This window comes from Psychrobacillus sp. Z3-81 (assembly GCF_056620325.1).
Genome location: NZ_JBWQPU010000023.1, coordinates 1 through 40,927, shown reverse-complemented (window position 1 = coordinate 40,927; position 40,927 = coordinate 1). Strand labels below are relative to the sequence as shown.

General features: G+C 38.3%; 47 protein-coding genes. 15 read left to right on the top strand and 32 right to left on the bottom strand.

The annotated features are described in order from the left end of the window. Window positions 1-458 precede the first annotated feature (458 nt). Window positions 459-968, top strand: coding sequence for a hypothetical protein (locus AC1ECF_RS17165; RefSeq protein WP_480390653.1), 510 nt, complete (start codon window positions 459-461; stop codon window positions 966-968). A gap of 73 nt (window positions 969-1,041) precedes the next feature. Here the strand turns inward: AC1ECF_RS17165 and tsaD are convergent, their stop codons facing one another. The 6 genes from tsaD to AC1ECF_RS17135 form a co-directional block, all read right to left on the bottom strand. After that, entirely contained in the window at window positions 1,042-2,061 is a 1,020-nt protein-coding gene (gene tsaD, locus AC1ECF_RS17160; RefSeq protein WP_480390652.1) for a tRNA (adenosine(37)-N6)-threonylcarbamoyltransferase complex transferase subunit TsaD, read from the bottom strand. Beyond that, window positions 2,058-2,513 (bottom strand): ribosomal protein S18-alanine N-acetyltransferase, encoded by a 456-nt coding sequence (rimI, locus tag AC1ECF_RS17155; RefSeq protein WP_480390651.1) that lies wholly within the window; start codon window positions 2,511-2,513, stop codon window positions 2,058-2,060. The genes tsaD and rimI overlap by 4 nt, the downstream gene beginning before the upstream one ends. Then, window positions 2,503-3,189, bottom strand: a complete 687-nt coding sequence (gene tsaB / locus AC1ECF_RS17150) for a tRNA (adenosine(37)-N6)-threonylcarbamoyltransferase complex dimerization subunit type 1 TsaB (RefSeq protein WP_480390650.1) — start codon at window positions 3,187-3,189, stop codon at window positions 2,503-2,505. The genes rimI and tsaB overlap by 11 nt, the downstream gene beginning before the upstream one ends. After that, window positions 3,186-3,635, bottom strand: a complete 450-nt coding sequence (tsaE, locus tag AC1ECF_RS17145) for a tRNA (adenosine(37)-N6)-threonylcarbamoyltransferase complex ATPase subunit type 1 TsaE (protein WP_480390657.1) — start codon at window positions 3,633-3,635, stop codon at window positions 3,186-3,188. Before tsaE ends, tsaB begins: the two co-directional genes overlap by 4 nt. Before the next feature lie 304 nt (window positions 3,636-3,939). Continuing rightward, window positions 3,940-4,350: a YugN family protein gene (locus tag AC1ECF_RS17140; protein ID WP_480390649.1), complete on the bottom strand. Its 411-nt coding sequence runs from the start codon at window positions 4,348-4,350 to the stop codon at window positions 3,940-3,942. 111 nt (window positions 4,351-4,461) lie between these two features. After that, the gene (locus AC1ECF_RS17135) at window positions 4,462-5,067 is read right to left on the bottom strand and encodes a GDSL-type esterase/lipase family protein (RefSeq protein WP_480390648.1); all 606 of its coding nucleotides are present in this window, start codon (window positions 5,065-5,067) and stop codon (window positions 4,462-4,464) included. 98 nt (window positions 5,068-5,165) lie between these two features. On the opposite strand from AC1ECF_RS17135, the gene AC1ECF_RS17130 reads away from it, so the two are divergent. Then, window positions 5,166-6,221, top strand: a complete 1,056-nt coding sequence (locus tag AC1ECF_RS17130; RefSeq protein WP_480390647.1) for an acyltransferase family protein — start codon at window positions 5,166-5,168, stop codon at window positions 6,219-6,221. Window positions 6,222-6,618: 397 nt separating this feature from the next. Here AC1ECF_RS17130 and AC1ECF_RS17125 read toward each other — a convergent pair whose 3' ends face one another. Both AC1ECF_RS17125 and AC1ECF_RS17120 read right to left on the bottom strand, forming a co-directional pair. Beyond that, a complete protein-coding gene (locus tag AC1ECF_RS17125) occupies window positions 6,619-7,965 on the bottom strand; it encodes an MFS transporter (protein WP_480390646.1) in 1,347 nt (448 codons plus the stop codon). A gap of 5 nt (window positions 7,966-7,970) precedes the next feature. Further along, the gene (locus tag AC1ECF_RS17120) at window positions 7,971-9,536 is read right to left on the bottom strand and encodes an AMP-binding protein (protein WP_480390645.1); all 1,566 of its coding nucleotides are present in this window, start codon (window positions 9,534-9,536) and stop codon (window positions 7,971-7,973) included. Between the two features lie 203 nt (window positions 9,537-9,739). Here AC1ECF_RS17120 and AC1ECF_RS17115 point away from each other — a divergent pair, with 203 nt between their 5' ends. After that, the gene (locus AC1ECF_RS17115; protein WP_480390656.1) at window positions 9,740-10,330 is read left to right on the top strand and encodes a TetR/AcrR family transcriptional regulator; all 591 of its coding nucleotides are present in this window, start codon (window positions 9,740-9,742) and stop codon (window positions 10,328-10,330) included. Between the two features lie 147 nt (window positions 10,331-10,477). Here the strand turns inward: AC1ECF_RS17115 and AC1ECF_RS17110 are convergent, their stop codons facing one another. Then, the gene (locus AC1ECF_RS17110) at window positions 10,478-11,242 is read right to left on the bottom strand and encodes a 3D domain-containing protein (RefSeq protein ID WP_480390644.1); all 765 of its coding nucleotides are present in this window, start codon (window positions 11,240-11,242) and stop codon (window positions 10,478-10,480) included. Between the two features lie 294 nt (window positions 11,243-11,536). Between AC1ECF_RS17110 and AC1ECF_RS17105 the strand changes: the two genes are divergently transcribed. Beyond that, window positions 11,537-12,058: a cysteine hydrolase family protein gene (locus AC1ECF_RS17105; protein ID WP_480390643.1), complete on the top strand. Its 522-nt coding sequence runs from the start codon at window positions 11,537-11,539 to the stop codon at window positions 12,056-12,058. A gap of 95 nt (window positions 12,059-12,153) precedes the next feature. Here AC1ECF_RS17105 and AC1ECF_RS17100 read toward each other — a convergent pair whose 3' ends face one another. Then, on the bottom strand, window positions 12,154-12,768 hold the full coding sequence (locus AC1ECF_RS17100) for an NUDIX hydrolase (RefSeq protein WP_480390642.1): 615 nt from the start codon (window positions 12,766-12,768) through the stop codon (window positions 12,154-12,156). A gap of 99 nt (window positions 12,769-12,867) precedes the next feature. Further along, entirely contained in the window at window positions 12,868-13,092 is a 225-nt protein-coding gene (locus tag AC1ECF_RS17095; RefSeq protein WP_480390655.1) for a LexA family protein, read from the bottom strand. Between the two features lie 60 nt (window positions 13,093-13,152). On the opposite strand from AC1ECF_RS17095, the gene AC1ECF_RS17090 reads away from it, so the two are divergent. Further along, window positions 13,153-13,473 (top strand): nucleoside triphosphate pyrophosphohydrolase, encoded by a 321-nt coding sequence (locus tag AC1ECF_RS17090; RefSeq protein ID WP_480390641.1) that lies wholly within the window; start codon window positions 13,153-13,155, stop codon window positions 13,471-13,473. Window positions 13,474-13,536: 63 nt separating this feature from the next. Beyond that, window positions 13,537-13,746 carry a hypothetical protein gene (locus tag AC1ECF_RS17085; RefSeq protein WP_480390640.1) on the top strand — a complete coding sequence of 70 codons (210 nt, stop codon included), beginning with the start codon at window positions 13,537-13,539 and terminating at the stop codon, window positions 13,744-13,746. Here AC1ECF_RS17085 and AC1ECF_RS17080 read toward each other — a convergent pair. After that, a complete protein-coding gene (locus AC1ECF_RS17080) occupies window positions 13,743-14,891 on the bottom strand; it encodes a M20 metallopeptidase family protein (RefSeq protein ID WP_480390639.1) in 1,149 nt (382 codons plus the stop codon). The two genes, AC1ECF_RS17085 and AC1ECF_RS17080, sit on opposite strands and share 4 nt — an antisense overlap. Before the next feature lie 55 nt (window positions 14,892-14,946). After that, window positions 14,947-15,384: a MarR family winged helix-turn-helix transcriptional regulator gene (locus AC1ECF_RS17075; protein ID WP_480390638.1), complete on the bottom strand. Its 438-nt coding sequence runs from the start codon at window positions 15,382-15,384 to the stop codon at window positions 14,947-14,949. 143 nt (window positions 15,385-15,527) lie between these two features. On the opposite strand from AC1ECF_RS17075, the gene AC1ECF_RS17070 reads away from it, so the two are divergent. Beyond that, entirely contained in the window at window positions 15,528-16,037 is a 510-nt protein-coding gene (locus tag AC1ECF_RS17070; RefSeq protein ID WP_480390637.1) for a CarD family transcriptional regulator, read from the top strand. Between the two features lie 13 nt (window positions 16,038-16,050). Here the strand turns inward: AC1ECF_RS17070 and AC1ECF_RS17065 are convergent, their stop codons facing one another. Together AC1ECF_RS17065 and trhA are read right to left on the bottom strand one after the other, a co-directional pair. Further along, window positions 16,051-16,563, bottom strand: coding sequence for a hypothetical protein (locus tag AC1ECF_RS17065; protein ID WP_480390636.1), 513 nt, complete (start codon window positions 16,561-16,563; stop codon window positions 16,051-16,053). 15 nt (window positions 16,564-16,578) lie between these two features. Then, window positions 16,579-17,220: a PAQR family membrane homeostasis protein TrhA gene (trhA, locus tag AC1ECF_RS17060; RefSeq protein WP_480390635.1), complete on the bottom strand. Its 642-nt coding sequence runs from the start codon at window positions 17,218-17,220 to the stop codon at window positions 16,579-16,581. A gap of 112 nt (window positions 17,221-17,332) precedes the next feature. Here trhA and AC1ECF_RS17055 point away from each other — a divergent pair, with 112 nt between their 5' ends. Next, window positions 17,333-18,097, top strand: a complete 765-nt coding sequence (locus AC1ECF_RS17055) for an NRDE family protein (RefSeq protein WP_480390634.1) — start codon at window positions 17,333-17,335, stop codon at window positions 18,095-18,097. A 185-nt stretch (window positions 18,098-18,282) separates the two neighbouring features. Next, the gene (locus AC1ECF_RS17050) at window positions 18,283-18,483 is read left to right on the top strand and encodes a cold-shock protein (protein WP_480390633.1); all 201 of its coding nucleotides are present in this window, start codon (window positions 18,283-18,285) and stop codon (window positions 18,481-18,483) included. A 71-nt stretch (window positions 18,484-18,554) separates the two neighbouring features. Here AC1ECF_RS17050 and AC1ECF_RS17045 read toward each other — a convergent pair whose 3' ends face one another. The 7 genes from AC1ECF_RS17045 to AC1ECF_RS17015 all read right to left on the bottom strand — a co-directional run bounded on the left by AC1ECF_RS17045 (window position 18,555) and on the right by AC1ECF_RS17015 (window position 26,800). After that, window positions 18,555-19,358, bottom strand: a complete 804-nt coding sequence (locus AC1ECF_RS17045; protein WP_480390632.1) for an MBL fold metallo-hydrolase — start codon at window positions 19,356-19,358, stop codon at window positions 18,555-18,557. 491 nt (window positions 19,359-19,849) lie between these two features. Next, complete coding sequence (locus tag AC1ECF_RS17040) at window positions 19,850-21,376, bottom strand: tripartite tricarboxylate transporter permease (RefSeq protein ID WP_480390631.1); 1,527 nt, start codon at window positions 21,374-21,376, stop codon at window positions 19,850-19,852. 19 nt (window positions 21,377-21,395) lie between these two features. Next, a complete protein-coding gene (locus AC1ECF_RS17035; protein ID WP_480390630.1) occupies window positions 21,396-21,842 on the bottom strand; it encodes a tripartite tricarboxylate transporter TctB family protein in 447 nt (148 codons plus the stop codon). Between the two features lie 53 nt (window positions 21,843-21,895). Then, the gene (locus AC1ECF_RS17030; RefSeq protein WP_480390629.1) at window positions 21,896-22,894 is read right to left on the bottom strand and encodes a Bug family tripartite tricarboxylate transporter substrate binding protein; all 999 of its coding nucleotides are present in this window, start codon (window positions 22,892-22,894) and stop codon (window positions 21,896-21,898) included. Between the two features lie 689 nt (window positions 22,895-23,583). Continuing rightward, window positions 23,584-24,267 carry a response regulator gene (locus AC1ECF_RS17025; protein ID WP_480390628.1) on the bottom strand — a complete coding sequence of 228 codons (684 nt, stop codon included), beginning with the start codon at window positions 24,265-24,267 and terminating at the stop codon, window positions 23,584-23,586. Next, on the bottom strand, window positions 24,251-25,870 hold the full coding sequence (locus AC1ECF_RS17020; RefSeq protein ID WP_480390627.1) for an ATP-binding protein: 1,620 nt from the start codon (window positions 25,868-25,870) through the stop codon (window positions 24,251-24,253). Before AC1ECF_RS17020 ends, AC1ECF_RS17025 begins: the two co-directional genes overlap by 17 nt. Further along, window positions 25,871-26,800, bottom strand: a complete 930-nt coding sequence (locus AC1ECF_RS17015; RefSeq protein ID WP_480390626.1) for an AEC family transporter — start codon at window positions 26,798-26,800, stop codon at window positions 25,871-25,873. It lies immediately after the preceding gene. A 233-nt stretch (window positions 26,801-27,033) separates the two neighbouring features. Here AC1ECF_RS17015 and AC1ECF_RS17010 point away from each other — a divergent pair, with 233 nt between their 5' ends. Genes AC1ECF_RS17010 through AC1ECF_RS17000 form a run of 3 tightly spaced genes read left to right on the top strand, consistent with a single transcriptional unit; the run spans window position 27,034 to window position 28,354 of the window. After that, entirely contained in the window at window positions 27,034-27,486 is a 453-nt protein-coding gene (locus AC1ECF_RS17010) for a LytTR family DNA-binding domain-containing protein (RefSeq protein ID WP_480390625.1), read from the top strand. A gap of 2 nt (window positions 27,487-27,488) precedes the next feature. Beyond that, window positions 27,489-27,917 (top strand): DUF3021 domain-containing protein, encoded by a 429-nt coding sequence (locus tag AC1ECF_RS17005; protein WP_480390624.1) that lies wholly within the window; start codon window positions 27,489-27,491, stop codon window positions 27,915-27,917. Continuing rightward, entirely contained in the window at window positions 27,914-28,354 is a 441-nt protein-coding gene (locus AC1ECF_RS17000; RefSeq protein ID WP_480390623.1) for a small multi-drug export protein, read from the top strand. The genes AC1ECF_RS17005 and AC1ECF_RS17000 overlap by 4 nt, the downstream gene beginning before the upstream one ends. Before the next feature lie 12 nt (window positions 28,355-28,366). On the opposite strand, the gene AC1ECF_RS16995 is transcribed toward AC1ECF_RS17000, so the two are convergent. Continuing rightward, window positions 28,367-29,185 carry a VanW family protein gene (locus tag AC1ECF_RS16995; protein WP_480390622.1) on the bottom strand — a complete coding sequence of 273 codons (819 nt, stop codon included), beginning with the start codon at window positions 29,183-29,185 and terminating at the stop codon, window positions 28,367-28,369. Window positions 29,186-29,317: 132 nt separating this feature from the next. Further along, window positions 29,318-29,932: a PH domain-containing protein gene (locus AC1ECF_RS16990; protein WP_480390621.1), complete on the bottom strand. Its 615-nt coding sequence runs from the start codon at window positions 29,930-29,932 to the stop codon at window positions 29,318-29,320. Between the two features lie 123 nt (window positions 29,933-30,055). Between AC1ECF_RS16990 and AC1ECF_RS16985 the strand changes: the two genes are divergently transcribed. Then, on the top strand, window positions 30,056-32,203 hold the full coding sequence (locus AC1ECF_RS16985; RefSeq protein ID WP_480390620.1) for a M28 family peptidase: 2,148 nt from the start codon (window positions 30,056-30,058) through the stop codon (window positions 32,201-32,203). Between the two features lie 141 nt (window positions 32,204-32,344). Here the strand turns inward: AC1ECF_RS16985 and AC1ECF_RS16980 are convergent, their stop codons facing one another. Together AC1ECF_RS16980 and AC1ECF_RS16975 are read right to left on the bottom strand one after the other, a co-directional pair. Next, window positions 32,345-33,295 (bottom strand): D-2-hydroxyacid dehydrogenase family protein, encoded by a 951-nt coding sequence (locus tag AC1ECF_RS16980; RefSeq protein WP_480390619.1) that lies wholly within the window; start codon window positions 33,293-33,295, stop codon window positions 32,345-32,347. 14 nt (window positions 33,296-33,309) lie between these two features. Next, window positions 33,310-34,044, bottom strand: a complete 735-nt coding sequence (locus AC1ECF_RS16975) for a sulfite exporter TauE/SafE family protein (RefSeq protein ID WP_480390618.1) — start codon at window positions 34,042-34,044, stop codon at window positions 33,310-33,312. 159 nt (window positions 34,045-34,203) lie between these two features. Here AC1ECF_RS16975 and AC1ECF_RS16970 point away from each other — a divergent pair, with 159 nt between their 5' ends. Then, entirely contained in the window at window positions 34,204-35,217 is a 1,014-nt protein-coding gene (locus AC1ECF_RS16970) for a PQQ-dependent sugar dehydrogenase (protein ID WP_480390617.1), read from the top strand. A gap of 21 nt (window positions 35,218-35,238) precedes the next feature. On the opposite strand, the gene AC1ECF_RS16965 is transcribed toward AC1ECF_RS16970, so the two are convergent. Then, a complete protein-coding gene (locus AC1ECF_RS16965; protein WP_480390616.1) occupies window positions 35,239-36,216 on the bottom strand; it encodes a GNAT family N-acetyltransferase in 978 nt (325 codons plus the stop codon). Window positions 36,217-36,254: 38 nt separating this feature from the next. On the opposite strand from AC1ECF_RS16965, the gene AC1ECF_RS16960 reads away from it, so the two are divergent. Beyond that, window positions 36,255-36,482, top strand: a complete 228-nt coding sequence (locus AC1ECF_RS16960; RefSeq protein ID WP_480390615.1) for a hypothetical protein — start codon at window positions 36,255-36,257, stop codon at window positions 36,480-36,482. 22 nt (window positions 36,483-36,504) lie between these two features. On the opposite strand, the gene AC1ECF_RS16955 is transcribed toward AC1ECF_RS16960, so the two are convergent. From AC1ECF_RS16955 to AC1ECF_RS16935, 5 genes are all read right to left on the bottom strand, one after another. Further along, the gene (locus AC1ECF_RS16955) at window positions 36,505-37,173 is read right to left on the bottom strand and encodes a hypothetical protein (RefSeq protein ID WP_480390614.1); all 669 of its coding nucleotides are present in this window, start codon (window positions 37,171-37,173) and stop codon (window positions 36,505-36,507) included. Beyond that, window positions 37,170-37,886: a hypothetical protein gene (locus AC1ECF_RS16950; RefSeq protein ID WP_480390613.1), complete on the bottom strand. Its 717-nt coding sequence runs from the start codon at window positions 37,884-37,886 to the stop codon at window positions 37,170-37,172. The genes AC1ECF_RS16955 and AC1ECF_RS16950 overlap by 4 nt, the downstream gene beginning before the upstream one ends. After that, a complete protein-coding gene (locus AC1ECF_RS16945; protein WP_480390612.1) occupies window positions 37,867-38,754 on the bottom strand; it encodes an ATP-binding cassette domain-containing protein in 888 nt (295 codons plus the stop codon). The genes AC1ECF_RS16950 and AC1ECF_RS16945 overlap by 20 nt, the downstream gene beginning before the upstream one ends. Next, window positions 38,754-39,131, bottom strand: coding sequence for a GntR family transcriptional regulator (locus tag AC1ECF_RS16940; RefSeq protein WP_480390654.1), 378 nt, complete (start codon window positions 39,129-39,131; stop codon window positions 38,754-38,756). Before AC1ECF_RS16940 ends, AC1ECF_RS16945 begins: the two co-directional genes overlap by 1 nt. Window positions 39,132-39,228: 97 nt before the next feature. Continuing rightward, entirely contained in the window at window positions 39,229-40,113 is an 885-nt protein-coding gene (locus AC1ECF_RS16935) for a helix-turn-helix transcriptional regulator (RefSeq protein ID WP_480390611.1), read from the bottom strand. Between the last annotated feature and the right edge of the window lie 814 nt (window positions 40,114-40,927).

The following is a 40,927-nucleotide window of genomic DNA, read 5'->3' as shown; positions in this document are numbered from 1 at the left end:
TAAAAGCCCGATTGGTTCAACTAATGATTGGTGGGGGATGAAAGAAAACCCCCACCAATCAAAGTTTCACTTTATCTGTCGAAATGTGACCATAGATGTAGGTCAAGCACAATTTTGTTCCTTTTTTTCTCCACAAATTTATTCACACCCAAAATGCTGTTATATCAATCTATCAACAGCTTTATCCACATTGTCCACAGTTTATAAAGTTGTTTTTCCACATAATTGTGTGAAAAACAGACACAATATATAGATTCATCACAACTTACTAACATCTTATCCACAAATTGTGCATAAGTACGAATGTTCCCTATTGACAACTTTTCATTCTCATGGTAAAAATACCTCTTATTTTGTCGAATTAAATTATTAAAATATTATTATATTTCAATCAAATAACCATATAGATAATGGTAATATATTGGATAAGTACATTTTTTCCAATAAGGGGCTGTTATATGAAAACAAAGACGATGTTCGGTATTACTATGTTTGCTCTCACTATTTTTCTATATGGCTGCAAAGAGGAAGTCGTTGCAGATTCAAACGAGGAGTTAAATTTAGAACCTGTAGATGGAATTGTCATAGCGCCAGGGATTCCTACAGAAGAACAATGGGTGTTAGATAAACTACTAGAAAAATTCCCTGGTGCCACTCTATATGACTACATCATGTTAGATATTGATCATGATCAAACCCTAGAAATAATCCCTTTCTTTAGTACCCCAGAAAATAACGTAAATATTGCATTATTTAAAGAAGGTTCATCGAAAGGTATTGCTATCGGTCAAGGATTGGACTTTGTAGAAGATTCTCTACAATATGAGGAGGACACGAATTTTTTCTTCATCACCTTACGTGATGAGAAAAAAAACCAAACAATTGATTATAAAATTACAATCGAGAACGATGACCAAATTAGTAGTACTAACTTTATCGTCGAAACCATTAACGAACGTGAAGAATAAATATATAATCCTTCTCTAATCATTGTTTGGGTCAAACTACAATAAAAAGGTCTGCACAAGGCAGACCTTCTTTTTATCTCCAGCTATTTAGTTCTAGTCCCGGGCGACCGTTCATAGCAAAGTCACCTATTTTGCCGGCAGCAAATTTGGAGCTTCCAGCCGCTGCTATCATCGCTGCATTGTCTGTGCACAGCTTGATAGGTGGTACGTAAAATGGAATTTGCTCCTTCGCGAATGCTTCCTCTAATGACTTCCGTAATCCGTTATTTGCTGCTACACCACCCGCTGCAATTACTTGTTTTACGTGGAACTCGCGTGCAGCTCTTACGGTTTTAGACGTTAGTACTTCAACTACGCTTTCTTGGAATCCAGCAGCTAGGTGGTTTGGATTAATTTCCTCTCCACGTTGCTCCGCATTGTGCTGATAATTAATGACGGCAGATTTCAAGCCACTAAAGCTAAAATCATAGGAGCCTTCTTCTAGCCAAGCTCTTGGAAATGGGACAGCTCCATCACTTTCATTTGCCAAACGGTCGATATGCGGACCTCCTGGATATGGAAGATTCAATACTCGAGCCACTTTATCATAGGCTTCACCAGCTGCATCATCTCTTGTTTCTCCAATTAATTCAAACTGGCCGTCTTCCTTCATTAACACAAGCTCTGTATGTCCGCCAGACACCACAAGTGCCAATAAAGGGAATTCCATAGGCTGTACGAGTACGTTTGCATATATATGACCAGCAATATGATGGACCCCGACAAGTGGCAGACCATTTGCAAAGGCGAAAGCTTTCGCTGCATTAATTCCTATTAAAAGTGCCCCTACTAGTCCCGGTCCCTCTGTTACTGCTACGGCATCCAAATCCTCTGGTGTCATATTTGCTTGCTTTAGCGCTTCCTCAATAACTAGTGTAATTTGCTCTACGTGGTGACGTGAAGCAATCTCAGGTACAACTCCGCCAAAGCGTTTATGACTCTCGATTTGTGAAGCCACAACGTTTGATAATATTTCGGAGCCATTTTTCACAATAGAAGCTGCTGTTTCATCACAGCTTGTTTCAATTCCTAGTATGATTTGATCTTTTTTCATGTAAATTCCACCCACATCACAAGAGCATCCTCCTGCGTATCTGTATAATAGTTTTTGCGTATTCCGCCGTCTTGAAAGCCAAGCTTGTAGTACAAATTTTTGGCAATATCATTGGACACTCTTACCTCTAGGGTCATTAATACAACCTCCTGCTCCTGTACAATTCGGAATGCCTCCCGCATGAGCCCTTCCCCAATCTTGTGCCCGCGCATTCGTTCAGAAACCGCTACATTCGTAATGTGGCTTTCATCTAACACAATCCACATACCGCAATAGCCTACAATTTCTTTTTCATCTGTCTCGGCAACAATATAATAGGAATAGAGATTCGTCGTCATTTCATGCTCAAAGGCCTCTCTTGTCCATGGGACAGTAAACGCTTCTTCCTCAATCTTCAGGACTTGATCAATATCCTCTAATGTCATTTTTCGATAAGTAATATTAGTTTCCATTGTTCTTCTGCTCTTTCATCCAATTGGCTTCTGCTTCCGTCACGCGGAGGTATTCTGGAACTATGGTATGTGTTTCTACTGGTTCACGCTTTTTAGCTAACTCTATTAATACTGCAGCACTAGGCAATGAAAATGCAGGATTTGCCTTCTGTACTCTTTCGCCTAGCTCCGTTTTTATTTGCTCCCAATGTAACTCTACGTCCATCCCTACGAATAAAACCTGTTCATCCATTTCCTTTAGCAATGAAAGTAAATCAGTCATCGCCATATGGGATTCCTTCACCTGTTCCCCATTCCTATATACTCCCGCAAACACATTGCCTCGACGAGCATCCATGATTGCACATACTACTCCTGGAAAATAAGGTGCGTTTCCAGCAAGCACCTCTAAGCTGGATACTTGCACAATCGGCTTATTTAATGTCCATGCAAGCGTTTTTCCAATCGTGACACCAATGCGCACACCTGTATAAGAGCCAGGTCCATGTGAGACAGCGATTGCATCTAGCTCCTTCGGCTGAATTCCTGCCTTTGCCATCAGCTCCTCTATTGCCGGCATTGTTCCAATCGAATGTGTTACCTTCATAGAGGATTTATATTCTGCAAGCACTTGTTCATCCTTCACGATAGCAACCGCTAATGGTGTATTAGATGTATCAATTCCTAACCATATCATTCAAAAAGCCCCTTACATAATTGTTCGTATCGTTTTCCGATTGGTTCAAATATAAAATGACGCTTGTCGCCCTCCAGACGAAGAATCTGAATAGCCAATCTTTCCGGTGGTAGATCCTCTTGGATTAAATGCGCCCATTCCACAATACTTACCGCATCTCCGTAAAATAGCTCGTCCCATCCTAAATCCTCGTCACTATCAGCCAAGCGATACACATCCAAGTGATTCAAGGGATATTTTCCCTCATATTGCTTTAATATTGTAAACGTAGGACTATTTACAGTTCGAGTAATGCCTAGTCCCTTTGCAATACTTTTCGTAAATGTCGTCTTTCCTGCTCCAAGATCCCCTTCAAGCGTCAGCACATCAGCTGGCTGAAGGAAATCTGCAAGCTTTTGCCCTAGCTCGATTGTTTCCTGTTCTGACTCCACTATTCGTTCATACATATCAACCGTTAACCTTCCAATCCAAACGCTATTTTCTTCTATTATAATGAAAACAAGCTGGGAATGTAACTTTTGTGGTTTAATTTCACTAATACTAGTTGATATTAATTGAAATTCCTCGTAATTATGTCTGATAGCTAATTGAAAAACCATGCTGTTTAGTATGTATGGATACAAGATTGTATTGCAAAACCAAGCACACATGTTAGTAGTATATCTTTAAGTAAGTACTTCTACCCACTTCACCCAACATAAAAAGCCACTTCCCTGGAAGCAGCTTTCCTATTTACATGCAATATAAGGTCTATTGAACAAGCCGAACAACCTTTGCGACCGCTTCCTCGCCAGCATGCTCCCAACGATTCTTGTTTAAGATGTTTCCGTCTTTGTCAAGCGGATGTTGAAATTGATCAAACTCAGAAGTAGTTAGTAGCGAGTTTTCATCCTTGTCTAGTCCAAAGTTTACTACATGCTTAATCACATAAGGAGCTTGAAACTGTATACGTGCCTCATATTCATCTAGCATTCCTTCAGTAATGCTAAATGGGATACGTAGGTAAATAGTTTCTCCTTCTTCCCTTGAAAGAATATGATCAAAGCTCCCTTTATCGTAGTCCCAATTACTGCCAATCGTATAACCTAAGCTTGCAATGCGGTACTTTAAATCACCAAAGTAAGCGGTCATTCCCTCTAATTCAGTTTGTAGTTGAATCATACCTCTTCCTCCTGTTCCCATATTCTCACCTATTCTGTCCCATTCGAATAGAGAGTATACGAGAAGGAGATGGCACTTCCTTCATCGCAACCATAACAGAGCATTGCACAATTAAAACCGCTTAAAAATTCGCTTAAAAAAGGACGGTTTTATTTCTTTTAGTTCCAATAGTTTTTGGGCAATTAACCCTGATAATAGGTTATAGCCAGCTTCCCCAAAGTGTAATCCATCATTATCCTTCCCTTTTAGCAACGCCTTGTAATTTTCTTTTGAGTAAAATTCAGTAAAGAAGTCTATATATTGGCTTCCTGTTTCTCTTGATATAACCTCGACGGCTCTTGCATAATCTTGTATTCTTTCATTGGAACGGTTTGGCTGCAAGGATTCATCCACTGGCGCTGGAGAGATGAATATCGTCTTACTCGGACCGATTTGCTCTGCAAAGCTTCTAAGATTCTCCTTGAACTCGTTGATATCAACCAACCGATGAGCAGCAGAGTCATTGGCACCAAATAAGACTGTAACAATATCAGGTTTCTTTTTTAATACATCCTGTTCTAGTCTCTCCTTTGCCTCGACTGTTGTGTTGCCAGATACCCCTGCATTTATAAACTGATAGCCCGGTAATTTTGCTGATAGCTTATAAGTAAGGATAGGAGCTGGGTAACCTTCCTTTCGTGCTGTAATGCTATCTCCGAAGCAAACCACCTTGATCATAGAAAAACATCTCCGTTTCATTATTAGTTTCCTTATAAGTTTATATTTACATTTTTGAGGCTATACAAACGTATAGCAAACACCTTGGAGGAACAGTTATGGAAAACAAGCGATTAATATGGGTTGATGTCACAAAGGGATTCCTGATGGTACTTGTAGTTTTAGGTCATTTCCCTGGTGACTTTTGGCTCTCTAAATATATTTACTGGTTTCATATGCCAGCTTTCTTTTTACTTAGTGGTATATTCTTTAAAGAAGTAAAGGAAAATGAGGATCCACAAAAGCCTGTCAAAAAACGTTTCTTACAGCTAATGGTACCTTATTTATTCTTTCTCATAACCATTACAACTATTCGTTATGGTATGCAAATCATTCAAGGTAACCATGATTTATCTTGGTACATACAAGATGTTTGGACACTAATCGTTGCAGGGCGTTTTGTTCGTGGTGCATACGGCGTCTTCTGGTTTGTGACTACTTTATTTTTTACTTACTTACTATTCATTTGGATGACAAAGTATCTAAATAGGACGAAGCAGATTATTTTATTGGTAGCTTTTTATCTTATTGCACATTTAGAAAGCTTCTTTGCTCAAAGAGTAATAGATGGTTCTACTGTTGAAGCTGCACAATCTATCCCAATACTATGGAATCTAGATGTCACACTAATGGCTATCGTCTATTTTTCCTTAGGCTATTATGGTAAGTCCTTATGGATGAACGTTACAAAACCATGGCTATTTGGAGCATTGGCACTCATGGTTGGCGCTTTTTTCGCAGACCAAGCAGGTATGATTAACTATCAGCTTAGTATGAAGTTTTTACGATACGACCATCTTGTACTGGATTTTATTATCCCAATAGCGTCGATTATTGTACTTGTGGGTTTATTCCAACGAATAACAAAGGTTGTATCTCTTAACTGGCTTGTCACAGTTGAAAAGCATTCTATTGCGATTATGTATCTTCATATCTTTACAGACATGATTTTTAATGACTTCTTTGAATATGGAGTAGTTGGATATACTTTATTAGGAATTTTTATCCCGATGATGATTTCTGTAGCACTTCAACGTGCCGTCCCTTACGGGAAATTCCTATTAGGCGATATACGTGCTAAAAAACCAAAGAAACTCATTACAAGGATGAATTAGTTTGTTTTTTGATATCATTTATCTTGGAAAAGAAGGAACAAAAGCCAGTTTTCCTTTTAAAAAGAATTGATGTCAATAAGCAAAAGGCATCTTATTAACTAATTCCCTTCAAATTGGCAATGATTATTTTCGTTATAAAATTAAAAACCCGTCACTGAGTTATAGTGTTGACGGGTTTTTCTAACATCTTCTTGCGTATTGCGTTTGAGAGGTATTAAAGAATCTAGATTCTTCATGTCTTCTTACTACAAAATAAATACTTTAAGAAGACGTACTTACTGTTGCTTCGTAACAACAGTAAGTATTATGCAGAAATAAAAGCAAGAATTATATAATAAACAACATTTAAAATAGCACTCTCCTTTTATAAGACTCTCAACAATCTACTAGACATTACTTACTCTTTAAAACTACTATTTAGAGTTAAAGATTGCTTCAAGACTGGCTTAGAAGCTTCTGGCTCTTCCTCTTCAATCTCCTCATACTGTGTAATCTTTCTCGTATCAGAAGATATAAGAGCTATAATTAGAGATATAATTAAGCCTCCTATCATAAACCCTCCAAATAGAAGCGAGGATGGTCCATATGTTCCGGCCATGTATGTCCATATCATTGGACCAAATCCTACAATCGCAGCTGCAACCTGGTAACCAAAAGATAAGCCTGTATAACGAATATTAGCTGGGAAGAGTTCTGAAAAAAACGTACCTTGCACTGCAAATATTGCTGCCCAAATCACACCTAAAAGTGCAATCTGCATGATAAAGAAAAATGTTGCACTTTGAGCTGATAATGCAAAATAGGGAATAGATAAAACCATCATTGCTATTAGGCCACCAATATATATAGTCTTTCTTCCAATATAGTCCGATATATATCCCATTAATGGAATTGTAATTAGCATCGTTGCACAGCTAATCGTTAGTGCTAACAATGCAGTATTTCGTGAATATCCTAAATAGGTTGTCGCAAAAACTAATACATAAGACATCAGAAAAACATTAAAGAAACCATCACCCAGCTTTAAACAAATAACTTGAAGCACACTTCTCCAATTGTTTTTAAGTGTATGCACGATGGGCACCTTTACAATCTCTCCATTATTCTTTTTGTGCTGGAAAGCGGGAGTTTCATCAATCCCATTTCGAATCCATAAGGCTAAAACTATTAAAACTGCACTAAGTAGAAAAGGTATTCTCCATCCCCATGCCATAAATTGAGCATTAGTAGTAAATGCACTAATAATGGTGAAGCTAAATGTACCAGCTACCAAGCCTAGCGGCACTCCTAACTGTGGGATCGAACCATAAAGGCCCCTCACACCTTTAGTAGCATTTTCGGTCGCAAGTAATACTGCTCCTCCCCACTCACCACCAAGGGCAATCCCTTGGAACAATCGAAGTACCACTAAAATAATAGGTGCCCAAATCCCTATCTGTGCATAAGTAGGTAGTAAACCTATTAAAAAAGAGCTTCCTCCCATTCCAATAAGAGTAAGCATAAGTGCTGCCTTTCTTCCAATTTTATCACCCATATGCCCAAATATAATACTACCAATTGGTCTAGCGGCGTATCCCGCACCAAAAGTTGCGAAAGCGATTAAAATAGAAACTGTTGGGTCATGCGACGGAAAAAAGAGAGTTGAAAAAACTAGTGCCGTAGCAGTACCATATAGATAAAAGTCATACCACTCAATAACTGACCCAGCAACACTTGCAAATAATACCCTATTTTTTTTCTTCATTTACTTCACTCCTTTATATAATATTTAGTAATATCTTTTCTTAATAAATGTTTTTGTATTTTTCCTACCGAGGTCCTCGGAAACTCTTCAACAAATTCTATAAAATCTGGAACCTTAAACTTAGCAAGCCTACTTTTGCAATAAGTAATAAGTTCTTCTTCTGTTGCGTCTAAACCTTTGCCCAGGATCACATATGCCTTAATTGCTTCATCTCGTATATCATCGGGAATTCCAATGACTGCAGCCTCGTAGACACTTGGGTGATCCAATAAAACACTTTCAACCTCACTGGCTGACACGTTCTCACCAGAACGCTTTATCATATCTTTGATTCTATCAACAAAATAAAAGTAACCATCCTCCTCTAGTTTTGCTTTATCTCCTGTATATAGCCATCCATTGCGAATAGCTTCAAAAGTAGCTTCTGGGTTTTTATAATATTCTTTCATAATTGTGCGACCAGGTACGCCCTTTACAATTATTTGACCCGACTGTCCAATTGGTACTTCCATTCCTACTTGGTCAATCAACCTCACCTCATATCCGATAGTTGGTCTCCCAATGCTTCGATTTTTCCGAAACCCATCCAGTGGATTCATAAGTGGTACACCTACAGTTTCAGTCATCCCATACATTTGAAGTAGAGGCACATTATATTTTCCCTCAAATTGTTCCAACTGATAATCTACCACTTGCTGCGCAAACCAGATAACTCTCATGGAATTTTCTCTATCTCTTTGATCATATTCCTGAGCAAGTATCATTCGAATCGGCGCAGCAAACAGGGATCCTACTGTTGCTCCAAGTCTTTTTGCTTGCTTAAAGTATCGTGAAGCGCTAAATCTTTCTGTAATCGCTATACTTGCGCCAGCTATTAAAGCCGACATGGTAGAATAATATTGGGCATTCCCGTGGAATAAAGGCAAAACAATTAGCTGACGGTCCTCTGGACTCAAACGAATAGATTTTGCCATTATTTCTCCAGTAAAGATATAATTCGCATGAGTTACTAGAACACCTTTCGGCTTCGATGTTGTGCCCGAAGTGTAAAGCATTGCTGCTACATCTTCGGAATAGATTTCAACAGTTGGAGATTCCTCTGTAACATGCTCCATTAAGAAAGAAAGACTTCGATCTTCTGCTTTATCATATCTAGCCAATAATATCTCTTTTAAAAACGGTAGTTTATCTTTTATACTTTCAAATTTACTTAAATATTCTTCCTCCGTAATCATTATTACTGACTCAGAATGATTAAGCACATATTCCATTTCTTCTGCTGTAGAAAGAATGTTTGTTGGAACCATAACCGCTCCTATATTTACTAAGGCAAACCAAGCAATAATAAATTCCAAATTGTTTGGAAGATGTAACGTAACATGCATTCCTTTTTGGACCCCTTTTAAAAGAAAAACCTGACTCAGTCTGTTTGTTTGCATAGCAAATTCTTCGTAGGTTAACTGAAATATTTGTTCATTTCTATCCTCAAATATTAGAAAGACTTTCTTCTTATGCAAAGCTAATTTTTCATCAAGTATATCTTTTAGAGTTCTTTCACCTATGATATCCACTAATACCTTATCCTCCCCTGTAAAATAAAGCGCTTCCATTTTAATTAGTTGACTACAGTCACCGACTATAGTCAATATAATAAATAAGCACAATTTGTATGTCAATAATATTTTTAGTTTTTTCCGAATATTTATTAAATTGATATTATTAACATATAGAATTTATACTTTAAAGGATAGAATGGAAGGAGAAATAGGTGAATATGCTAACTTCTCGACAAAAAAAATCTCTCCAGACTAAAAATAAAATTTTAGAAACAGCATTGGATTTATTTAGTAAAAAAGGATTTAATCAAGTAACAGTAGATGAGATAGTAACAAAGTCCGGGGTTTCTAAAGGGGCATTTTATATCCACTTCTCTTCAAAATATGATGTTTTTCTAGAAAAATTCAAAGAAATCGATTGTTTTTATGAAGAATTTTTTTCAACATTACCAGTAACGCTATCATTCCAAGATAAAATCCTTCGTTTAATTGAATCACAAATGATTTTTCTAAGGGACAGTCTTGGAAAAGACTTGATGAAAACCGTATATATAAGCGGTCTTCTTCAAACAGAAAATAATTTTTTCACGAACACCGAAAGAACATTATACAGAGTAATTGAATCACTTGTTCAAGAGGCACAAAAACGTGGGGAAATAACAAATGAACTATCAACCAAAGAAATAACTATGCTAATTACTCGGTGTATGAGGGGCACTCTTTATGATTGGCAGCTATATGAGGATTACAATCTTTTAGAAGAAAGTTATAGGTTTACCAAGGTCGTGTTATTAGGACTAAAAAAATAAATTATTTTTTCAAAACTAATTTGTTAATTCCTTTTAGATTTATAAATAAAAATTTTTTATACTTTTTATATTAGGTTTAAATAAGTACCTTAAGTGGAATTAAAAATAAAAAGCCAAGTCTCTAAAAACGACCTAGCTTTTTATTCATTAATCTAAGATAATTAACTTAACTTCTTTTCTTCCCCATTGTATCGCATTATCATACGAGGGAATAAATACATCAATCTTGTTACCTTTGATAGCACCGCCGGTATCACCAGCGATTGCTTCGCCATAGCCTTCTACCCATACTCTTGTTCCAAGAGGGATTACTCTAGGATCTACAGCAATCACCTTTTCTTCAGGGTTTGCTCGAAGATCGATTCCATATGCAGTGGTACCCGAGCATCCCTCACAATAAGCGGTGTAGGCTGTGGCTATCATGGTCATCTCTTTCCCCTGCCCCCCAGCTGGTGGTGAAGAGGTGCCCATGACTTTTACTTCTTCCTTCTCTTCAGGTTCTTCCATTACTACCATATCGGAATTTCCATCTGATAGTCCTTCATCACTGACGAGCAGTTCGTCTCCCGGATGTATTAAGTAACCATTCAAGTCATTGAGACTCATTAGGGAGTCTAGTGACATATCATGTTGTAACGCAATTCGATAAAGATTATCTCCCGACTCTACTACGTAAACTGTCGGTTCTGGTTCTTCTAAAAATACAGGACTAAATGGGTCTTCATATAAAATCTCATAGGCATCGTTGGCAATTGGTAGATTCTCAAAAGCTACATAAAGTTCGGCGATATTTTCTATCTGTGACCTTTCTTCTTCATAGCTTATTGAGGGTAACGAGTTAGCAGCTACGGTTAAGCCATTCATCGTAAATGCTAAGAGCATTACGAACAAGAATGTATTAATTTTTCGCATAGATATCCTCCTTTAGTACCTTAACTTAAACTCTCTAGAGTATTGCCCCAAAACTTCAAAAAACAAACCTTCTGTTTTAAAAAATAGAAGTTTTCGTTCAAAACAACTAGAAAAAAGCTATTATAGGAGGACATAACTTCTCACTAGACTGGAAACTTTTACATTTTTGCTTTTATTTATAAAAAAATGCTTTATGTATAAATAACTTCCTGATAGTTTGTTCGTTTGAATCAATTCTATATTGGGAATTTGTAAGTAAAAGTAATTATAATAAAAGTAAACGGAGGGGAATTTATGAAGAAAAGCGCACTGGTGATTATAGACGTTCAAAATGGGATGTTTTTAGAACCTGGTCCTGTATACCAAGCAGAAGCTTTACTCGAAAACCTACAAAATCTGATAGAGAATGCAAGACGCAATCATGTACCAATTTTTTATATCCAGCACAATGAAGAGAAAGGTACTTTGGTCAATGGTTCTTCTCATTGGGAGATACATCCATCGATCAAGCCAACTGAAGAGGATTTTACTTTACAAAAAAATACCCCTGATTCTTTCTATCAGACAGAATTACATACTCTTCTACAAGAAGAAGAGATTACTCATCTAGTTTTAGCAGGGATTCAAACCGAAATCTGCGTAGACACTACCTGTAGAGCTGCCTATAGCTTGGGATACGAGCTCACATTGGCAGAGGATGCCCATAGTACATGGGATAGTAAGGAATTAAGTGCTAGGCAAATTATTAACCACCATAATCAGGTGCTTCGCTGGTTTGCAGATGTAAAGGAAACAAGGAAGATTATTTTTGTATAGTTACTGTCACCATCGGCATATAGATGACGTCCAACAATAAAAACGATGATCTCTATAAAGGGATCATCGTTTTAATTATGGGAGACCTAAGTTTTTTATTTGATGATACTTATAAAATGCTTTAAAATGCGTGCTGTCAGTCCCCATATCGTGTAGTTGTCATAATCATAAAACCACTCTTCCATCGGGCGCGGTCTCCACTGATACTTTTCCCCATTAACAATTTTATCAAATGGAAAATCATCCAGCGGTCTTGCCTGAACAGTTACTGTATGCATGTAAGGTTCGTGCTCTAAGAGCCAAGAAACAGGAATTGTGAAGATTTCTTCTACTTCCTCTTTATTAAACGAATGAACCTCGTCATAGGGAAGAACTCCGATAAACGGATAGACCACAAAGGAAGGCGACGCAATATAGGGACTCATCTGACCCAAAATGTTGATGCTAGAAGGGTCTACTCCTAACTCCTCATGTGTTTCACGAATGGCAGCAGCATGCGGCGATGCATCAGTGGAATCAATTCTCCCTCCCGGAAAGCTTATGTCTCCTGGCTGTGTTCTTAGCTTATGAGAACGTACCTCAAACAATACGTGCCACTCGTTTGCAATCTGCACTAGAGGTATCAGAATAGCTGAACGATAAGCTGTTTCCTCCCCTATAAATAATGGCTGTCCATCCTCTAGAACATTTTTCACTTTCTCTAGAAACATCAAACCACTCCCTCTATTTCTATTTTCATCGTACCATAAAAAGGGAGAAAAGTTGGAGCTGCATGTCTTCCATAAAAAAACCGAAGATTTCTCTCCGGTTCAAGGTTTGCTCTTTACTATACCAATAACTTTTCCGTTTATTAAAACGTCCTCTTTTTTCATTTGGATAGGCTCATATTTTTCGTTCTCTGAAATTAATAATATGGAGTCTCCCATCGGCATAAACTTTTTCATGGTGGCCTCGTCCTCTATAATAGCAATGACAATGTCACCATTCGAAGCAGCTTGCTGGCGATTAACAATTACAATGTCTCCTTTATCAATTTCAGCCCTGTTCTAATAGCCTAACTTTCCTTATAATGAATAAAAAAGGAAGAAAATAGTATGACGATTTATAACAAGTTAGTTCGAGATCTTATCCCAGAAATAATAGATAAACAGAGTTCTGTTTCCATGCGGATTCTAAATCATTCTGAGCACCTAAAAGAAATGAAGAGAAAGTTATATGAAGAGGTCAGAGAATTTGATGAGTCTACTAGTAGAAGTGAGGCATTAGAAGAACTGGCAGATGTTTTGGAATTAATTCATGCAACGTTACCTTTCTATGAAGCAACTTATGAGCAATTAGAAGAAATACGCCTACGCAAGAAGGAAAAACGAGGCGGATTTGAAAAAGGAGTCTATTTAATAGAAGTTAAGGAATAATAACCTGAGCACAACAAATAATGCTCTGCTTAGGGAGATTAAATTTTAAAGGAGTGAACAGTGATGAAATTATTCATCCCTTTTGTTGTGACGATAGCCATTTACTTTATTTCTGCCATAATTTTGTCTCCCCTCCTCTCTTGGGTGGGGTACTCATCAGCAGAAGGATCTTATCATGCACTAACCCATGCGCTCATTCTTTCTTTAATCTTCACTGTAATTGTATGTACATTTGTTATTGTAGAAAATATCAAAGAGCAGAAAGAGGATTAATGATAACTAGTGACAATCGTTAAGAACGTGTCAATAGCGGTACCCAGCTCTTCCTCATCTATATCAAATTTAGGATGATGGTGAGGATACTGACTCTTTTCACCTTTCATTCCAATATGATAATAGCTGCCTGGGATTTTTTCTAAATAATACGCAAAATCCTCAGCAACCATGATGGGCTTATCCTTTTCTATTACACGATTCGGATAAGTCTCTTTAAATAGTCGGCTTAACTTTTTGGTCACATCTACATCATTCACGACAGGAGGTGTCCCGATAATAAACTCTACGGTCCCTACTGCTCCAAACGTCAAGCTCATTTGCTCGACTAAACGCTTCATTTCGTTCATCAATCTTTCTCTCACCTCATGAGAGAATGTTCGAAAGGTCCCTGTAATAGTTGCTTTGTTAGGGATAATATTTGTGCTGGTCCCTGCAATCACCTGTCCGACTGAAATAACGGATGATTCGACTGGATTCATCCTTCTCCCTACAATAGCCTGGAGAGCAATGATAATATGAGCAGCAACATAAGTTGGATCTACTGTATCCTGCGGAAAAGCTGCATGCCCTCCTTTTCCTTGAACGGTAATGACAAAATCATCTGAGGAACCCATAAACTCTCCAGTTTTCATGATGATTTTTCCTTTCGGCTCATCGGACATCAGATGCAATCCAAATATCTCGTCTACCTGCTCCAAGACTCCTTCTTTTACAAGCTTCTCTGCTCCACTAGGAGAAATTTCTTCACAGGATTGAAAAATGAAGACGATATTATGCTTCACCTTCTCTCTATTTTCCATTACCCATTTCGCTACGGAGAGAAGGATTGCGGTGTGGCCATCATGACCACAAGTATGTGAGATGCCAGGAACTTTCGAAAGACATTGCTTCTGCCCCTCCTCTTGGATAGGTAAAGCATCTATATCCGCACGTAACGCAATCGTTTTATCTCCTTTTGTCCCTTTTACATAACCAACCGTACTCGGTTCTGTGCAAGGAAGTAACTCAAGTCCAAGCTCCTTTAATACACCTTTAATATAAGCACACGTATTATATTCCCTTCCAGATAACTCGGGGTTCTCATGTAAGTATCTTCTATGATAAATCGCCCATTCTAATAGGACATTCATTAAGTTAGTCATATTTCACCTCAGTTAACAGTATATATGTTTTATCTGAATAAAAATAAGGTGCTTGCTAATTTGGCTTTACTCCCCAGTCAAGCTTTAAAATGGTCTCTAAAGCTTTTACCTTTTCATCCCCAATGGTGTTAGCTATTTGACGTACTAACTCTGTTCTAATTGTTTCATTTTCCTCATGGTATCTTTCTCCTAATTCGGTTAGACGGAGACACTTTTCTTTTTTGTTATTTTCCACTGGACCAACCTCTACAAGCCCCTTTTGTTCAAGACTTTTTACAAATTTATGAGTCGCCTGTCTGGTTATATTCACGTTTTTGGAGATGGAAGCAATGGTTGGCTGTTTTTTGTAAGTTTTCGCCATGATAAACCATTCTGAATTAGAAATATATATATCATGATTACTGTTCCATGTATCTTCTATTATTTTTCTTAACAATATATGTCTTTCACTTAATAGATCTACTAAATCTAAACCCTGTAATCGTTCCTCCATGGATTTCACTCCATTCTTTTTATTTGCCATACTAATATATAAAAAAGGTCATATTTTGTCAACAAAGTTGACATTTAAACCAATTAAGTATATACTTATTTTAGTTAACAAAGTTGACAAAATTTATCTAGAGGAGAGATGATATGCATAAAGTCGGAGAACTAATAACGTATTCTACTCATGGAATTTGTCATATAGATAATATCACTAGTAAAACCTTTAACGGAGTGACGAAAGATTATTATGAGCTTCATCCACTTGATAACGAAAAACTTGCAATTAGCATTCCCATAAATAGTGATTTAGCAAGAAATATGGATATAATGAAGGAAAAAGAAGCCAGAAAAGTTCTTCATTCATTTCAAGAGGAAGGGATGGAGTGGATTGAAAACCACAGGCTTCGTCAGCAAACATATGCGGAAATCACTAAAAAAGGGAATCGGCTAGAGATTGCCAAGATTCTTTGTACATTGATGAGTAAACAGCTAGAAGCTGAGGTTAATCATAAAAAACTTTTAGCCCAAGACTTGAAAATCCTACTAAGCCTCCAAAATATTTTGTACAGGGAGCTTTCTCATTCACTCAAGATCCCTAAACAATCTATTATAGAGATGATTACGGGAAATATAGAAGCAAATTTAAAGCCAGTTTAATCTAACTGGCTTTTTATATACCCTTTATTATTTCCAGCGTTTCTATCACACTCTCTAGAAAATCTGGAATTTCATTCATGTTATCTTCATTTATTTTTGGCTGAAATATTATTTCTATCGTATTTATATAGAGGCTTTCCTCTCCATAAAGGAAGCTAAGCGTTTGGGTAATATGGACATCGTTTTCCCATATTCCGTTTAAGGCTTGCTCTACCTTGCTACATTGCTCTGGAATATCTTGAACTTTCATATATATACGTAAAATTAACGTACAACCTATATCTTTTCCGACGAGTTCTAATATTTCACCCGCTAAGTCTTCTAACCCTGAACGTAATACCACCTGAGCAAATATCTCTGACTGTTTGACCAAAGCAAACTGAAGCGTTAACTCTCTACTGATGCTTGCAAAATCCATTGTATCTGTACGATTTAAGATAGTTATTCTTCCCTCTATATTATCTAAATCGTATATTTGATTCTCTAGTGCTACCTTTAAGTTTTCAAAGATGGTTGGATCATACATAAGAAGCACCCTTTCTTAAGACGGTAGTAGTGTCAGTACGGCAAAAAAGTGAAGAATGGATCCGGCCAATACAAAAACATGCCAAACCGCATGATGATAAGTAAACCCTCTCCATACATAAAAGATTGCCCCAAAAGTATAAAGTAATCCGCCGATTGCCAGGAAAACTAAACCATTCGTGGTCATGTTGGTAAGCAGCGGCTTCCATGCAAATATCAATAGCCACCCCATCGCTACATACAGGATAGTAGAAGTATGTAAGAATCTCTTCACGAAGTAAGCCTTAAATACGGTACCTGCTATTGCTAAACCCCATACTATTCCAAAAAGTGTCCAGCCTAGAGGACCCTTTACAACTAGAAACAAAATCGGTGTATAGCTTCCTGCTATAAAGAAATAAATGGAGGAATGGTCGAGGATTTCAAAAATATCCTTTGCCTTTCCAGCAGGAAAAGCATGGACTAAGGTCGAGGAAGTATATAAAATGACCATGGTAGCTCCAAATAAAGTAAAACTCACTACATGCCATGCGGTTCCCTTAGAAACCGCTGAAACTACCAGTATCACCAGTGCTGCTATGCTTAGCATAGCCCCAATGCCGTGGATAATGGCATTTGCTATTTCTTCACGCTTTGAAAATATATGTGTATTACTCATTTCACTCAGCTCCAATATTTTTACTATCTCTATCCTATCACTATAAAGAAATAAATTCAGAAAACAGATGCTATAATATATTTAATCAGCTTCATAGAGGAGTTTTCAAATCATGTGCTTAGTTAATTTTCATTATAAACAACATCTCATATATTCTTTGATTGTGGCAGCAAACAGAGATGAATTTTATGAGAGACCAACTGCTCCTTCTCATTTTTGGGAGGATCACCCGACTGTATTAGCTGGTAGGGACTTATTACAATTGGGCACTTGGCTAGGCATATCTAAAAATGGCCGTTTTGCCGCTTTGACCAATTTTCGCGATCCTTCTCTGCAAGATGGCACTCAGTCACGTGGCACTATCGTAAAGGATTTTTTGATTTCTCATGAAAGCCCATGTGAATTTATAGACAAGCTTTCAAAGGAGCGCGACAGCTATGGAGGCTTTAATATTATACTAGCCGATGATATGCAATTTCTTCATTATAATAATGTGCTAGACGAAAGAAATGAGATAATACCAGGAACGCATAGCTTAAGCAACCATACACTCAATACTTCATGGCCTAAAGTAGAGTATGGCAAACGAGTATTATCTCAATATGTAGAAGAACATCCTGACCGAGTCGATCCAGATGCCCTCTTCAGCCTGTTAGCTAATGAAGAAGTTGCACCTGACCATACTCTCCCCATCACTGGTATTGGGATAGAAATGGAACGTTCTCTTTCTCCTTTGTTTATAAAGTTACCCCATTATGGTACACGTTCTTCCACAGTATTGCTGATAGATCAGGAGAAAAACGTAGATTTTATCGAGAGAACCTTCCATAATGGAGCATTTTATTCAGAAAGAAAATATCAATTTAAAATTAAATAAGTGTATTTGGTGGACATAGCCAAGTTAATAGTCTATACTTACGTTAATAGTTAAATGCTTCACTAGAAACATGAACTCACGTATTCGAAAAGGTGATCGTGCGTCTTATCGGTACTTTTTCTAATACGTGAATTTTTTTATCTTTTAGAACGTTTCTATTATTAAAATTTTTGGAGGTTTTTTATATGACACAAGGTACAGTAAAATGGTTTAACGCAGAAAAAGGATTTGGATTTATCGAGGTTGAAGGCGGAAGCGACGTATTCGCTCACTTCTCAGCTATTCAAGGAGAAGGCTTCAAATCTTTAGAAGAAGGTCAAAAAGTTGAATTCGATATCGAAGAAGGCAACCGTGGACCACAAGCAGTTAATATCGTAAAACTATAATTGACTGATAGCGGAACATAAGGATATTCCTTATGTTCCGTTTTTTATTACCACATATTTCTCCGATCAAGTCATCCCTCTAGTACGGAGGTAACCATATGAATTGAATCCCATTCTCCCAAAGAAAATCGAGATATGGGATATTTCTTCGGATTTAACATTCGATTAATTTCTGTGGAGCTTTTCCCTTCTGCATGCAGCTTCCTCACCTGCTCTTGAAACTCCCATAAAAACTCTAGCTTTCTAGTCAGCTTTTGCCTGCCGTTGTTCAAATAACCTGCATGACTGCAAATAACCTCTTGAAAATCATATGTAAGTACTTGCTCCAGCGAGGTGATAATTGTTGGTATACTCTCATCACGAAGTATGACACGTGTTCTTTCCAGACAATATAAATCACCTGTAAAAAGCTGTCCCGTTTCTCTATTAAGGAAAGATTTGTGATCTACAGAATGACCAGGAGTGTCGATTACATCCCAAATTGCATGCTTAGATTCGAAGGTGGTTCCAAGTGGCTCTGCACGAAAGGAGCGACGCTTTCCCCAAAAAAGCTTACGATAGAGAGGATAGTTGGCTTTTTTCATACATGCTAAGATCATTTCCTCCCCCATATATAGAGGAAGCCCTTTTTTCTGCATATAAGCTGCATTCCCGGTATGATCCTCATGATGATGAGTCAATAAAACTTGTTCAATATCCTTCGCATCCAGGAATTCCTTAAACTCTTTTCTCAAGGAGAACCCACCTGTATCAATGAGGACACCATCTATTACAAAGCAGTGCACATTCATACGCACCTTCTGAAAAGAGATATACCCATTCGCTATTCGTACTCCACTCTTTTCACTTTGCTCAAATCTCTTTTTAAATATCACCACATATCCTCCTCTTTCCCCAATCCTTTTTTATGGTTCTTCACTATAACTTGGGGTTGATTTCCGTTTTGGCTGGACGCTTTCCTGGGGGCGCGGCTCCGGGACAACAGGATTTTGTTCAGGAAAACGTTGGCACACGATGTGCCGTTCTTAGTTTTCCATCTTGTTTCGGATGCTTCCGAAACAATTGGATTTTCCGCACGGGTGCTCCTGTCGCAGAAGATATTTGCTCCTGTCGCTTCGCTTTCGTCGCAAATAAATTCGCTAATCCCCTAGGAGTCGCCAGCCGACACTTCAATCAACTTTTTCTTATCTGTCATCCCCAACTTTTGGTTAAGAACCTTTTTTATCCATTATATCTATATACTATTTGGAAAGTAAATCTAGCTATTAGACTGGCGAATCTATATTTGCTACTACAAGAGCAATGCTACATAGCAGAAATCGGTCAAAGAAAAAGGTGTCCCTTACTTATGGGACACCCCTCCTCCTTATTCCTCTTCATTCACAATTACTTGTTTCCCTCTCATTTTTAAAATGAGCGGAATCAGTAGCCAAGCTGCAGCAGCAATTAGGAAAACAACTGACAGAGGCTTTGTTAAAAATATACTGTAATCACCATTAGATATAGTCAAGGCACGGCGCATATTGTTTTCAATCATTGGTCCTAAAACGAGTGCCAGTACTAGGGGCGCCACCGGGAAGTCATTCTTAGAAAGCAAGTATCCCAAAATACCACAGCCTAGTAATAAAAACAAATCGAAGGTTGTGTACTGAACTGCATATACCCCAAAGAAGGAGATAGCAATGATAATCGGAAGTAAATACTTTTTCGGTGTCTGAATGATTTTGGCAAACACTCTAACTAGTGGCATGTTTAATAAAAGTAGCATTAGGTTCCCTATGAACATACTTGCAATAAGTCCCCAAGCAACCTCAGGATGCTCATCAAATAATAAAGGGCCTGGTTGAATGTTATACATGATTAGTGCACCCATCAGGATTGCCGTTGTTCCAGATCCAGGAATACCTAGTGTTAAAAGTGGAATCATTGCTCCACCCGATGCAGCGTTGTTTGCAGACTCCGGTCCGGCTACCCCAGCAATATTCCCTTTTCCAAAGGTTTCTGGTTTTTTACTAAACTTCTTTTCCGCTGTATAGGAGAAAAAGGATGCTAAAGTTGCTCCAGCTCCAGGTAACACACCTATGAAAAAGCCTAATAAGGAACCACGGACAATCGGTACGGAGCTTTCCTTCATTTCTTGTTTTGTTGGCATAATGCGATTAATCTTTGCAATGGTTCCAGTATCCTGATCACGCTCTAGGATTGTCTTGAATACTTCACCGAGTGCAAACAAACCTACAGCAATCGTTAAAAACTCTAGACCAGAATAAAGGATTGGTTGTTCATATGTAAATCTAGCAATACCAGAAACCGCATCAATCCCGATTGTTCCAAGCATCAACCCGAAAACGGTCATGATTAAAGCCTTGGTCATCGACTTACCAGCTAGACCACTTACTGCAGCAAGACCTAAAAGCATTAAGGAAAAATATTCTGCTGGACCAAATTTAATGGCTACATTTGACAGTGGCTCTGCCAATAATACCAATCCTACTAAAGCGATAATTCCTGCAACAAACGAACCGATTGCAGAAATTGCTAAAGCTGATCCAGCACGGCCTTGCTTTGCCATCTGATAGCCATCTAGTGTAGTCACTACAGATGAAGACTCGCCTGGTGTATTTAATAGAATAGAAGTAGTAGAACCACCATACATAGCACCATAATATACCCCAGCTAATAAAATAATAGAGCTTGCTGCGGCAGCCTCAGTCGGCATTCCTGATGTAATAGTAGCTGTCACAGGTATTAACAGCGCTACCCCACTCATTGGACCAATCCCTGGTAACACCCCCACAGCAGTCCCTATGATCACACCTACTAATGCGAATAATATGTTATGCCATTGAAATGCAACACTAAACCCATCTGCTAAAAACTGTAATGTATCCATCGCTTTCTATTCCCCTTTCTTAAAACGGTAACCCTGGAAGTGAACCGCCCAGGAGCTCCGAAAACAGATAATAGATTCCCACTGAAAAAAGAACAGATATAGCCAGGGAATACATAATCTTTCCTTTTTCCATCGTTTGGAACGCCACTAATAAGAATAAGAAAGTGGAAAGCACATATCCGATTATTTCTAATAAGAAAGCATAAAGAAGTGCACTAACAAAAATAATAAGAAACTTTTTATACTGGAGCTGTTCTTTCCCTGTCTTCTCCGATTTGTACTTAAATGTTTCGTAAATTAATCGGGCACTTAATAAAATGAGAATGATTCCAAGCCACATTGGAAAGACTTTTGGACCAACTGCAGACCCATACGCACTATCTGAAATGCGCTGACTCTCTACTACAAATAAAATACCGATTAATAAGAAGGAAATCCCCGCAATCCTATCAAATTTTTTGTTCAAAACTGTCTCCTCCTAAACAGAAAAGGCGACACTCCGGAGGTCGCCTTTATCTATTATTTTTGCATTCCTAGAGCGGTTAATAATTCTACAATTACTTTGTCCTGCTCCTCTAGATATTTGGTAAATTCCTCTGAGTTTCTATACTCGCTAGCCCATCCGTTTCTTTCTAGCTCTGCTTGCCACTCTTCAGATTCTACTAATTTCTCTAGCTTTTCTTCCCAATAGCTTTTTGCCTTATCAGACATTTCCTTCGGTCCAAAAATACCTCTCCAAATCGTGAACTCTGCATCGATTCCCGACTCTTTAAAAGTTGGCACCTCTGCCAGCTCGCCTTCTAGTCTTTCAGAAGAACTAACTGCTAGTACGCGGACATCGCCAGACTTTACATATGTTGCAATAGTAGAAGCATCTGTCGCGATTACATCTGCATTATTCCCAAGTAAAGCAGCAATTGCTTCTCCGCCTCCATCATAAGAAACATATTTCACAGACTTTGGATCAATTCCCGCTTCATGAGCTGGAAGCACTCCAACCAAATGGTCCATCGACCCTGGAGCAGACCCACCCGCAAGCGTCACAGCCTTTGCGTCTGCTTTAATAGCATCCAACACATCTTGAAGCGTTTGGAACTTAGAATCACTTTTTACAACGATTGCCCCGTAATCACGTGTCAGCTGTGCTAGTGGGGTAGTATCCTTGTAGCCATATGGACTGTTTCCTTCTGCCTTATTGTTGTTAATTAAGATAGGGGGTGATTTCACCATGAGCATATAATCATTTTTTGCTTCCTTTGTAGCAAATTCCGCCATATAAACTGCTCCACCACCACCCGGCTTATTTTCCACTGTGATTGGCTTTTCAATAATTTTTGTATCATTCATCGTTTTTGCTATTGCTCTTGCTGTTAAATCCCATCCTCCACCTGCACCTGAAGGAGCTACGATTGTGATATTACTAGTCGGGTATTCCTCATCTGCCTGTGTAGACGAACAAGCTGCTAACCCTAGTGACAATGTTGCAATAGCAGCAATTGAAGTGAATTTCTTCCACATATTCATACAACCCCTTATAAAATGATAGCGTTTTCAAAACGCTTTCTATTAATTTATCAAAATATTAGTTATTTTCAATGTTTCTGTCGATAAGTTAGATAAAGAAAATAAAGTCTATTTTGTTCATAAAGTTCATGCGTTAAGAATGGGGGATGTTAATAGACTTTGTGGTTACGGCATGGGAATTTGCGATTCATCTATCTTGCGATTATTTATAACTCTTATCGCTCGATAGACCGCTGGTTTCGATCGATATCCCAAGCCCTGGCCTCTCACCGAGCGATACTGCTTTAGTTCCGAGCGATAGAATCCATTTTCCGCTCAATAGCACCCTCTTATCACTCGATAGACTGCTAGTTGCGATCGATACCCCAAACCCTCACCTCTCACCGCGCGATACTGCTTTAGTTCCGAGCGATAGAATCCATTTTCCGCGCGATAGCTAACTCCACTCGAGCGATAGAACCCAAATACCGCGCGATATCCTTCTTTTATCGCATGATAACACACATTTACTGATTGATGCCCCCAAACTCGTTTGAGTAGCATCCTTGACCTATTAACACGTCTCTCTGAATCTTGCGATTAAATCGTTATGGGTTGTCAATCTTGTATGCGGCCTTGCGGTCATCACATCTCATGCCATATAAAAAAGAGGTCCTTCTAGAAGGTCCCATTTTTGTATCCTTTTATTTAATAAAATATCTTCTTTCTGGTCTGCCTACTGTTCCATAGATTAGTTCTGTATAAACTACACGCTCTGATACAAGATGTTCTAAATAGCGTCTGGCAGTAGATCTGCTAATCCCAATTTCTTTTCCGAGAGATTCTGCCGTAATCCCATTCTCCAGCTGGGTTATATGGCTAACCACTTTTTCTTTCGTAATCGGATCTATCCCTTTCGGAGGTAGAGCTTCTGTTTTACCGGAGACACTAGACTTATTCCACAATGATTTGATTAGGTCCTCTTGTACCTGACCTTCCCCTGCAAGAATGTCCCTTTTCGCTTTATAGGCAAGCAGACTTTCTTTAAATTTTTCAAAGGTGAGAGGCTTTAAAATATAATCGGCCACACCGCTTCGAAATGCTTTTTTTACAATCTCTGATTCTGCAGCGGCGGTTATAAAAATGACGTCTGTTTCTGGACTATGCTCCTGAATCATTTTTAACAGCTTTGTACCAAGTGTATCTGGCAAATAAACATCTAATAGAATTAGGTCCGGCTTAAACGAGATGATCCAATCCTCCGCTTCCTCTCCTGTATGTGCTTCCCCTATCACACGGAACCCTTCTAGCTTTTCAATAAATCTACGATGTATATTGGATATACGTTTATCATCCTCCACAATGAGGATCTCAATGATTTTTGTCATGTAAATATCCTCCCTTTGGAATGGAAACAATAAATAAGGCTCCACCCAGATCTCCTTTTTCTAGTGAAATTCTACCTGCCATCTCCTCCAGATTTTGTCTGACCTTTAAAAGTCCAAAGCCTCGGTTTTCTGCATTTTTCGTTGATACTCGATTGGTCAATAAATCTTCTAGCAACTCATCAGAAATGCCAGGTCCTGAATCCTCCACTTCTATGACAATCTCATCTCCATTATCAAATAAGTAAATGCGCACCAAGCGCTGATCCATAGGATTTTTTTCAACGGCCTCAAATGCATTGGTTACCAAATTACCAATGACAGACACTAATAGATGCTTTTGTAGATGAGCAGGAAGCTGCTCTAAATAGCTGTCCTCGTCTAAGATAAATCGAACCTTTAATTCTTTTGCCCGATTAAAAAACCCAATGACTATCCCTCCTATAAAAGGATCCTGCAGCCTTTTAGTCATGAACTGTATAAGTGATTGATGCTCAGCTGTTTCTCTCTGAATTAAATGAATAGCTTCCTCGTAGGAGTTTAATTGTATCAACCCTGAAATCGTATAAAGGAAATTGTTATACTCATGCGTTTGTGCCCGTAACGCTTCGGTATATCGTTTCACCTGGGATAGTTCCTCGGCTAGTCTGTCGATATCCTCTTGTAACCGAAAGCTCGAAACTGCCCCGACAATTTCATTGCCAACTCGGAGCGGTATTCTATTCACAATGGATTTTTTCCCTCTAATCTCCATCGGTCGATCCAAATGCTTTTCTCCAGACTCCATCACCTGTGGTAAGTATGTATTCGGGATAACCTCCCATATCTTCTTCCCAATCAGGTCCGCCTCCTCTGGAAGTGAGAGCATTTCATATGCAGCTTGATTCATCATCGTTATAGAGCCAGTCGCATCTACCATGATAATGCCTTCCCTCACAGATTCGATCAATGTATTGCGTTCTGTATACAAATTAGCAATTTCGGAGGGTTCCAGATTAAAAAGCTCTTTTTTTATATTACGAGAAAGTAAGCTAGAGCCTCCCACCCCTAATACGATTGCAACCAATACGATATAGCCTATATTGTCGATATAGCCTGCGAATATATGGGAGATATCTTCCTTTAGGAATCCTACAGAAATAACACCAATAATATCTCCATCCTCATTGAAAACAGGGGCCTTTCCTCTAAGCGCCGTCCCTAATGTACCGGTCGCTTCGGACACATAGGATCGTCCATAGTTTAGTGCCTGTTCATTATCATCCCCCACCATTTTCTGTCCAATTCTTTCTTTTACGGGATGTGCGTAACGGATCCCCTGTTCATTTCCTATAACAACATACTCTGCCCCTGTCAAACGCTCTATGTCTGTAGCTATAGGCTGTAAGGCTGCTACAGGATCATCTGCCGAGAAGCCAGCAACAATGTCGGGTCTTTCAGCTGTTGTTTTAGCTATGCTTAATGCTCGTTCCCCAATTTGCTCTTCTATCGCATGGGAAATTACCATATAAAATGATAGACCGATGATTATTGCTAGAAATGAAACAAATAATGCTCCATAAAAAAAGATTCTCGTTTGAAGGGATCGCTTCTTCTTTTTCTTCATTTATCCCCACCACACATTCGATAAATAAATTACGATTGTCACCGTTATGCAACTGAGAATGGTGCTTAGTAAAACAATCTGTGCTGCTAAGTTTGGTTCTACATCATATTCTAAGGCAAGTGTCGCACTATTACGTGAGGTTGGAAAAGCACTTGCGATAAAAAGCGATTGTGCCACTACCCCTTCTATATCCATAAGAAAAATCAGCCCCAAAGCTAATAGGGGGCCAATGAGCAGCCTACCAAATGAGCTCATCAAAATAACACGACTAAAAAGTGTTTTTATATTTATTTGCGCAAGCTGTGCGCCAAGCGTTATTAACGCAATAGAAATAAAAGCGTTCGCTAGATACCCTAGTGGAATCTCTAAAGAAATAGGTAAACCAATATTCCAATAGTTCATAATAGCCCCGAGAATCAAGGCATGTACAAGTGGTAGGCGAAGCAGACTTTTTAAAATATCCAGACCAGATTTTGTGGAAGAAATCAGGTTATAAAGACCATATGTATAGGTAATAATGTTTTGAAAAATAACAATGATTATCTGAATAGAGGTTCCTATTGGATTTGCCGAAAACAGCATCTGACTCACTGGAATCCCATAGTTTCCTGAATTAATAAGCACAATGCTATTTTGAAATAATGCAGCTTCCCTCTTCTCCAGTCGCAATAGCTTACTCATTCCCCAACTAATAAGCATTAATCCCAAACTAAAAATAATTAAGTAGAAAATGATTTCTCCTAAAACACTAGCATTTACTTGCGTCTCGTAGATATTTACAAAGACAGCAGCGGGCATTAGGCAATAGGTGATGAGGTTAGACAAAGCTTTCAAATTAAAGGAGAATTTTATTTGTAATACCGCTCCTATTATCAGCATAATCAGGATTGGAGCTACAACCTGAAAAAACACCATTCCCAAATACTCCAAGGAATATCCTCCTCCTTAATTTTTAAATCATTTGAATTTTACAATCATTATCTCACTCCTTTTTCATTTCTGCTATAGAAATCTTTCTGCTCCATTTACCCCTATATCCACTCCTTTTACCTAGCAGAACAGCCCTCTTGCCGAAAATAAGGGGACTCCCTAAGCATCTATGTGTACAATAGTTATATAAATTCAAATAGTATGTATATTCAACAAAAAAAGGAGGCAACTGCTTGAAGGTATCTATAACAATTGATGACCAGCTAAAAGAACCCAAACTGACAATTGAAGTACCTGAGTGGAATGATACCATTCAAGAGCTACTAGACTATATAAAAAGCCAAGAAAATCATTTTCTTGTTGGAAAGCTTGGGGACTTACAGCATATATTAAAGCCTTCTTCTATTCACTATTTTTATTCAGAAGGAGATGCGGTGTTTGCTGTAAACGATGCTGGTGTCTACAAAATGAAAGAAAAGCTATATGAGCTTGAGGCTATTTTACCCTCCAATCAGTTTATACGGCTTTCTAAATCGGTTCTAGCAAATTTACATGAGTTAAGTAGCTTTGAAGCTATGTTCAATGGGACACTTTGTGTGTATTTTAAGTCTGGCACAAGGGAATATGTCTCACGTAATTATGTACGTAGAATAAAAGATGCTTTACAAATGAACAGGAGGAAATAAGCATGAAATCTTTTTTATGGAGAAGCATGGTTGGGGTGTTTTTTGGATGCTTTGTATCCATCATCATTACAGGTATTATCATCCTTAATGGACAAGAGATGTTAAATGGGCACTTATTTATAAAAAACTCCCTGGGCTCCATGTTTTGTGGCTGGTTATTTTGGGTAACTCCTTTATATTTTGAAAATTTAAGAGTTTCCTTAATGAAGGCAACTATCTATCACTTTCTAACGCTCTTTATAGGCTATATCGTTTTTGTATTTTGGTTTAGATGGGTTCCCTTAAGTGTCATAGGAATCGCTATTTCACTTCTTCTATTTGTATTCGTTTATCTATGTATTTGGCTCGCTTTTTATTTCTATTCAAAAAATCAAATGAAAAAGCTTAATGAAGAATTAAGTAGTTTTAAATTAACAAAAGGAGAGATATGATGGGTTATTTTATGGTGTTTTTAGGAGCTGCCATTCCCTGGCTTGAGCTAGCATTAGTTATACCTGTAGGAATTATTGGAGGCTTAAATCCTTTTTGGGTTGTAGTTACAGGCTTTGTAGGGAATATGGTAACCGTCGTTGCGCTCATCGTTGGTTATGACAAATTTAAGCTTTGGCTTGCCAAGAGAAGAGAAGGAAAAGAAAAGCCCGAATCGAAGCGAAGCGAACGGGCAAAGGAGTTATGGAACAAATATGGACTACCAGGAATGATTATGCTTGGACCCATTTTAATTGGCTCCCATATAGCAGCATTTATAGGGATGACGTTAGGAGCTACAAAGAAAAGCACATTATTATGGTCTACCATTAGTATAGGCGCTTGGGCTCTTGCCTTTGGGATTGTGACAGCATTAGGGTTTGATTTTTTTGTCCGTTAGACCCTAATCTACCTAACTTTGTGTTGTAATCATCGGCTCATACATCATAATGGCATGATTATGGGTAATGAATTCATCATCAACCAGCTCATTCTTTACATTAAAGACTCTACGGTGGATACTATTGTGCCTAACGTATCCTCCCCAATATTCTAAGGAAATTAGATGATCCTTTTCATAAACCTCGTAGGTTCGAGTTGCAGGAAGGTCCGCCCTCCACTCTCCTACTAGATGAGTATCTGTTAGATAGAGAAGCAGTTGATAGGGCTGAGCTGTTTCATTTTTAATCTGAAGGTCTAGATAGTTGTATGCACAGGTTGCTCCGCTCCCAAATGGCTGACTTCTGTTGGAATCTGGAAATACATCATAGCTATGTCTATATCGCTCAGTTACTGTTAGTGGAGTGTGAAGGGTCATCCAATAGATAAGGTTTGATAGCTGACAAAGTCCTCCACCTATTCCGGTAGTGACTTTGCCATAATGTAAGATCATTCCTTCCACATAGCCCTTCCTCTTCCCAGTACTACCAATCAGCCGCCAATAGGAGAATATTTCCCCGGGTTGGAGGACAATCCCGTTTATTTTTCCGGTAGCTATCTTCAGGTTATGAATTTTGTTATGCTGAAGCCACATATCGACGTCCTTTAGTTCTCTTAATAAAAGCGTTTTATGTGTAAAAATGAGCTCCTTCTTTGGAGCTGCCTCCTTCCTTTTCGCATACGTCTTCTTCCCCAAATACCATTCCGTGTATCGCTTTGCACGGTAATATTTCTTACCTAAAAATATTCTTAAATCACTTCTCTTTTTTGGCTGTAACGATTCCATCCGCATCCCCCTCGCCCCTAATTTTACCGATATGTAAAATTTAACATTTTTATTTCTTTTTTGGTAGCAATTATTTCTTCCATATAAAAAAAAGCGAGTAATGACCCAAGCCCGGTTCATTAACTCGCTTTTTTGTGATTATTGGTTAATATATAGCTCAAATACGTCTGCAAAATCCTTTTTCACGTACTTATCTTGCTGTTCAATCATCCAATCTGTAGCAAATTTCGCAATAGATTCGAAGGAAGCAGCAGGTGTTACATCCTTACTTTCAATCTTCCCTACTGACTGAGCCGCATACCCTAAGCTATTTTGAGCAATTTCAAATTTCTTTTTGTTTTCCTTCATTTCTAAAGAAATGGCATGAATTACTTTATATAAATCTTTAATTTCATTTGTAAATTTCTTGTGAATGTCGATGGAAAGAGGAACATTTCCAATAGTAAACTTAATCTCCACGTCTAAGTCGATGGTACCAGCAGTTTCTAAGGCTACCTCTGTAATTGGATAATACGCATAATCATATCTACGAAGTAAACGTTTTTTACTTACTGCATTTTCTCCATCCACATGAATTAATGCCTTGTTTGTAAAGCAGTACTCATCTGCTTTTGTTTTAATAAGGAAGTAAATAACCTCCCCTGCTTCATGCATGACGAAATCGTCTGATTCTGTCTTGTCATAATCTGTTTTAGGGACTACTACTCCAATATCAGAAATCCCTAATGCATCGGATGCTAACTTTTTTAACATAGTCTTTCCTCCTTAATCTAACATACTATTAATATAGATTATCGGATGGGTATAAGGGAAGTGGTAAAAATATATACATTTTGTTAAGATAAACCTCTACATATTTGGAAAGGAATGTGATAAATGAAAAGGATTGTATATAGTTTTGCATGGTCTATGTTGGTGATATCCGCCATGACAGCATGCAACCCAGAGGAATCAGCAGAGAAAGAAGAGCCAGTTCTAGAAGGTAAAATAGAGGATGCAACAGATGCTTATCTTTCTGCAGTGGATGTTGACTATGCCTATGAATTTACAAAGAGCTTAGGTGAGTTTAAAACAAACGAGAAGCTTGGCTACCGTACTGCTGGATCAGAAGCAGAGATAAAAACTGGTGAAAAAATCGGACAAGAAATGGAACGCATTGGTCTCGAAGAGGTTACAAAGGATGAATTCACCTTGGATACATGGACATTTGAAAAGGCTGATTTAACCTTTACAAATGAAAATGGAGAAGAGCATCTTGCTGTATTAGGTGGCTATCAGGTCAACTTTGATACCGGTGGTGAAAAGGAATTTGACATCATCTATGGTGGCAAAGCGACGGCCGAGGACCTTGAGGGGCTAGACATAGAAGGTAAACTTGTCTTGATTGATATAAATCAACGTGAAGAATGGTGGATCAATTATCCTGCCTACCAAGCTCATTTAAAAGGTGCAGCTGGAGTAATCGCTGTGCAAGAAGCTGGCTATGGTGAAGTAGATCCTGATGCGTTAAACACGCAAGATGTTTGTGGACCAGATGATGCCCCTGCCTTTTCGATGTCACAGACAGATGGAAACAAGCTAAAGGCAGCATTAGAGAAAAGCGAAAATGGAACAATGACTGTTACATTCGATGCGAAGTCTACTGTAGAAATGAATGGGACAAGCTATAACTATTATGGAAAGATAATAGGGAAAGACCCGGAATCTTATATTATTTTATCAGCCCATTACGATTCCTATTTTGAAGGCTTCCAGGATGATAATGCAGCAATCGGCATGCTAATGGGAGTTGCCAAAGGATTAATCGATAGCGGCTACCAGCCTGAAAAAACAATTATCTTCAATGCATTAGCAGCCGAAGAATGGGGAGTTTCAAACTCACGTTATGACTGGTCTACAGGCGCATACAATCAAATCTTTAATATTCATCCAGAATGGGTAGGAAAAGCATTTGCCAATATGAACTTTGAAATGCCTGCATACGAGCATACGACTCAGGATGAAATTCGAACAGTTTACGAGTTAAATAAATTCATTACCGATTTTACCAAATCAGTACCGAAAATTGAAGGTGTGTATGAAGACGGGGTTTCAGTAGTATCACCTCTCAGAACATGGTCTGATGATTTTTCATTTAGCATTGCTGGTGTTCCCGCACTGCGCAATGACTTCCAGGATAGCGATTTTTCGCGTACCCATTATCACTCCCAATTTGATAATGAGGATGTCTATAATGAAAAAGCTTTTAAATTCCACCTTTATCAATATGGGATGTTAACGATGCATTACGACCGTACAGCAGTTGTTCCTCTAGATTTTACTGCACGTCTTGAGGCAATGAAGGAAAAAATAGATGAGGAAGCATTTGAAATCGCAGATCTTCCTACAGATACGTTAGTTGCTGAAATAGACAAAGCGATACAAGCTGCAGAAACAGTAAATAAGCATGTGAAGGAAATGAATGATGATTACCTTGCTGCTCTTCAAGAAGAGGATTATGCAGCTGCTAAGAAGCTATATAACGAAAGTCGTAAGCTAAACAGTGGCCTACTCGAGGCATTCAAACACTCGGAGGATCAATTTACTCGTTTAACATGGGAGGACGGAAACATCTTTCCTCATGAGCATGCTCAAGGTAATATCTTAAACCTCCAAGCTTCTATTGATGGGTTAGAGAAAGGCGATATTGCGACACCTCTCGATGAACATCTATGGTTAATCGATAATAACTGGTATGCATACGACTTCGAAAAAGAAGTATTCGATTACTTTACTGACTACGTGTTAGAAGCTTCTCCTGATAAGCTAACTTGGGGGGAAGGAAGAATCGTGGGTCACGTAGATTTATATGACCTCATTCATTCCTTGAAGGACAAGCGTGAGATAGAAAATGCAGACGTAACAGAGGAAATAACACAGCTCCAAAAGGTATTAGAAGACCAAAAATCCTTGCTTAAATCTACTGTTGATAAACAAGTTGCAGGGATTGCAGAGCTAACAAGGCTACTAGAAAGACATCAATAATCTTAAATATATGAAGACACTGTGACAAACCAAATGAGAAGCCCTTATGATTCTTATCAAATGATAGAATCATAAGGGCTTTCTTGTTATAGAACCTCCTATTTTCCGTAGCGTTGGACTCTTTCTCCCACTACCTTCAAATTACAGAAGCTCTCTAATCACTTTTCCTTCTAAGTATATTTGAATATTCTCCACTGCTCCTTGAAAATAGACCTCATAATTCCGCTTCGTAACGTATCCTAAGTGCGGTGTTGCCAGCAGATTAGATAGTTTTCGAAAGGGGTGATCTACAGACAAAGGCTCCATCTCAAATACATCTACCCCTGCTCCAGCTATCCACTTATTCTTTAGAGCAAAAACTAAAGCTTCTTGATCTATAATCGGTGCTCTGGAAGTATTAATTAAATAAGCACTTGGCTTCATCCATTGAAGCTCTTGCTCCCCAATAAGACCTCTTGTCCGATCACTTAGGACAAGATGAATGGAAACAAAATCGCTCGTTCGTAGTAGCTCCTCCTTAGAGGAAGCAAGCTCAACCCCATGCTGCTCCGTTTGCTCCTTCGTAAGGTTTTGACTCCATGCAACCACCTTCATACCAAATGCTTTGGCTATAGTAGCCATTTTTGTACCTATTTTACCTAGACCAAGCAATCCTATCTGCTTTCCATATAAGTCTGCACCTATTGTGCTTTGCCAAGGCCCACCATTTTGAAAATTGTTGTTTTCTAAAGATAAATTTCTAGCCAATCCAAGAATCAGCGCCCAAGCAAGCTCAGTTGGAGGCTCCGAATGACTTTGTGTACCACTAACGGTTATTCCATGCTTTTTAGCAGCCTGTAAATCGATACTAGCATTTCTCATCCCTGATGTTACTAATAGCTTTAACTTGGGTAGCTGCTCCAATAACAAAGCATCAAAGGGCGTTCTCTCTCTCATTATTACAATAATCTCAGCTTCCTTGATTGCTTCTACTAGCTCTTGTCCCTCTATATGTTCAGTAAGAGAGACTACCTCCACCTTGTCACTTAAAATAGACCAATCTGCCATGGACAAAGCTACCTGTTGATAGTCGTCTAAAATGATACACTTCATCTTCCCATCTCCCCCTATTGAAGGTAATCAATTACAATTTGTAGAATTAATAACACTGTAACTACACGTAAAAGCGGTTGAATAAGCTTTATTGGAAGCCTCCTTGCGACCCTAACCCCAAGCTGTGCCCCGATAATCGCTCCAGCCATTAAAGCAAGAGTGAGTGGCCATACTATTTTCCCCGTTGATATGTACGTAATGGAAGCCCCAAAACAGCTTGCAAAAACGCCAATCCTAGCTAGCCCTACTGCACGAATATAGGCAATTTTTTCACTCGCATAGAGATACAATGCCAATGTACTGCTACCTGGACCGAACATCCCATCATAAATCCCGATTCCAAGTAAAGACGGTACCGTTTTCTTGTTTAATTGAAAAGTAGCAGTACCCTCAAAATTCCCTTTTCCCATAAAGGAATTGATGAATGCAAAGCTTAATAGGATAATTGCTACTAAGGTTAGCGTATCTCCTGATAAAAAAGAGGCAATAAGCCCACCAAGGATCCCTCCGCCTAGGCAAAATACCAATACAGAGACTGCTTCTTTAGCACTGACTTCCTTCTTCAAAAAAATAACGAGAAAGCTAGATAATGAGCTTACCGTATTCGACACCTTATTAGCCCCTATAGCAGAATGCACGGGTAGGCCCATTAACAGCATCATCGGTAAGCTAATTAACCCCCCACCCCCAACTAAGGTTCCAATGACATTCCCAACAATCCCAATCATAAAAAAAATAACAAACTCCATGGCAATGCCTTCTTTCCTCTTCTTGTAAATTTAGAATACTCTTTAAAATATAATAAGTAAATTCAATACAATTTATGGTTTTCCATTTGAAATACTTATAAATATTGGCAGGAGATTAAGCAATCTTAGAAGAAGTAAGCACAGCAAGGAGGTTTTCCAATGAAGAAAATAATATTTCTTTTATGTTTACTTCTATTAGCTGGTTGCTCCGATACGAAAAAAGAGGTGGAAGGAGAAGAGGGACGAGCGGAAATCGTTGCTGCTAACCTAAACATTCCATGGGATATCAACAAGCATGGAAATACCTTTTTCATTTCCGAACGAATTGGACGAATTGCAGTCGTAGAGGAGGAACAGCTCACTTTCGAGGAAGTACGCTTTTCTGATGAGTTGTCTAGCGCTCCAGAGGCAGGATTACTTGGTTTTGTACTTAAGCCTGATTTTAAACAAACACAGGAAGCATTTGCTTACTACACCTATGATAGGGATGGGAGCTCGTATAATCGAATCGTTTCTATTAAAAGAGAGCAAGGCAGTTGGATTGAGCAAGAGATACATTTAGATAATGTGCAAACTGGTAGCATCCATCATGGGGGCAGATTAGAGATAAGCCCTGATGGAACCTTATTTGCAACGATAGGCGATGCAGGGAACCCAGATTTAGCACAGGATTCCGATTCACTAAACGGAAAAATTCTTTCTTTGACAGACGAGGGCTCCTTTGAAATCTATTCTTCCGGACATCGTAATCCACAAGGCCTTGCCTGGGATACAGAAGGAACTCTCTATGAATCTGAGCATGGACAAGCCGCAAATGATGAAATTAATAGGATAGAAGAAGGCTCCAATTATGGCTATCCAATTATCGAAGGGGAAGAAACAAAGGAAGGTCTTATTACACCAATCTATACTACCGGTAAGAAGGAAACATGGGCACCATCCGGAGTAGCCTTTCACAAAGGAAAGCTTTATATAGCAACTCTGCGAGGTGAGGCAATTAAAGTGCTAAATTTGGAAACAAGAAAAGTAGAACAATCCATTTCTGGCTATGGTCGTATAAGGGACGTTTTCTCTGATGGAGATTCTATTTATTTTATTTCCAATAACACCGATGGCAGAGGAAATCCAGGAGAAGAGGATGATAAGCTGTACCGTCTGAAGGAAAAAAACTGATGTGGAGATTCCACATCAGTTTTATATGTTTCTTTTATAGCGCAGAGAAACGGTATTGTCCTCTTGATTACTTTCATAGGCTTGCTGCTCCCCTTGATAAATAAAACCTCTCGCTTCATAAAAAGGTATACCAAGCATATTATCCTTCGCCACAGACACCCATTGTTCTGTTGCTCCGTATTTATTTTTCTGTACGTCTGTTAAATATTGAAGTAGCTTAGTGCCAATACCGAGATTGCGTTTTTCCGGATCTAAATACAGCACATAAACCTCCGCTATATTTTCGTCGTATACCCCACCCCCGATAGCACCTACAATCTGATTATCAAGCACTGCAACAAAATAACCGTTCCAATCCTTGTTCGTCTCTTCTATTTCTTTTTTAATTCGTTCTACGGTGTAAAACTTTTCAATTACTTTTTCTATGTACTCTTTTGAATAAAGATTCTTATATGTATTCCACTGACCTGCTATACAAACGTCTACTATCCCTTGCTCGTCACCTGGTAAAGCCTTTCTTATAATAATGTCCCTTATATGTAAGACCATTGCAACCTGCTCCCCTTTTGTTCCCATGTAGCGCCTACCCTCATCTATAAATCCAGTGGCTGTATACACTCCCTGCGCAGGTTTATTGGCCTCATTTACACCCAATACAATCTGCTCAATATCCGAATCCAGCTGTTTTACGAATGCAGGCAATAGCCTTAGTGAGGCCTTTGCGATTCCTTTTCCCTGAAAATTTGGGTGTATGGAATAACCCCTAAGCAATAAACTCTTTTCCTGATCTGTATAATGAAACTTATCCTCTCCACTATCCAATACAAAAAAACCAGCAACCTCTTGATTAAACAAAATGACAATCGGCTTGTATCCTGGATTCGTCTGGCATCGTTTTAAAAGTTCAACCGGAAAACCTGTAAACACCGATTGTTCTTTAGAAAGCTGATAGTTTAATGCCTCTCTATACTTTTTATGATAGCTTTCAAGCGTAACCATTGCCATCCCTCCCATTTATTTAATATATCACAAAATTCTTGCTACAATATAGCTATCTAGGAGGAATAAAAGATGAAAATAGCCATAATAGGTGGAGAATTGGTGGCCTTTGTGCAGTCGTTACGCTACAAGCACTTGGACATGAGATACAAGTTTACGAAGCAGCTACCGGATTCCGACCTGTCGGTGCTGGTATAGGCGTAGGTTCTAACGCAATGCAGGCATTAATGAAAATTGGAGTAGGAGATAATAGAAATCTAATTTAAAAGTGCCTGGCAAGGCACTTTTTTAGTAATCTTGTAAACCAGATTCATCTATCACATCTAAATGCTTCGGAACCTTTAAGTGAATATAGATTGTGTCCCAGAAATACCTCTTCTCCTCATTGTTCATAAATTCCTCAATAGCCAGTGCTGGCTTTACATGATGTATATTCCTCTCTACCTTTTGTTCATGCATTATGGATAGAACATCTTCATTCCAATTAATTTGTAGAATACTCGGCTCTGCTTTTATTCCACCATAAACGTTATTAGACCGGTAAACGGTCCCCTCTACAAAGGAATCCTCAGAATCAATCCAATCAATCCAAACCTTCGTTTGTACCAGCATGTCAGAAGCCAACGTGACCTGGTCACCTGCTACGTCATAGGAAAAGGAATCCACCAGCATATGGTCTATGTTATTCATATTCTTTTCTTGAAAAGCTTTCTCCAATTTCATATTCTCCTGATAAAGCGACTCTATCTGTTGCACTGAAAGAGCTGTTTCCCCCTTGTTTGGCATTGCAACAAAGATAAGAACAGATCCAACTAAAACAAATACATACAACAAGATAAAACCCTTACTAACATTCATACTTAGTCTCGGCAGCCTTTTAACCGTTCGAAATATAATCCCCGATAAAACAATAAAAGTTAGTAATAAAATGATAGGTAAAATAGCTGCTATACTCATGTTCTTATCTCCAATCTTTTATATACAATCCCTGCAACGAAAATAAGCGCCAGTGAAGTCACCATTAATTTTAAAATCAAGATTAAATTAGAGGAATCGACTAACAAGGTCTGTATAATTCCTTGCCCAGTAAATGTGAATAGTAATGCCAAGGCCGCTATTGGTAAAACCAGCTTAAACAGCTTAGAATACTGTACTAGCGTCCCTGCAAGATAGCCTACTGCTCCAGCTACCCAAATATAAAAGATAAATACTAAGATTGTTAGGATTGCCTGCAACGGCTCATCAAAATTCGTTGTGCTCCTCACAACCTCCATTCCCCTAAAATGAAGGACAATAAATAAAAGGTAATAAGTTAAATAAGTTGTCACACCTGCAAATAGACTAAGAATAAAAAGCATGATACCGTTTGCTATGTTACCGCTTTTTGGAGTTCCAACAAAGCTTGCATCATCGAACCTATACCCTTTTGATGGTAATAGGTAGCCAACAATAATGGACCATACAACCATAAGTAGGAGAACTAAGTCTAATGAGTAGATGTAGATATTTACATAGCCATTACTACTCATTCCTGTGCCCATATTTGAAAGCAATAGCGCCAAGATTTGTATAACTACCATCGAAACTACCGCAGACAAAGAGACCTGTAATTTAAAAGAGACTTGAGATTTTACAACCGACCACATATTACTATTGATCAAAAACATCATCTATTTCCCCCTTCGCTTCCTCTGTCACATACCTGCACAGGCTACTAACACTCACAGGCTTAATCGTGATTTCAGAAGGTACTGTATCAATCGACTCAGCTTTCACAATGACAGTTTGATAATGCTCGTTCACCTTTTTCGAAGTAATCACTTGTTTATCCTTCATCCAACTGGTTACTACTTCAATAGGCCCCGTTGCAGATAAAGCATATTCACGTAAATCTTCTACGGACTCATGAAAATAGACATTCCCTTTATCAATTAACAGAATATCCTCTAAAAGGTTCTCTATCTCCGCAAGATGATGACTAGAAATCAATATAGTACGAGGTAGTGCTATATAATCCTTTAGCAGAGCCCTGTAAAAATCAGCACGAACTGCTTCATCCATCCCATTCGTCGGTTCATCAAATATCGTAAGCTCACATCTAGTCGCTAAACCAAATATCATATTAAAGGTAGCGCGATTCCCCTTAGACAATTTAGAATGACGTTGCTTTGGATTCAATTGAAAATACTCAAGTAGCTTATTCGCAAGCTCACTATCCCATTTCTTATAAAAGGAAGGAGCAATCTCAAAAATCTGCTTTAAGTTTATGGAATCAGGAAACGTCATCCCATCATCGATGAGAATACTATTAGCAGAAACAAGTAAGCTATTAAAAGGCTTCTCTGAGAAAACTTGAACATCCCCGAAAGTAGGTTTCATATATCCTGATAAAATCTTCAGAAGCGTAGTTTTTCCGGCTCCGTTTCGTCCAATTACACCGGTAATACTTGGATTTCTAATTGCAAAACTGATATCTTCTAAAATATGAGTTCCTCTATACTTTTTCTTTAAGCCTCTACATTCAATGACGTTCCCCATTACTCTACCCCCTCCTTATTCAATCCCCTAATAAGCTCAATTAATTGTTCCTCCGACACTAATAGTCTCTTAGCTTCTCGAACAAGCTCCTCAGCCAAGCTAGTCAATGTTTTATTTTTACGTTTATCCAGAATCATCACTTTCGCCTCTGGTGTAACGAACATCCCTAATCCCCTTTTCTTGTATAAAATTTTATCTTCTACTAACAAAGTCAATCCCTTTGCTGCAGTGGCAGGATTAATATTAAATAATTCTGCCAGCTGGTACTGGGAATTAACTTTACAGTCTTGAACAAAACGATCTGCTATTATTTCATTTTCAATCCACTCTGCAATCTGTATGTATATTGGCTTTGTGCTATCCATTTGAATCATGATATAAGGAATCCTCCTTTCCTAAGGGAAGTGAGTACATTAGTGCAGTAATGTACTATGTTTTAGTGTAACTTTAAAGTCAGAAAAAAACCACTATTATTTAAATAGTGGTTTCTACTATATCTACATCAAAGCTAAGGTTTACTGGCTCCATAGGTAAGACATCAGAAGCCAAAAGATTAGTAGTTGGTACTTTTTCATCTACTTCTTCTATCTTAAATTCATCCATCCAAACTTCTCCATCACCTTGGAGGATTACACCAAAATAAATACCACCTGCTGCTGGAGATACATCTAGTACTACTGTGTAGTAATTCCAGCCTGTTGTTCCTTTGATCGGTCGATTACTCATATTATCAAATTGCAGGGTGTCTCCATCATTTGAATCAATTCTCATCCAAAGTGCAGCCATTCCTTTAACATTTTTCGTTTGGATAAAACAAGAAAGCTTAATCCTTTTCCCTTTCCAATTTCCTGCCTGAAACTGTTGCATCATTGTTCCAAAGTCATTATCCAGGGTTTCTTTTATAGATTTTAAATAGCCCGATGCATTTCCCTGGTGCACCTCCTTAAAATCTCTGCCTATCTTGTACTTTTGAGGTGCCATCCCACTTAAAAACCATCCCTTCATGCTTACTTCCTCCTTATTTTTAGTTTGGTTTATTAAGGATTTCATGAGAGTACGATATTTACCTGGCGGTAATCCATGTAGCTTTCTAAATGCCCTGGTAAAAGCTTCTTGTGATTCAAACTGATAGCGTACTGCAATATCTATAATTCGATCGTTCGAGTAAATAAGTCTTAAAGCTGCAGTTGTTAACCTCCTATTACGCAGATATTCATAGAAAGACAAACCGACTTTCTGATGAAACAACCGGTGAAAATGATAAAAGGAATACCCTGATACTTTTATTATCTCATCCTTATCAATGGATTCCTCCAGCTTTGTTTCTAGCCAAGTAATTGTCTTATGGATTAAACTCATCTCTCATTCAACTCCTTATATACAGTTTATAACCTACAAATTATTAAGTTTTGATAATTTTTGCTATTAGTTTCCTTTTAGACAAGTATAGGAGATTAATAATAAGAAAGAGAAGAGAAATGTTGTTTTTCTGTAATATTTCCTGGGAAATGTCATTTGGAGGGGAAAGGTAGTTCGACATTAAGAAGAAGAGAAAAATTTTTTATTACTTATTGTTGCTTTCTTTAAAAATAAGAGACCGAGATAGACTTTTCATCTTTAACAAGAGGGTAAAATTGCTGGTGGGAGAATGGTCTCGGAATATATCCCTCCTTTTAGTCCGGCACGAATGAGAGTAAAATCGGCTTATCCGAGAGTAAATGCTCCCCGAATGAGAGTATTCTTGCTGAATGAGAATAAATGCACTCTATCGGAGAGTATTGCTTCCGTGAACGAGAGTAACAAACACCTATTCGAGAGTATTCCTCCTATGAACGAGAGTAATTTCTCGGTTATCTATGAAAGCGATTATTTTTTGAATTTCCCCTTATAAAGGTAACCGGTAAGCATTTGCCATGCCTTTTACCATTTTAGGTCTTCTAAATTACTTATGGATGCTCGAATAGGAGACTGATAGGTATGGGCTATGCCCTTCACGATAATCGTTTTTAATCTTTACATAGTAGTTGCAAGTGGGAGAATATCTCGGAATATATCCCTCCTTTTAGTCCGACACGAATGAGAGTAAAATCGGCTTATCCGAGAGTAAATGCTCCCCGAATGAGAGTATTCTTGATGAATGAGAATAAATGCACTCTATCTGAGAGTATTGCTT

Bases quoted from the DNA above. Each gene is read 5' to 3' on its own strand.
- rimI (WP_480390651.1), bottom strand. From the start codon at position 2,513: ATGGAAACTAATATTACTTATCGAAAAATGACATTAGAGGATATTGAT.
- AC1ECF_RS17125 (WP_480390646.1), bottom strand. From the start codon at position 7,965: ATGAAGAAAAAAAATAGGGTATTATTTGCAAGTGTTGCTGGGTCAGTT.
- AC1ECF_RS17020 (WP_480390627.1), bottom strand. From the start codon at position 25,870: ATGAAGAAAAAGAAGAAGCGATCCCTTCAAACGAGAATCTTTTTTTAT.
- AC1ECF_RS17130 (WP_480390647.1), top strand. From the start codon at position 5,166: ATGGAAAACAAGCGATTAATATGGGTTGATGTCACAAAGGGATTCCTG.
- AC1ECF_RS16985 (WP_480390620.1), top strand. From the start codon at position 30,056: ATGAAAAGGATTGTATATAGTTTTGCATGGTCTATGTTGGTGATATCC.
- tsaB (WP_480390650.1), bottom strand. From the start codon at position 3,189: ATGATATGGTTAGGAATTGATACATCTAATACACCATTAGCGGTTGCT.
- AC1ECF_RS16995 (WP_480390622.1), bottom strand. From the start codon at position 29,185: ATGCGGATGGAATCGTTACAGCCAAAAAAGAGAAGTGATTTAAGAATA.
- AC1ECF_RS16965 (WP_480390616.1), bottom strand. From the start codon at position 36,216: ATGGTTACGCTTGAAAGCTATCATAAAAAGTATAGAGAGGCATTAAAC.
- AC1ECF_RS16975 (WP_480390618.1), bottom strand. From the start codon at position 34,044: ATGGAGTTTGTTATTTTTTTTATGATTGGGATTGTTGGGAATGTCATT.
- AC1ECF_RS16945 (WP_480390612.1), bottom strand. From the start codon at position 38,754: ATGGGGAACGTCATTGAATGTAGAGGCTTAAAGAAAAAGTATAGAGGA.
- AC1ECF_RS17070 (WP_480390637.1), top strand. From the start codon at position 15,528: ATGCATAAAGTCGGAGAACTAATAACGTATTCTACTCATGGAATTTGT.
- AC1ECF_RS17100 (WP_480390642.1), bottom strand. From the start codon at position 12,768: ATGTTTCTAGAGAAAGTGAAAAATGTTCTAGAGGATGGACAGCCATTA.
- AC1ECF_RS17165 (WP_480390653.1), top strand. From the start codon at position 459: ATGAAAACAAAGACGATGTTCGGTATTACTATGTTTGCTCTCACTATT.
- tsaE (WP_480390657.1), bottom strand. From the start codon at position 3,635: ATGTATGAACGAATAGTGGAGTCAGAACAGGAAACAATCGAGCTAGGG.
- AC1ECF_RS17030 (WP_480390629.1), bottom strand. From the start codon at position 22,894: ATGTGGAAGAAATTCACTTCAATTGCTGCTATTGCAACATTGTCACTA.
- AC1ECF_RS17025 (WP_480390628.1), bottom strand. From the start codon at position 24,267: ATGACAAAAATCATTGAGATCCTCATTGTGGAGGATGATAAACGTATA.
- AC1ECF_RS17040 (WP_480390631.1), bottom strand. From the start codon at position 21,376: ATGGATACATTACAGTTTTTAGCAGATGGGTTTAGTGTTGCATTTCAA.
- AC1ECF_RS16970 (WP_480390617.1), top strand. From the start codon at position 34,204: ATGAAGAAAATAATATTTCTTTTATGTTTACTTCTATTAGCTGGTTGC.
- AC1ECF_RS17115 (WP_480390656.1), top strand. From the start codon at position 9,740: ATGCTAACTTCTCGACAAAAAAAATCTCTCCAGACTAAAAATAAAATT.
- AC1ECF_RS16935 (WP_480390611.1), bottom strand. From the start codon at position 40,113: ATGAGTTTAATCCATAAGACAATTACTTGGCTAGAAACAAAGCTGGAG.
- AC1ECF_RS16955 (WP_480390614.1), bottom strand. From the start codon at position 37,173: ATGAGTATAGCAGCTATTTTACCTATCATTTTATTACTAACTTTTATT.
- AC1ECF_RS17075 (WP_480390638.1), bottom strand. From the start codon at position 15,384: ATGGAGGAACGATTACAGGGTTTAGATTTAGTAGATCTATTAAGTGAA.
- AC1ECF_RS17090 (WP_480390641.1), top strand. From the start codon at position 13,153: ATGACGATTTATAACAAGTTAGTTCGAGATCTTATCCCAGAAATAATA.
- AC1ECF_RS16990 (WP_480390621.1), bottom strand. From the start codon at position 29,932: ATGTTAAAAAAGTTAGCATCCGATGCATTAGGGATTTCTGATATTGGA.
- AC1ECF_RS17085 (WP_480390640.1), top strand. From the start codon at position 13,537: ATGAAATTATTCATCCCTTTTGTTGTGACGATAGCCATTTACTTTATT.
- tsaD (WP_480390652.1), bottom strand. From the start codon at position 2,061: ATGAAAAAAGATCAAATCATACTAGGAATTGAAACAAGCTGTGATGAA.
- AC1ECF_RS17135 (WP_480390648.1), bottom strand. From the start codon at position 5,067: ATGATCAAGGTGGTTTGCTTCGGAGATAGCATTACAGCACGAAAGGAA.
- AC1ECF_RS17080 (WP_480390639.1), bottom strand. From the start codon at position 14,891: ATGACTAACTTAATGAATGTCCTATTAGAATGGGCGATTTATCATAGA.
- AC1ECF_RS17110 (WP_480390644.1), bottom strand. From the start codon at position 11,242: ATGCGAAAAATTAATACATTCTTGTTCGTAATGCTCTTAGCATTTACG.
- AC1ECF_RS17005 (WP_480390624.1), top strand. From the start codon at position 27,489: ATGAAATCTTTTTTATGGAGAAGCATGGTTGGGGTGTTTTTTGGATGC.
- AC1ECF_RS17055 (WP_480390634.1), top strand. From the start codon at position 17,333: ATGTGCTTAGTTAATTTTCATTATAAACAACATCTCATATATTCTTTG.
- AC1ECF_RS17105 (WP_480390643.1), top strand. From the start codon at position 11,537: ATGAAGAAAAGCGCACTGGTGATTATAGACGTTCAAAATGGGATGTTT.
- AC1ECF_RS17050 (WP_480390633.1), top strand. From the start codon at position 18,283: ATGACACAAGGTACAGTAAAATGGTTTAACGCAGAAAAAGGATTTGGA.
- AC1ECF_RS16980 (WP_480390619.1), bottom strand. From the start codon at position 33,295: ATGAAGTGTATCATTTTAGACGACTATCAACAGGTAGCTTTGTCCATG.
- AC1ECF_RS17065 (WP_480390636.1), bottom strand. From the start codon at position 16,563: ATGTATGATCCAACCATCTTTGAAAACTTAAAGGTAGCACTAGAGAAT.
- AC1ECF_RS17140 (WP_480390649.1), bottom strand. From the start codon at position 4,350: ATGATTCAACTACAAACTGAATTAGAGGGAATGACCGCTTACTTTGGT.
- AC1ECF_RS16950 (WP_480390613.1), bottom strand. From the start codon at position 37,886: ATGATGTTTTTGATCAATAGTAATATGTGGTCGGTTGTAAAATCTCAA.
- AC1ECF_RS17000 (WP_480390623.1), top strand. From the start codon at position 27,914: ATGATGGGTTATTTTATGGTGTTTTTAGGAGCTGCCATTCCCTGGCTT.
- trhA (WP_480390635.1), bottom strand. From the start codon at position 17,220: ATGAGTAATACACATATATTTTCAAAGCGTGAAGAAATAGCAAATGCC.